Annotated in this window: 31 protein-coding genes and 1 CRISPR repeat array (1 of these 32 running past the window's edge); of the genes, 9 read left to right on the forward strand and 22 right to left on the reverse strand. The window is 34.2% G+C overall.

Going from position 1 to position 57,671, the window contains the following annotated elements; translation table 11 throughout:
* From RB619_RS20770 to RB619_RS20780, 3 genes are all read left to right on the forward strand, one after another.
* Positions 1-2,466 (forward strand): gliding motility-associated C-terminal domain-containing protein (locus tag RB619_RS20770; protein ID WP_308101022.1); only part of this gene is annotated, 2,466 nt, incomplete at its 5' end.
* Positions 2,467-2,481: 15 nt separating this feature from the next.
* A complete protein-coding gene (locus tag RB619_RS20775) occupies positions 2,482-3,402 on the forward strand; it encodes a type IX secretion system membrane protein PorP/SprF (protein ID WP_308101023.1) in 921 nt (306 codons plus the stop codon).
* Positions 3,403-3,474: 72 nt separating this feature from the next.
* A complete protein-coding gene (locus RB619_RS20780; protein ID WP_308101024.1) occupies positions 3,475-5,409 on the forward strand; it encodes an OmpA family protein in 1,935 nt (644 codons plus the stop codon).
* 750 nt (positions 5,410-6,159) lie between these two features.
* Here the strand turns inward: RB619_RS20780 and RB619_RS20785 are convergent.
* Positions 6,160-7,170, reverse strand: coding sequence for a transporter (locus RB619_RS20785; protein WP_308101025.1), 1,011 nt, complete (start codon positions 7,168-7,170; stop codon positions 6,160-6,162).
* Between the two features lie 438 nt (positions 7,171-7,608).
* Between RB619_RS20785 and RB619_RS20790 the strand changes: the two genes are divergently transcribed.
* Positions 7,609-8,529: a DUF6515 family protein gene (locus RB619_RS20790; RefSeq protein ID WP_308101026.1), complete on the forward strand. Its 921-nt coding sequence runs from the start codon at positions 7,609-7,611 to the stop codon at positions 8,527-8,529.
* Between the two features lie 1,287 nt (positions 8,530-9,816).
* On the opposite strand, the gene RB619_RS20795 is transcribed toward RB619_RS20790, so the two are convergent.
* The 15 genes from RB619_RS20795 to RB619_RS20870 all read right to left on the reverse strand — a co-directional run bounded on the left by RB619_RS20795 (position 9,817) and on the right by RB619_RS20870 (position 39,840).
* A complete protein-coding gene (locus RB619_RS20795) occupies positions 9,817-9,957 on the reverse strand; it encodes a hypothetical protein (protein ID WP_308101027.1) in 141 nt (46 codons plus the stop codon).
* 313 nt (positions 9,958-10,270) lie between these two features.
* The gene (locus tag RB619_RS20800) at positions 10,271-10,486 is read right to left on the reverse strand and encodes a hypothetical protein (protein ID WP_308101028.1); all 216 of its coding nucleotides are present in this window, start codon (positions 10,484-10,486) and stop codon (positions 10,271-10,273) included.
* A gap of 577 nt (positions 10,487-11,063) precedes the next feature.
* Complete coding sequence (locus RB619_RS20805; protein ID WP_308101030.1) at positions 11,064-12,992, reverse strand: OmpA family protein; 1,929 nt, start codon at positions 12,990-12,992, stop codon at positions 11,064-11,066.
* Positions 12,993-13,003: 11 nt separating this feature from the next.
* Positions 13,004-13,927, reverse strand: a complete 924-nt coding sequence (locus tag RB619_RS20810) for a type IX secretion system membrane protein PorP/SprF (RefSeq protein ID WP_308101031.1) — start codon at positions 13,925-13,927, stop codon at positions 13,004-13,006.
* Between the two features lie 28 nt (positions 13,928-13,955).
* Positions 13,956-25,553, reverse strand: a complete 11,598-nt coding sequence (locus RB619_RS20815) for a gliding motility-associated C-terminal domain-containing protein (protein WP_308101032.1) — start codon at positions 25,551-25,553, stop codon at positions 13,956-13,958.
* A 144-nt stretch (positions 25,554-25,697) separates the two neighbouring features.
* On the reverse strand, positions 25,698-26,510 hold the full coding sequence (locus tag RB619_RS20820; protein WP_308101033.1) for a hypothetical protein: 813 nt from the start codon (positions 26,508-26,510) through the stop codon (positions 25,698-25,700).
* Between the two features lie 110 nt (positions 26,511-26,620).
* Positions 26,621-27,961, reverse strand: coding sequence for a carbohydrate porin (locus tag RB619_RS20825; protein ID WP_308101034.1), 1,341 nt, complete (start codon positions 27,959-27,961; stop codon positions 26,621-26,623).
* 127 nt (positions 27,962-28,088) lie between these two features.
* Entirely contained in the window at positions 28,089-30,455 is a 2,367-nt protein-coding gene (locus RB619_RS20830; protein WP_308101035.1) for an arylsulfatase, read from the reverse strand.
* Between the two features lie 41 nt (positions 30,456-30,496).
* On the reverse strand, positions 30,497-30,934 hold the full coding sequence (locus tag RB619_RS20835; protein WP_308101036.1) for a hypothetical protein: 438 nt from the start codon (positions 30,932-30,934) through the stop codon (positions 30,497-30,499).
* Positions 30,935-30,936: 2 nt separating this feature from the next.
* A complete protein-coding gene (locus RB619_RS20840) occupies positions 30,937-32,397 on the reverse strand; it encodes a DUF1254 domain-containing protein (protein WP_308101037.1) in 1,461 nt (486 codons plus the stop codon).
* Between the two features lie 38 nt (positions 32,398-32,435).
* The gene (locus RB619_RS20845) at positions 32,436-32,858 is read right to left on the reverse strand and encodes a hypothetical protein (protein ID WP_308101038.1); all 423 of its coding nucleotides are present in this window, start codon (positions 32,856-32,858) and stop codon (positions 32,436-32,438) included.
* Between the two features lie 42 nt (positions 32,859-32,900).
* Positions 32,901-34,289: an arylsulfatase gene (locus RB619_RS20850; protein WP_308101039.1), complete on the reverse strand. Its 1,389-nt coding sequence runs from the start codon at positions 34,287-34,289 to the stop codon at positions 32,901-32,903.
* Between the two features lie 355 nt (positions 34,290-34,644).
* Complete coding sequence (locus RB619_RS20855) at positions 34,645-35,235, reverse strand: hypothetical protein (protein WP_308101040.1); 591 nt, start codon at positions 35,233-35,235, stop codon at positions 34,645-34,647.
* 21 nt (positions 35,236-35,256) lie between these two features.
* Positions 35,257-37,659, reverse strand: a complete 2,403-nt coding sequence (locus tag RB619_RS20860) for an arylsulfatase (RefSeq protein ID WP_308101041.1) — start codon at positions 37,657-37,659, stop codon at positions 35,257-35,259.
* Between the two features lie 1,920 nt (positions 37,660-39,579).
* On the reverse strand, positions 39,580-39,840 hold the full coding sequence (locus tag RB619_RS20870; RefSeq protein WP_308101042.1) for an aldo/keto reductase: 261 nt from the start codon (positions 39,838-39,840) through the stop codon (positions 39,580-39,582).
* A 131-nt stretch (positions 39,841-39,971) separates the two neighbouring features.
* On the opposite strand from RB619_RS20870, the gene cas1 reads away from it, so the two are divergent.
* Both cas1 and cas2 read left to right on the forward strand, forming a co-directional pair.
* Positions 39,972-40,886: a type II CRISPR-associated endonuclease Cas1 gene (gene cas1 / locus RB619_RS20875; protein WP_308101043.1), complete on the forward strand. Its 915-nt coding sequence runs from the start codon at positions 39,972-39,974 to the stop codon at positions 40,884-40,886.
* Positions 40,886-41,191: a CRISPR-associated endonuclease Cas2 gene (gene cas2, locus RB619_RS20880; protein ID WP_374119743.1), complete on the forward strand. Its 306-nt coding sequence runs from the start codon at positions 40,886-40,888 to the stop codon at positions 41,189-41,191. The genes cas1 and cas2 overlap by 1 nt, the downstream gene beginning before the upstream one ends.
* Before the next feature lie 168 nt (positions 41,192-41,359).
* Positions 41,360-42,579: a CRISPR direct-repeat array (repeat unit 36 nt; unit sequence AATATCGTGTTTTCTAATCTTTAATCAAACCACAAC).
* Positions 42,580-42,654: 75 nt separating this feature from the next.
* On the opposite strand, the gene RB619_RS20885 is transcribed toward cas2, so the two are convergent.
* The 3 genes from RB619_RS20885 to cas9 are packed head-to-tail and all read right to left on the reverse strand — an operon-like array spanning position 42,655 to position 47,549.
* Positions 42,655-42,951 carry a type II toxin-antitoxin system RelE/ParE family toxin gene (locus tag RB619_RS20885; RefSeq protein WP_308101058.1) on the reverse strand — a complete coding sequence of 99 codons (297 nt, stop codon included), beginning with the start codon at positions 42,949-42,951 and terminating at the stop codon, positions 42,655-42,657.
* Entirely contained in the window at positions 42,944-43,189 is a 246-nt protein-coding gene (locus RB619_RS20890; RefSeq protein ID WP_308101045.1) for a CopG family transcriptional regulator, read from the reverse strand. The genes RB619_RS20885 and RB619_RS20890 overlap by 8 nt, the downstream gene beginning before the upstream one ends.
* A gap of 49 nt (positions 43,190-43,238) precedes the next feature.
* The gene (cas9, locus tag RB619_RS20895; RefSeq protein ID WP_308101046.1) at positions 43,239-47,549 is read right to left on the reverse strand and encodes a type II CRISPR RNA-guided endonuclease Cas9; all 4,311 of its coding nucleotides are present in this window, start codon (positions 47,547-47,549) and stop codon (positions 43,239-43,241) included.
* Between the two features lie 329 nt (positions 47,550-47,878).
* On the opposite strand from cas9, the gene RB619_RS20900 reads away from it, so the two are divergent.
* From RB619_RS20900 to RB619_RS20910, 3 genes are all read left to right on the forward strand, one after another.
* Positions 47,879-50,845: a DEAD/DEAH box helicase family protein gene (locus tag RB619_RS20900; RefSeq protein ID WP_308101047.1), complete on the forward strand. Its 2,967-nt coding sequence runs from the start codon at positions 47,879-47,881 to the stop codon at positions 50,843-50,845.
* A gap of 546 nt (positions 50,846-51,391) precedes the next feature.
* Positions 51,392-51,604, forward strand: a complete 213-nt coding sequence (locus tag RB619_RS20905; RefSeq protein WP_308101048.1) for a hypothetical protein — start codon at positions 51,392-51,394, stop codon at positions 51,602-51,604.
* 177 nt (positions 51,605-51,781) lie between these two features.
* Positions 51,782-51,970 carry a hypothetical protein gene (locus RB619_RS20910; protein WP_308101049.1) on the forward strand — a complete coding sequence of 63 codons (189 nt, stop codon included), beginning with the start codon at positions 51,782-51,784 and terminating at the stop codon, positions 51,968-51,970.
* Between the two features lie 307 nt (positions 51,971-52,277).
* Here the strand turns inward: RB619_RS20910 and RB619_RS20915 are convergent, their stop codons facing one another.
* From RB619_RS20915 to RB619_RS20925, 3 genes are all read right to left on the reverse strand, one after another.
* Complete coding sequence (locus RB619_RS20915; protein ID WP_308101050.1) at positions 52,278-52,703, reverse strand: hypothetical protein; 426 nt, start codon at positions 52,701-52,703, stop codon at positions 52,278-52,280.
* Between the two features lie 627 nt (positions 52,704-53,330).
* Entirely contained in the window at positions 53,331-55,499 is a 2,169-nt protein-coding gene (locus RB619_RS20920) for an arylsulfatase (protein ID WP_308101052.1), read from the reverse strand.
* A 645-nt stretch (positions 55,500-56,144) separates the two neighbouring features.
* A protein-coding gene (locus RB619_RS20925; RefSeq protein ID WP_308101053.1) for an arylsulfatase crosses the window boundary here: on the reverse strand, positions 56,145-57,671 show its 3' portion. Its footprint extends 849 nt past the window's final position; 1,527 of the gene's 2,376 nt are visible here — the last part of the coding sequence; the start codon falls outside the window, past its right edge; its stop codon occupies positions 56,145-56,147.

The following is a 57,671-nucleotide window of genomic DNA, read 5'->3' on the forward strand; positions in this document are numbered from 1 at the left end:
AGTTTTCAAGTAACCAATACCGGTACTGTGACCCTGTCCAATGTGTCGATCACTGACCCATTGGTTACAGTAAGCGGCACCATTGCAAGCCTTGCCCCTGCAGCGGTGGACACTGCAACTTTCAGCGCGACCTACATCATCACTCAAGCTGATGTTGATGCAGGAAATGTGACCAATCTGGCAACCGCCACTGGAACAGACCCTTCGGGTGGCACAGTAAGCGATACCTCCGATGACCCGACAACGGTGACTCCGGATGACTCCACTGTGGTTACATTCAACACAAACGGCACAATTGCCCTGACCAAAACAGCCACCTTCAATGATGCCAACAGCAACGGTTTTGCCGATGCTGGAGAAACCATCACGTATAGTTTTCAAGTAACCAATACCGGTACTGTGACCCTGTCCAATGTGTCGATTACCGATCCATTGGTTACAGTAAGCGGCACCATTGCAAGCCTTGCCCCTGCAGCGGTGGACACTGCAACTTTCAGCGCTACCTACACCATCACTCAGGCTGATGTTGATGCAGGAAATGTGACCAACCAAGCTCAGGTAACAGGTACCGATCCATCTAATAACCCGGTAACCGATATTTCGGATGATCCGACAACAGGCGTTGTTGATGATCCAACTCTAGTTAATTTACCTCCTTTTGGGGAGATTGCCCTGACCAAAACAGCCACGTTCAATGATGGCAACAGCAACGGTTTTGCCGATGCTGGAGAAACCATCACGTATAGTTTTCAAGTAACCAATACCGGTACTGTGACCCTGACAGGAATTACCATTACCGATCCATTGGTTACAGTAAGCGGCACCATTGCAAGCCTTGCCCCTGCAGCGGTGGATACTGCAACTTTCAGCGCTACCTACACCATCACTCAAGCTGATGTTGATGCAGGAAATGTGACCAATCTGGCAACCGCCACAGGAACAGACCCATCGGGCAACCCGGTAAGCGATACCTCCGATGATCCGACAACGGTGACTCCGGATGACTCCACTGTGGTTACATTCAACACAAACGGCACGATTGCCCTGACCAAAACAGCCACCTTCAATGATGCCAACAGCAACGGTTTTGCCGATGCTGGGGAGACCATCACGTATAGTTTTGAAGTGACCAATACGGGTACTGTGACCCTGACAGGAATTACCATTACCGATCCATTGGTTACAGTAAGCGGCACCATTGCAAGCCTTGCCCCTGCAGCTGTGGATACTGCAACTTTCAGCGCTACCTACACCATCACTCAGGCTGATGTTGATGCAGGAAATGTGACCAATCTGGCAACCGCCACAGGAACAGACCCATCGGGCAACCCGGTAAGCGATACCTCCGATGATCCGACAACGGTGACTCCGGATGACTCCACTGTGGTTACATTCAACACAAACGGCACGATTGCCCTGACCAAAACAGCCACCTTCAATGATGTTAATACTAATGGAATAGCAGAGGCTGGGGAGACCATCACGTATAGTTTTCAAGTAACCAATACCGGTACTGTGACCCTGTCCAATGTATCGATCACTGACCCATTGGTTACAGTAAGCGGCACCATTGCAAGCCTTGCCCCTGCAGCGGTGGACACTGCAACTTTCAGCGCTACCTACACCATCACTCAGGCTGATGTTGATGCAGGAAATGTGACCAATCTGGCAACCGCCACAGGAACAGACCCATCAGGAGGCACAGTAACCGATACCTCCGATGACCCGACAACGGTGACTCCGGATGACTCCACTGTGGTTACATTACTACAACCGTCTGGAGCAATTTCTTTAACGAAAAAAGGTCAATTTAATGATTTAAATAACAATGGTAGAGCAGAAACTGGAGAAACTATTACCTACACATTTGAAATTAGTAATATAGGAACTGTTGATTTATTTAATGTAGTTCTCGATGATCAACTTGAGGGTGTAATAATAACTGGAGAATCTATCCCTACACTTCCTGTTGGAGAAACAGATTCAACAACATTTAAAGGAACTTATGTCTTGACACAGGAAGATATTACTAGAGGACATATACTTAATCAAGCTACTGTTTTATCTAATACAGCAAAAGGACAAAAAGTTTCCGATAAATCTGACGACCCCACTACACCTACAGAAAAAGATCCAACTGTAATACATGTAAAAGCTTGTGATCTTATTGTATACGACATTGTTAGCCCAGATGGTGATGGCTCAAATGAAGAATTAGTAATTGAAGGGTTAGACTGTTATACTAGCAACAAAATAGAAATCTATAACAGATGGGGAATAAAAGTATTTGAAATGGAAAATTACGGAATAAACGGAAATGTATTCAATGGCTATTCTGATGGAAGAGCTACTTATCAAAGAGGTCAAAAACTTCCAACAAGCACATATTATTATATATTATTAGTAATTGATTCAAATAATACTGTCCATGAACAAACTGGTCCTATATATATTATCACAGATTAAAAAACATTAGAAAGTATGGAAAAAAGATTATTTATTCTTGTTATATTAATCTCATTGAATACTAGTTTTGTAAGAGGTCAGCAAGACTCACAGTTTACAAACTATATGTACAATACAATGAGTTTTAATCCCGCCTATACTGGCACAAGAGATGCGCTTAGTGTATTGGCTTTATATAGAAATCAATGGATGGGGATAGATGGCGCACCGGAAACTATAAATTTCTCAGCGCAAGCACCTGTTGGCAAAAAAGTTGGATTAGGAATTAATGTGATCAGCGACAAAATATTTGTGGTTAATGAATCCGTTATTGACCTAATGTTTAGTTATAAAGTCGATGTTTCCTATAGAGCAAAATTGTCTCTGGGAATTAAAGGAGGATTAAATATTTTTAATGTTGATTTCACTCAGGCCAACACAGGTCCAAAAGATCCAAATGATTTAAATCTCAGTATAACCAATGAAATATCGCCACAAGTTGGCGTGGGGGCATATTATTATACAGATACATTTTATACAGGTTTAAGTGTTCCAAATATAATTGAAACCAATCATTTTAATGATTCCGAACGCAATATAAAAACTGAACGTCTTCATCTTTATTATATTATTGGAAAAGTGTTTGAGCTAAATTCGAATCTAAAATTCAAGCCCTCAGGACTCCTGAAAATTGTAAGCGGGTCACCAATACAGGTCGATGTTTCAACAAACTTCATGGTTTATGATAAACTGACTCTTGGGCTAGCTTATAGATGGGATGCCGCTCTTAGCGCATTAGCGGCCTTTCAAGTGTCTGATAGATGGCTTATTGGTTATGCCTATGATTGGGAAACAACAAAATTATCCAATTATAATAGTGGATCGCATGAATTTTTCTTAAGATTTGAGTTAATAAACAAATCCAAATCAAGATTGGTAACACCAAGATTCTTCTAAATAAAAACTAATACCAATATGATGTTTTCTAAAAAAATAAATACAGTTTTTGTGTTTTTAATGTTCTTTACTATGAACAGCACAATAAATGCCCAGAATAAGGGGCTTGAAAAAGCAAATTTAGCATATAATAAATTTGCATTTATTAAAGCAATTGCATTATATGAGCAAGAGATTAGTAAAGGAAATACTTCTTTTGAGGTTTATTCTAAGCTGGGAAACAGTTATTACTTTAATGGAAATTATCCTGAAGCGATAAAAGCATATTCTAATATGATAGACCATTTAAACAATGTCGATTCTGAGTATTATTTTAGATATGCTCAAGCTTTAAATAGTACACAAAATTATAAAACAGCTGAAGAAGTCATAAAAAAATATTATAAAAGATCTGGTAAAAATGATATAAGTGATAACTGGAATGAGAATAAGTTGATGGAGTCTATCAAAAAACAGTCCAATCGTTATACGATTAATTCTGTAAGCATAAACACTCCATTTTCTGATTTTGGTACTGCTCTTTATGGTAAAGATAAAGTAATTTATGCCTCTGCAAAAGATACTGGAGTAATCATAAAACGCAAGCATAGCTGGAACGAAAAGTCTTTTTTAAAATTATATTCTGCAGATGTGACGATGGATGATGGATTACAGAATCCAGTTGTTTTAAAAGATGATATAAATACAAAGTATCATCAAAGCACACCTGCAATCACGAAAGATGGTAAGACAATGTATTTTACTAGTAATAATTATGCTGATGGAAAATTAGGAACAGATAAAGAAGGAACTTCTTATTTAAATATTTATGTGGCGCATAATGTTAATGGTGAATGGTCTAGTATTAAAAAACTTGCCTTTCCAGTGAATAGTGACAGTTTTTCATCAGCACATCCGGCATTAAGTGCAGACGAATCAAAACTTTATTTTGTTTCAGACAGGAACAATAAATTTGGGAATAGTGACATTTACGTACTTAGTCTTAATAAGGGAGGGTTTGTTGGAAATGATGTTAAAAAATTGGGGGATGAAATCAATACATTAGGACGAGAAACTTTTCCTTTTGTTGATGATACTGGTATTTTGTATTTTTCTTCAGATGGGCATCCTGGACTTGGGGGTCTTGACGTTTTTGCAGCGATTAAGGATCAGAAGGATAAATATCATGTTGTAAATGTGGGTGATGGTGTAAATTCTACTGCTGATGATTTTGGGTATGTAATAAAAAGGAGTACTAAAAAAGGTTATTTCTCATCTAACAGCAGTGGAAATGATGATATATATGGATTTACAGAAAACAAACCAATTGACTTTGGAATGAATATAAATCCTTTTGTCTTTGGGACAGTCCGCGATTTTGATACTAAAAAGGAGCTAGAAGGAGTGGTTGTCGAAGTATTTAATTTGGCAGATGAAAAAGTAAACATGGTTTATACGGATGCTGATGGCAACTATAAAGTAGAAGTTGAACCTTTAAAAGAATATAAATTTGTCTTTAAAAAAGAAAAGTATGCCCAAAAAACAGAACAGATTGAGCCGTTAAAACTATTAGGAAGTAAAGAGCTTTCTGTTGATTTAATTAATGAATGGGAAGTAATTGTTGATAATAAAAGAAAAGAAATAAAAGAAGGCATTGATCTTAAAGATGTTTTAAATTTAAATCCTATTTATTTTGATTATAACGGTTATAATATTCGAGAGTCTTCGAAACCTGAACTAGATAAGATTGTTGCATTAATGAGAGATAGACCTAAAGTTTCTTTACAAGTTAATTCACATACTGATAGTAGAGGCAGGGATGATTTTAACATGAAGTTATCTAATAATAGAGCTAAAGCAACAGTAAATTATATTATAGCTCAAGGAATTAATACTAACAGAATCACAGGAAAAGGATATGGGGAATCACGTTTGATTAATAAATGTTCAAATGGAGTATCATGTATGGAAGCTGAGCATCAGTTAAACAGACGTTCTGAGTTTATTGTAATTGTAAATGAACAATAGGAATAAAAAGAAAGTTTGAAGTCGGTATAAAAAAAGGGAATATTCATAAAAAAAATTACAGGAAAGGGATATGGAGAAGTGGACCCCATTAATAATTGCATAAAAACAGAGTCTTGTACTGAAGAGGAATATCATGTTAATAGAAGGAGTGAATTTATTATTAAATAATTGTAATTTGATTATTTTTTGCTTACTTTTACAGAAAAGTAATACAAACCAATAACTTGCTTTTTAGAGGAAATTAATTTCTAACTATTTCAAGACTTCGAGTATTGTTATGTCGAATATCAAAGAATGATGTCAAATAAGCTTTTAACATTTTATTAAAATGTTTTACATCAAATTATATTAAGACTTATGGAAACATAAAATGGAAGATTATGTTTTTATGGACGCCGCCCATCGTATTTATATGTTGGGCGGTTTTTTTTATCTCATAAAAAATTTATACAGAGAACAACCGATGAATATTATTTATATAATTCAAGTTGCTTGTTGAGACAGATGAGTTTAAATTGGTTATATCAGATGGAATGGAAGAAATATGTCCTTTGGTCATCATTTTGTATCTTTATTTGACTCAAGATATTCATGATTGATTTAGAAACTCATATATAATGTGAATCAAGGCTTGAAATAAAACACTGTTATTCTTCTGATTAGACCTGACAGGTTTTAAAAACCTGCCAGGTATCCGTTGAAAACCAAAAAATTACAGATTCAATCCATGATTTGCATATATATATAATTTTAGAAAAATGAGTATTGATAATTTAGTGTTACTTCATCATAACTTAATCCTTTATTCGTAAATGCTCCAACATGAAATTGTAATTTTATAGATTGATTTTTAGTTATAGGAGTTGAAAATATTCCTCCTACCCGCCAATTATCTAATTGACTATCTTGGGAAATGTCATCAATAATAGATCTTCCACCAACAAACCAATTTGAATTAAAACCTATCCACATTTTATTTTTAAAATAGTAACTGGCATGAGCCTGAAAACTAAAAGTTGGTTGTTGTGTTAATTCTTTTTTAACGAAATAATCATTATTTTGTGTATAAAACCAAACTCCCGTATAAAACTCAGCATAAAGATTTCTGAATCGTTTTGAAATTCCTATTTCCGGTTTAAATGCCCAACGATTTGCTCCGATATTCATTTTTTTATTACCATAATAATTGCCAGTCGGAATAGAAGTAACCAAACTTACTCCAAGTATTGTTTTTTGCTCAAAATTTTTAAAATCTTTAGTTTCGAGCGCAGGAGAACCTAATAAATTAAATCCAAAACGTATTTTTGCATCTCCAAAACCATTTCTTGAACCTGTTTTTACTCCTCCATATGTGTCTTCAATAGAACCGTCAACAAAGACATATGGAATTGTAACTTGTATACGTGCGAGTTTATTCGCCAGTCCAAAAGTATGAACATAACCTAAACCTATATTATGGCTCCTTATAATAAAATTAGCTATTGGTAAAGAAGGGTCTGTAAGAACATTACCATCTATAAATCCGTAACCAATTGCTATTACATTTAAATTTTTAGGAACATTTCCGTAAGCACGGGGTTCTAAATTCTGACTAGAAGCTGGAATAATAACTAATATAAAGACAATCAATAAAATAATTCTGTTCTTATTTAAAAGTGGTATTTGCATAGGTAAACTATTTAGATATTCATTTTTTTTCTGTAAATGTAATTTTTTTTCAAAAAAAATGCTCATCATACAAATCGTTTTATCTGAAGGCATCCCTAAAACTAATTTTAGGACCAATTTCATCTGTAAGTTTAAACTTATTTTGATATTATGTTTTAACTTTTGATAATTTTAATCCTTAACTTTATTGAAAATTGTAATTTGCCAATTAAAATTAAATACTAGATAAGTTTTACTAAACGAAACGTTAAAATTAAAATCCAACTTACAAGACATTAATAAACTCTGTTAATATTATGATTTATTTGCTTTTTTTTTGTAGGTTTGTTTGGCTTAATATTAGTCTTTCTTACATAAAAGTAAATAGTGAAGTTATCCTAATTTTAGGAGCTACAGTAATTTCTATAGAATTAATACTGCTATGTGTTAATCGAACAAAGCTAATTTTTTAGACATGATTCAAAATTAACTAGATGTTTTGTCTGGTAAAAAGTAAATTTTAATATTTTTCTAACATTAATTAATTAAAAAATGAAAAGCATAGTGAACTTGTTAAAAAAAGTAATTACATTAAACTTAATAGGATTATTTTTTCTGATTTCCCTTGAAAGTATCGCCCAACATCGTCCGAGTGGCGGTAAAGGAAATAAATCAACTGTAGTAAAATCTAAATCTTCAACTATTGGTGATAGAAAAACAAAAGGAAATAAAGCATCTGTTATTAAAAAAACAGACGGTAATAGTAAAACGGGAGCAAAAAAAACAACTAATAACAAAAAAACAAATACAGTAAATAGAAGTAATGTTGATAAAAGAAATACAAACATTAGTGGAAACACCGTTAATAGAAATACAAACAACGTAAATATCAATGTTAATAATAGTGTACATGTTCGTAACAACCGTAATACCATTGTAAGGCATGGTTCAAGACCTTATATGCGTCCACCCTACAGATACGGCGGTTATAGATACAATTGTTACCATCCATATTATCCTCGTCCTTACAGACCATTTTATTGGGGACCAGTTTGGCATCCTTGGGGATTTTTTATTACAACATTAACAGTTACTGCCATCGTTGTTAGCGTAGAAAGTACCCAATATCATTATGATCAGGGAGTTTGGTACACATCTTCCAGTGGGGGTTATACCGCTGTTCCTGCTCCAGTTGGAGGGACTATAAATAACATTCCGAGTGGTGCTGAAACTGTAAATACCGGAACGGTTAATAATTATTATTATGGAGGTACGTATTATGAAAAAGATGGAAGTAATTACAAAGTAGTTGCTCCAACTGCTGGGACATTGGTAGATAATTTACCTGAAGGAGGTGAAGAAGTTACTATAGGAAGCTCTAAATATGTAAAATTTGGAGAAACCTACTACCAGCCTGTTCAAGTTGACGGAAGAGACAAATATGAAGTAGTCTCAGTAGAAGAAGATAAATAATACAAACCACAAGAGCTGAAGCTATTTTTTCAACAAAAATATTTTAAATTCGACAAAAAAACAACAACATTTTATTATTATTTTAAAATAACACGGCTAATAACAATGTGCATGCACAAAAAAATAGGCACATTCAGAAGTAAGCTAATTTTTAGTATAGCATAAAAAAATGACTGATTTTGATTTAAAAAATCGGTCATTTTTAATTTTCAAGTTTTTTCAAGGATATATTTATGTAAAAAAATAGTTTTTCGTTCCCAACAAGACATATGTATCCCTTCGAATTATTTTTGTTTTGCAGGCTGCTATTTTTAGCTATTTTTTTTTTAAAATTCTTCTTCCGAATTCAAGAGCATTTGGAGTGTGGATTCTGAAGAAAATCCAAAGTATCTCGTTCTTTTGGGTTTTAGCTTAGATTTTTTTAAGTTAGAATGTTCTTTTTCGTTGCTAAAACTTCTTTCTAAACGTGTGGAGCGTTCTTTTTTGATTTCTTTGTCCAAAACTTTCCATTCCTCTTCATTTTTACCAGCCTTTCTTTATTTAACAAAATCGGTTTGAATTTTGCTGTTTGAGGTAAATGTTCAATTTTTGTTAGTAGCACAAATCGCATCAACTTCAAGCCTTTTTATTTTAGTTTTGGTGAGATTTTGCACGTAAAATACACTGCTTTGCAAACGGGTTCCTTCATTAAAAGCTCGATATTGATTGTGCTCAATAAAATTGATGCCATCTATTTGAACTTTGTTGACTTTAGCTCAAATTCCACCTATTTGATTTCTTTACCCCGAACAATCGGACGGATGTTACTTTTACTAATGCTTATAATCCTATCAGGAATTCTTTTTTTGTTTTTTTCGAATATTCATTATAGTGTCCAGACCAATCCAAATACTTGGTTCTATGCAATTTCATTTTAAGAGATTCCATTTGTTTGTAAACCCCTTTACAGATTCCCAAAGTAATCTTTGCGCGCATTCAGAAGTAAGGAGTTTTTTTTTGAAAAATATTTTTTTTAATTTAAAAGGCAACTTCAATAAAATCAATAACTTATTTTTTTTCTTGCTTTCAAACTCATAATCTAAAATAAAATAAAATTCTATGTTTTTATTAATCCCTGTGTTATCGGAGGTTCACTCTTTTTTTTTGTAAATTCAGAAGCAAGGAGTCTTTTTTATTGAATCATATACTGCAGAAATTCATCTTTCAAATAAAAATTGTCCAGTTCGGGCTTACTGCCTTTTCAGATGTCAACTCAAAAAAATAGAAAAACCCTTTTTTTGACTCTTTTTAAGCAATTTCGGGGTTTATTTCTTTTAATACAAAATCAGTAGCCTGATTTATTCTGAATGTGCTTCTTTGATTGGTTGAAAAACGTAATTCACTCTCATAACAAGTTGCATCGGTAAGCATTTTGTCCAAATTCATCATATTAAGGAATCCAACTCTTGGCTAGTATTTCCTGAGATTTTCTAATGTTTAAGTTCTTAGAAAGTTCCATTCAAATTTGGTTCACGAGTTTAAAATTAGTCAACGGCTCATCATTGGAAATCAAAATATTGCAAAAAAAAACTGCATAAATATATTTCCATTAAAAAGCTCGATCAATTTTTTATTTAAACAGCCCTAATAGTTTTTGAGTGTTCATAATAACCAGCTAAACAAGCAAGGAGTATTGAAAGCATAATCATAGAAACACTGTTTTCTTCTAGTATCATTACTGATATAGATGAAGAAACTATAACTAAACATTTCTATCACTAAAGTCTATTTTTTCATTAGCTTTATACAAAAGGTCACGCTTGTAACTCCGAATAACATCTATCACTAATTCTTTTGCTGTATGTTGCTCAAAACCTAAACAAATTAAATTGTTTATTTCGAGGTCAATGTCAAATTCTCCTACTTTTAACTTTTTTTTTAAGTCTTGTATCTCGCTATAAGTTAATTCATTATTCATGTTTTCTATGATTTTGAGGTATGTTAGAATGTGAATAAAAACATACAATATAATTGTTGTTTAATTAAGAAAACATCATAAGAGTTTTTAATTCATATAACAACTCTTTTTAACCAGATGTTTCTTGAAATATTTCTTCCTGTGCATATAATAACATTTAGACATATAATAATATATTTCACAAGTTTTAATAAATATACTATCAATAGCATCAATTGTTCAATAGAACAATCCCTTTAACATCATTCCAATGAGAATATCTTGGATGATTACAATTAAGTTTGTTCTATTTATTTTTTTGACTGTGCTTTCTTTTTTACCCGCCTTAGTGCAAACTAATTTACGAGAATTTGTGTAATTGGTAGTTAATGCAATTCAATGGTTAAAATAAAATACTGTTATTCTTCAGATTACCTTGCAGGTTTTAAAAACCTGTAAGGACATTTTTGAAAACCAAAAAGTTATAGATTCAATCCCTGATTCACATAGTTAATAAATATTCAACTTTGTAAATTATCAGCTCACCAACCAAATCTATGAACTCTTAGTTAATGGTATAGTTTTTTTTTGAAAAATACTATAAATTGGTAATAATAAACTCGCTTCGTCTGTTCATTTGATGTTGTGCTTCGCTACAAGGAACTCCGTTTGAGCAGTTATTTATAAGCTGTGTTTCTCCATAACCAATGGCACTTTCGATTCTTTCCGGAGCAATTCCCTGCGAGATAATATAATCCCTGGTTACTTTGGCTCTTCGGTCAGAAAGTTCAAGATTGTATTGATCCTTGGCTCTTGAATCCGTGTGAGATTCAATTTTAATTACTACACTTGGATATTGACTCATTAATAAAACCACTTTATTTAATTCTATTGCAGCGTCATATCGAATTACTGATTTATCCAGATCAAAGAAAATGATTCCGATTTTTATTTTCAATAAACCATCTTTTCTTTCTATAAGTGAAGGATCAAGACCAATAGGAACTTGGGTTATTCCGGAATTTTCTGGAGTGATAATTGCTTTGGTGCTTGTTGTAAAATTATCTTTTGCTGCTTCAATTGTATAAGGTGTATTACAATTGATGTTTTCTGTAAATTCAAATTTTCCATCTATTTTAGAAACAGTTTCGTCGACTTTTTGATTTTCACTGTTTTTGAGTGTTACAATTGCACCGGCAATTTTGTTGTTGGATATGGCATCAAAAACATAACCTTCAATAGATTGTGTGCAACTTCTTTCGAAAGAATAGATATCGTCGTCACCTTTTCCTGTTTTTCTGTTCGAACATACAAAACCTTTGTTGGTATCTTCGTTTATTATATAACCAAAATCATCTCTGTTGCTATTTAATGGTGCACCAAGATTATTTGGTGAATCGAAGATTCCGTCGTTTAATCGGCTTTCGAAAACATCAAGTCCGCCAAGACCTAAGAATCCGTCGGAAGAAAAATATAAAGCTTTATCTGTTATAAAAGGAAACATTTCTCGTCCGCTTGTATTAATTTTTTCGCCTAAATTCTTTGGATTAGAATATTGATCTTCACCTAAAATGTCAACAACAAAAATATCTGTGGATCCTAGTGTTCCAGGCATATCTGAAACAAAATATAATTTTTTTCCGTCTTTGCTTACAGAGGGTTGTCCAACAGAATAATTATCGCTGTTGAACGGAAGTTCTTTTACGTTTTCCCAACGAACCGTTTCATTGCCGTTTTCTACAGCTTTTGCTGAATATATTTTTAAATTATTAATTCCTTTGCCATCTCTTTTTAGTTTCCCATTATAATTATTTCGGGTAAAATAAATTGTTTTTTCATCTGGCGAAAAAGCAACACAGGCTTCATGAAATTGAGTTGTAATTTCTTTTCCAAAACGTTCTTTAAAAGTAACATTGGTTTGTGTTGGACTTATTTTTCCTAGTTGCATGTTTAAATATGGCTGATCGTTCCATCCGTATTTTGCTGTTTTTAGATAAGAAGAATCAACTGTTGTAGAATACACTAAATCGCCTTTGTAATACATAGGACCAAAATCTGAATAGGCCGAATTTATTTCGAGATTTTCGAGTATAAACTGTGGTTTTATTTTATTGATATCTTCGAGCGTTACTGTTTTAAGTGAAAAATTTTGAGCTCTCGAATCTGTTGTTTTTTGTTTTTCAGAAAAGTTTTTCATCCATTTTTTTGCCAGATCATAATTTTGAATTCCCTGTAAAGATTGGGCGTATCTAAAATAATACTCGGCTGGAACTTCGTTTGGATAATCTGCAAGCAGTTTTCCATACCATTTACTGGCACTTGTCATTTGTGTATTAAAATAATGTGCGTCTCCGATACGCTGTAAAATTTCTTTGGAGGTATCTCCATTTTTTATCGATAATTCATATGATTTTGCTGCTTCTATATAATACATTTTATCAAATAGAGCATCGGCCGTTTTGTTTTTGGTTTGCGAATAAATCATTTGCATTGCCAACAATAGCAGTATAGTAATTCTTTTTTTCATATAGCATAGTATTAAAAGAATCTTGGAGATTTTAATCCCTTTTTGCGTGATACTAATTCAAATCGAAGCATAATTTCGTGTGTGCCGCTATTATACGTTTGCAGTTCTGTTGTAGTATAATCATAGGCGTAAGCAACGAGAAACTGTGGCGTGATTTGCAAGGAGGCCATAGCACTTACTGAATCTCCAGTGCGGTATGATGCACCGAGAGTAAAAACATTATTGAACATAAAATTGGCCGAAAAATCAGCAATAAGAGGTGCTCCTGCAACATATTTTACCAAAGCAGCAGGTTTAAATTTTGTATGGGCTGAAAGATCAAAAACGATTCCTCCAATAAGATAAACATGCATTCTTTCGTTTACAAGATCATCGGCTATATCATCATAATCATATCTTTCTCGAGTCATAAAGTTAGGAATAGCTATTCCGATATAATCTCTTTCACCATGCCAATATAAACCAGCACCAACTACAGGTAAAAATTTATTGGTAATATTTTCACGAAACTGGGTATCAGGATCTCTGTGACTTCCTTTTGTCCAGTCTATATTGATTACTCTTCCTCCGCCTTTAATTCCAAAAGACAATTTATGTGTTTGTCCGGATTGGATTGTATAGGAGAAGTTAGCATCTATATATTGTTCTTCGGATGGGCCTATTTCTTCACTAACGACTGATAAACCCAAACCAACATTTTTCGCGACTGGTGTATCTAATGTGAAAGATTGTGTGTTTGGTGCTCCTTCGAGACCAACCCATTGTGTTCTATATATTCCGGTTATAGCTAAATGCCCTAAGGAGCCGGCATACGCAGAGTTTACACTTAGCGTATTATACATATACTGTGTGTATTGCGGATCTTGCTGTGCTGCAACACCAAATACAGAAAGCATCGTAATGATTGTGAAAATCTTTTTTATATTTTTAATCATAGCCAATTCTTATTTTGGTTATCCTATTTTATTTTAAATAAAGCCATCCAGATTTTTTAGCGGAGCCATTTCCTAAATCCAGAATGTAGAAATAAGTACCTTCTGGTAGCGTTTTGGCAGATCCGTCTGCTTTTCCATCCCAAGTATTATCATAACCTTTTCTGTAGTAAACTAAATTACCCCAGCGATTGAATATTTGGAGTTGATTATCTGGGTATTGTGTAATACAGTCAATATAGAATGTATCGTTTTGTCCGTCGTCATTTGGAGAAAACTCATTGTAAATTTTCAAGCAGTTTGGTGATACGGTTGCACTATCCTGATTGTTTGAAGAATTAGTATCAACCTGATCCATTTTTACAAGATGGGCTGTATTTACATAATCATTAAAATCTTGTACTTTGGCATTGATAGTTAAGGTTTGAGAACTTCCGGCATTTACTGCGGGTATTGTCCAAATTCCTGTTGTACTGTTGTAAACTCCTGATGTTGTGGTGAAACTATTTAATGAATATCCATTTGGAAGAATATCTTGTACCTCAACATTTGTGGCCGTTAAACTTCCCAGATTTTCGGCTTTAATAATAAAGATTACTTCACTGCCCATTGGAACATCCGTTTTATCAACTTCTTTGTTTATCGCAATATCCGTCGAAGGTATGTTTATGAATTCTGAATCTTCATCGTCTTCGCTTTGATCACCATTATCATTATTTGGTTTACTATCCGGATCAAATTGATTACTTGCAGTTACCTGAGCGATATTCAGATAATCGTTACTATCAAGTCCATGCGGACTAGCAACGGTCGCTTGATACGTTAATGTCATACCGCCAACAGGGATTGTTAAATCAACCCATTTTATAACGTTTTTACTGAAGATTCCTCCATTGTTGATATTGCTGATATTGAAAATCCCTAAAGGAATCACATCTTCAACATCAACACCTGTTGCTATACTTGGTCCTTCGTTGTTAATTTGTATAGTATAAGTTACGACCTCATTTACATTTGCATTTTTATTGCTGACGGTTTTGTCTAAACTTAAATCGGCAACCGCAATTTTAATTTGTAAACTATCATAATCGTCTTCTGTAGTAATTCCGTTATTTGGAGTTGAATCAGGATCAGGAAGATTACTGGCAATAATCTCGGTTGTATTGGTATATTCATTAGCAACTCCAGTTGGTGGATTTACGGTTGTATAGATATCTAAAGATTGATTGGTTCCATTTGCAATAGATCCTACATTCCAAACTCCGGTTACATAATTATAAAGACCACTTGTAGGGCTGCTTGTAAAATAAGTGAATCCTGGTGGAAGCAAATCTTTAACTACTACTCCGCTTGCATCTGCCGGACCATCATTGGTAACGGTAACTGTGAATATAACGGTTGAGCCAACATCATGAATATCGTTTTCATTTAATGCTGTTTTATTAATGGATAAATCGGCCATAACAATCCTTGGAGTTACAGAAATACTGTCGTAATCATCTTCTGTTGTAACACCATTTCCAGGTGTACTGTCAGGATCAAATTGATTAGAATTTATAACTTCGGCACTATTGAGATACTCATTTGCAGTTCCGGTTGGGCTTTTTACAAAGACATTTATCAATAAAGTATGGCTGTTGCCCGGCAAAATAACTCCAGGCGACCATATTCCTGTTGTACGATCGTAACTTCCGGAAGTAGAATTAAAAAATATAAAGTCATATCCAGATGGCAAAATATCTTTAATTGTTACACCGGTTGCCATACTTGGACCGGAATTGGTTACAGTAATAGAGAATGAAATTTGCGATCCAACGGCAGGAGTCAAATTATTATTGACTACGCTTTTCTCTATCGAAAGATCTGCAACTGCCGGAACAGGAGTCGTTACTACAGAAGAAATATCATCCTCTCCGTCTACGTTATTATTTGGCGTACTATCAGGATCGAATTCGTTTGAAGCATAAACTTCAGCTACATTATGATAATCACCTGTATTATTAACTTGTGCGGATATAAGCAGTGATTCTGAACCGCCATTTGCAATTGTTCCAACATCCCATATTCCAGTTGTATCAAAATATTGTCCTGTTGTAGAGCTGTAAACAACATATTCGTAACCGCTTGGCAGTAAATCCTTCACTTTTACTCCGGTTGCTGCTTGTGGTCCGCTATTTTTTACAGTGATTTCAAAAGTAATTGTTGCACCAAATATTGGACTTAAATCGCCGCCAACTACTGATTTAACAAGAGATAAATCGGCTATGGCCTGAGTTGGTGTAACTGTTGCAGTGGCATAATCATCTTCGGTAGGAACTCCGTTATTTGGAGTTGAATTTGGATCAGGCAAACTGCTGGCTGTAACCTCAGCAATATTGATATAATTTCCTGTTGCATTAACATTGGCTGTTAATTGCAAAGTTTGAGAATCACCATTAAGCAGAGAACCAATATTCCATTTTCCTGTAGTTTTATCATAAGTTCCTTTAGTAGCAGTAAAACTATTATAGGTATATCCGGAAGGTAATAAATCAGTTACTTCGGCACCTGTAACATTCTGAGGACCATTATTGGTTACGACAATTTCAAAAGTAACTGCAGTACCAACTAACGGCGCAGGATTATTTACCGTTTTAGTTAAGGATAAATTAGCTGCCTGAGTAATTGGTGTTGTAACTACAGATCCGTAATCATCTTCTGTTGTAACACCATTATTTGGAGTAGAATCAGGATCAGGAAGTCCGGCTGCTGTAATTTCGGCTACATTTAAATAACTTCCGGTTAGGTTTACTGTTGCAGTAATTTGCAATGTTTCTGATTTTCCATTGATTAAATTACCAACGTTCCACAATCCTGTTGCGGAATTGTAAGTTCCGGTAGAAATAGTAAAACTGTTAAGAGAATATCCGGTAGGAAGTAAATCAGTTACCTGAACGCCAGTATTATCCTGCGGACCATTATTTGTGACTATAACTTCAAAAATAACTTGCGAACCGACTAAAGGCGTCGTATTATTTACGGTTTTAGTTAATGATAAATCGGATGCCTGATTCGTTGGTGTAACTGTCGCAGTTGCATAATCATCTTCTGTTGGAACACCGTTATTTGGAGTTGAATCCGGATCAGGAAGAGAAGCTGCAGTAACCTCTGCAATATTCAGATAATCTCCCGTTGCATTTACAGTTGCTGTTAATTGCAGTGTTTCTGATTTTCCATTGATTAAATTACCAACGTTCCACAATCCTGTTGCGGAATTGTAAGTTCCGGTAGAAATAGTAAAACTGTTAAGAGTATATCCGATAGGAAGTAAATCAGTTACCTGAACGCCAGTATTATCCTGCGGACCATTATTTGTGACTATAACTTCAAAAATAACTTGCGAACCGACTAAAGGCGTCGTATTATTTACGGTTTTAGTTAATGATAAATCGGATGCCTGATTCGTTGGTGTAACTGTTGCAGTTGCATAATCATCTTCTGTTGGAACACCGTTATTTGGAGTTGAATCAGGATCAGGAACTGTACTTGTGGTAACTTCGGCTATATTAACATAATCTCCGGAAGGATTTACGGTTGCTGTTATCTGCAAAGTATGAGACGTAGAAACTGGCAGTATTCCAATAGTCCAAAGTCCTGTTATTGGGTTATAAGTTCCATTTGTAGCACTATAGGAAACATAAGTATATCCGGATGGGAGTAAATCTGTTACTATAACACCATTTGTTTCTTGTGGTCCGGCATTGTTTATTTCCACGCTGAAAGTTACCTGCGAACCAATTAATAGAGTGCTATTGTTAACTGTTTTAGTAAGCGACAAATCTGCTGAAGTTGGTATTGGAGTAGTTAGAACTTCTGCATAATCATCTTCGGTCGTAACTCCATTATTTGGTGTTGAGTCCGGATCTGGCTGATTGCTGGCTGTAACTTCTGCAGTATTAAGATAATTTCCTGTTGCATTTACTACAGCTGTTATTTGCAAGGTATGAGAGGCAGAAACAGGTAAGATTCCAATATTCCATAATCCTGTTGAAGCACTATAGTTTCCGGTAGTTGTAGTGTATGAAACATATGTATATCCGCTAGGAAGTAAATCAGTTACTATAACTCCATCAGTATCTTGAGGTCCATTATTGTTTATTTCCAAACTGAAAGTGACTTGCGAACCTACTAACGGAGTTGCATTGCTTACTGTTTTTGAAAGTGATAAATCAGCCGAAGTTGATACAGGAATTGTTGCAACTTCCGCATAATCATCTTCAGTTGTGTTTCCGTTATTCGGAGTTGAATCCGGATCAAAAACATTTGCAGCCGTTATTTCAGCAGTATTAAGATAGATTCCTGAAGCATTTACAGTTGCAGTAACTTGCAATGTTTCAAATTTTCCATTAGCCAAATTACCTACTGTCCAAACTCCAGTTATTGGGTCATAAGCTCCAGTTGAAACTGTAAAACTGTTAAAAGTATATCCTGATGGTAATAAATCAGTAACCTGAACATCTGCATTATCCTGAGGTCCGTTATTGGTTACTATAACAGCAAAAGTAACCTGAGTACCTACGACTGGTGTAGCATTAGTTACTGTTTTTGTAATGGATAGATCTGATGCTTCTGGTATAGGAACTGTTGAAACTTCTGCATAATCGTCTTCTGTTGTGATTCCGTTATTCGGAGTTGAATCCGGATCAAAAACATTTGCAGCCGTTATTTCAGCAGTATTAAGATAGATTCCTGAAGGATTTACAGTTGCGGTAACTTGCAATGTTTCAAATTTTCCATTAGCCAAATTACCTACTGTCCAAACTCCAGTTATTGGATCATAAGCTCCAGTTGAAACTGTAAAACTGTTAAAAGCATATCCTGATGGTAATAAATCAGTAACCTGAACACCTGCATTATCCTGAGGTCCGTTATTGGTCACTATAACAGCGAAAGTTATTTGAGTACCTACGACTGGTGTAGCATTAGTTACTGTTTTTGTAATGGATAGATCTGATGCTTCTGGTATAGGGACTGTTGAAACTTCTGCATAATCGTCTTCTGTTGTGATTCCGTTATTCGGAGTTGAATCCGGATCAAAAACGTTTGCAGCCGTTATTTCAGCAGTATTAAGATAGATTCCTGAAGCATTTACAGTTGCAGTAACTTGCAATGTTTCAAATTTTCCATTAACCAAATTACCTACTGTCCAAACTCCAGTTATTGGGTCATAAGCTCCAGTTGAAACTGTAAAACTGTTATAAGTATATCCGGAAGGTAACAAGTCTGTAATCTGAACACCTGTATTATCCTGAGGCCCGCTATTGGTTACTATAACAGCAAAAGTAACGGGAGTACCAACTACGGGTGTAGCATTGCTTACTGTTTTTGTAATGGATAAATCTGATGAAACAGGTACAGGAACCGTTGCAACTTCTGCATAATCATCTTCAGTTGTGCTTCCGTTATTTGGAGTAGAATCAGGATCAGGAAGGTCACTAGCCGTTACTTCAGTTTTATTAAGATAATCTCCTGTTGGATTTACGGTTGCCGTAATTTGAAGGGTTTCAAATTTTCCATTCACTAAATTACCAACTGTCCAAACTCCCGTTCCCGGATCATAAATTCCTGTTGATACGGTAAAACTATTAAAAGTATATCCGTTAGGAAGTAAATCCGTCACCTGAACGCTCGTATTATCCTGAGGTCCATTATTGGTTACAATAACTTCAAAAGTAACCTGTGAACCTACCAATGGAGTTGGATTATTTACTGATTTTGTTACTGATAAATCTGCTGAAGGCTGAATTGGAGTAATAACTGCATTGTCTTCATCATCTTCGCTTTGATCTCCGTCGTCATTATTTGGAGTTGAATCAGGATCCGGAAGATTACTGGCTGTTACCTGCGAAACATTGGTGTAAATACCTGTTGGAAGCACTTTTGCATCTATAATAAGAGATTCAGAAACACCAACATCAACCGTACCTACATTCCACAAACCAGTAGCATCATTATAAATTCCTGCCGATGAGCTATAGTTTATAAATTCAAAACCAGTCGGAAGTAAATCAGTTACCTGAACTCCCGTTGCATTATTTGGTCCGCTGTTCGTAATTACAAGTTCAAATGAAACCTGGCTTCCTACAACCGGACTAGTATTTCCGGCTACTACATTTTTAACTAAAGATAAATCGGCAGATGGACCTATAAAAGTAATTTCGGCAGTATCCTGATCGTCTTCTGTTGCAACATTATTATTTGGTGTACTATCAGGATCCGGTAAATCACTTGCCGTTATCTGAGCTACATTTACATAACTTCCCAAAGGATTTACAAATGCATTAAAAGTCAGATTGATATTGGCGCCACTGGCTAAAACTAAATTTTGCCAATCTATTGAGGCATTCGCAACTTGATACACTCCGCCATTAGAAACTGATCCAGGAATTAAAGTATAACCAACCGGAATAATATCCTGTACATTTACTCCTGTAGCATTTCCAGGTCCTTTGTTTACTACATTAATTATAAAATTAACTTGTTGTCCTGCTGTTGCAGAAGTTGGAGAAACAGTTTTTGTCAATTCCAAATCAGCTGATTTTAGCGTAATATTGGCACTAGCCATATCATCTTCGGGAAGACCATTGCCCGGAGTACTGTCAGGATCCAATTGTTTGGCTGTTTGTATTTCGGCGGTATTTATATAATTGGCAGCTGTGGCAACATTGACTTTTGCCGTAATCTGCAAAGTAAGAGAGTTTCCGTTGTTTAAATTTCCAACATTCCAAATGCCTGTTGTATTGTTATATTTTCCGGCTCCGTTATCGCTTACGTAAGTATATCCCGGAGGTAGATGATCTGAGACAGTTATACCCGAAGCATTATTTGGTCCGCTGTTCGTTACTCTAATAGTAAATACAACATTATCATTGATGCTGACAGTTGTAGGCGAGACAGTTTTTTGAAGCGATAAATCGGCAACATCTAATATAAAATCAGCATCGTCCTGATCGTCTTCTGCTAAGATGTTATTATTTGGAGTACTGTCAGGATCAAATTGATTGGAAGCAATAACTTCGGCCATATTTAAGTACGATCCTGTTGGAAGAACTACTGCTTTGAAAGTTAAAGTAATTCGGTTTCCATTAGGAACAGTAAGATTGTACCAAGAAATGGTATTGTCGCCAATATTGTATTGTCCGCCAAAATTTGCTGAACCCGGAATTATGGTATAACCAGTCGGGATATAATCTCTTACAGCAACGCCGGTTGCATCTACGGTTCCGCCAAGGGAATTGTTATTAAAAACTTGAATACTAAAAGTTACGGTATCGCCCGCACTTCCTGTCATTGGAGTAATAGATTTAGTTAATTCAAGATCAGCAACAGACAATATAGTAAGAGTCATTGTATCTGATGATACGGTACAATTTCCGTTGCTTACAGTCCATCGTAAAACATATGTTCCTGATACAGTACCTGTAACTGCAGTTGTTGGAGACGTTTCATCGGTAAAACCTACTGTACTTGGTCCGGAAACGTGAGTCCATTCTCCTGTGCCTACAGTTGGCGTTACTGCATTCATATTTACAGGTGAAAACTGCGGAATAGTCTGATCAGGTCCTGCATTGGCAGTTGATGGCAAGTCATAAATAGTGACTATGACAGAATCCTCCGAAATACATCCGTTTAGATTTAATGTGGTAACAGTCCACAGAAATTCATAAGTCCCGGGAACTAAACCTAACATTATTGAATTTTCACTGTTTGGCGAAGCGATATTAGCCATGTTTGGACCTGAAGTCATAGTCCAGGTTCCAATACCCGAAGTTACGGCCTGAGCAGCCATCACAGCAGTCTCTTCACCGCACAATTCCTGATCAGGCCCCGCATTTGCAATAGATGGCGGAATATCGTTAAAGGTTATTTCTACAGTATCTGAAGAAGGCTGACATAAAGATGGGTTCGTAAAAGGACCATTCGTTACGGTCCATGTTAATCGATACGTTCCTAAAGTTGTAATATTCGACAGCGTCGTTGTGGGACTGTTAGGATTATTGATTACTACGGCACCTCCAGAGGGATCATCTCCCGGACTAGCAAAACTCCAAGTTCCAATACCAACTGCTGGCGGAACTGCGGCGGTTTGATATGTTGTTTGACACGCTGCTGCATCATCTGGACCTGCATTTGCGGTGCTTGGTGCAGCGTTCATTTCTATTCTTACAATGTCTGATAATGATCGGCAGGAAGCATTTTCAAATACCCATTCCAGAATATAGAGCCCGGGTACGGTTAAACCTGTTACTGTAGTTAATGGGGCAGTTGGAGTTGTGATTACAGCAACACTTCCAACTGGCTGATAAACAAAACGCCATTCGGCAACGGATACATCAGGAGGTGGTACATTCCCTGTTAAAGATGCAGTTCCTCCAACATCAGAAATACATAAAATTTGATCTGGTCCTGCATTTGGTTCTATACTGGCACCGCTAAAAACAGTAACATCTACAGAATCTGATGATCCAGAACAAGTACTTCCGTCAGGATAAGTTACTGAGTTGGTTGTATAGGTAAAAACATAACTGTTTCCGGGAACAACAGTTGCATTTGCTACATAATTGTTAGATGGAGATTGAGTAATAACAACATCGTTAACATTTCCCGTAGTACTAGTAAGTGTCCATGTTCCCGTTGAGTTTTCATTTCCCTTAAGCTGAATGCTGGTAACATCACAAAAAGTCTGATCTGATCCCGCATATGCGGCAGGAGTAACTACAACAGTTACATCATCCTGAGTACCGTTACATAGAAAGATACTTTTTGCTGTGATAGTCCATCTAAAAGTATAAGTGCCAGCTACAAGTCCGTTAATTACTGTGTTTGGACTAGAAGGATTTACAATATTAGGCTGATTTGGAGAACCAGTTAAAACAGACCATTGTCCGCTTTCAAAAAAGCTGTCATAACTACTTCCGGCCATTGTAATACTTGTGCTGCCACAAATATTTTGATCCGGTCCTGCATTAGCGGCAACTGGCGGAATTCCAATCGTTAAATTAATATCATCAAACGCCTCACCGCAGACTTCTGCGTTTATAGTCCATCTAAAAATATAATAACCACTGTAAGCAAAGGTGAAAACCGCATTAGGATCATGTTCATCACTTATTGTATAACCTCCAAGGCCAGAAATTCTTGTCCAAGTGCCAATTGCACCGCTGCTTGCTGTTGCCGCCATAGTTACGGTAGTACCACATAGTTCCTGATCTGGTCCTGCGTTTGCTTCAGGGGGAGTATTAGCAATAGTAATGGAAACAGAACTTTTGTTAGGGTCACATAATCTCGTGGCAGTTTCAATTGCCCAAGTAAAAACATACGTTCCGTTTCCTGGAACGGTCACCATTGTATTAGGATCATTTTCGTCAGCAATTATAACTCCGACAGATGGAACAACAGTCCAAGTCCCAGTTTCTGCCTGATCTGGAGAATTACCGCTAAGGTTAAAAGAGCTTGTTCCGGAAGGATAACAGGCATCCGGACCAGCGTCAGAACTTGATGAAGCTGTTGAATTATTAGTGGCAATTGACACTGTATCTGAAATAGATGCACTGCAGGATGGACCAGGGTGAAGATAAGAAATTGTCCATTGTAATTCGTATTCTGATGAAGTGACTGTAAAACCTGTTGCGACTGCATTTGGATCATTAACATTAGAAAATGTAATGGTACTTGGGCCAGAAATCTGACTCCATGTGCCAATTTCTCCGCTTTGTACAGGTATTGCATTAAGTGGTACTTGTGAACTTGTACAAACTACTTGATTTGGACCTGCATCAGTAGCACTTAATGTACTACCAGATACATTTATTGTTACTGTGGCTACTGAAAAACCGCACGTCGCTCCACCTCCTTTTGTTATGTACTGAAAAACATATTCTCCTGGAACAAGACCGCTAACTTGTGTATCTATTGCAAAACTATCAGCAATTACGGCTTCATTAGGACCACTCAATTGATTCCAAAAGTGAGTTCCTTCATCGGTTGCTACTCCAGACAAAAGTGTAGTAGTGTCTCCGCAAGGCAGACTTACATCTGAACCAGCATTTGAGGGGGTTGGCTCACCAGAGACCAACACATTCAATGAATCGAAACCATAATCACAACCAATAGGAAGAGAACCACTTTCTCTTCTAATAAATTCAATAATGTAATTTCCAGAAGTGGTAAGCGTAAGTGTTAAGGTGGTTCCAACATCAGTCAAGATAGTAGGAAAAGGCCCTAATGGAGAAGTACTAGGACCGCTAACAATCCTATATTGATTGTAACCGGTTCCTGTTACAGTAAGAGGGATGGTAAATACAGTCGCATCGCAGCTACCTGAGATATTGTTGCCATTATTGGCTGTAATAGATCTGGTTGCACCATTGTATTGCACTATATAATCTTTGGTAAAAACACAACCAGTATTAGTATTTGTAAGTGTATATCTAAATCTATATGGATCACCCGCATCTGAAATATTTGTAACTAATGTCGTTGGATTATTAGGCGAAACAATTACAGCGCCTAGATCTCCTTGAATTTGTGTCCATTGTACAGTTTCACCTGCATACAAAGGAGTTTGGGCAATAAGTGTTACCTGATTAATAGTGTTGTCGCAAAAGAAAATATTTTCATCTCCGCCCGAAAGAGTAGTTACATCCTGTGTTGCCGGAGGAACTACAATAGTAACAAGGTCATTACCTGAAGCACAAGGTCCGCTAACAGTCCATCTAAAAGTATATGTACCTTCTACAAGATTAGAGATTTGTGTTTTGTTTGAATTTGGGTTTCCAATAGTTGGTGTATTAGGACCGCTTACAAATGTCCATTGACCATTTTGTCCATTAAGGCCACAACCGCCATAAGTTCCGGTAAGATCGGTAGTTTGTGTAGTGGTATAACAATTGCTTAATGTTTGGTCAGGCCCCGCAGAAACTGGTTTAACTCCGCCATAATTCGTCACGGTAATTTGCGATGTTGTTCTGCAGCGTTGTCCTGCGGCATATTCAGGGCCTTCTATAACCCATTGAATTGTGGTTGTACCACAACTTGTTGGAGGTAATGTTATAGTTGAGGTAGGCAGATTGGGAAAATCAATTACGACCCCAGCATTATTTGCGCCTACTATTTCCCAATAAGCAATCTCTCCTGTATTTTGAGGAGTATTAGCAGTAATGGTCAATGTTCCTGAGCTGTTTGGACAGCTTGTTATATTGTTTCCCGCATTAGCAATGGTGATAGGCTGTACATTAACAACTTTATCCTGATAAGTAACCATGCCATCTCCACAGGTCGCACTATATCTAAATATATAAGTGTTTCCTCCAGTGTATCCAGACACGGTACTTGTTGAAGTATTTGGAGAATTTATGACTACTGCGGGACCTGATATCTGGCTCCATAAGACGTTACCAATAATTGGTGATGGGGTGTTTCCCTCTAAAACTAAAACATCAGTTTCGCAAATAGTAACATTCAGAACTCCTGCATTTACTGTACAATTTTGTCCAAATCCATTTATAGAATAAAAAATGATTACAAATACAGTAAAAACTAATTTTTTGAAATAATTTTTAATTTTTGCAAAATGGTAAAATTGTTTCATAAGTAAACAGTATATCATAAGGACTTAAGAAAAATCAATTACTCTTTCCTTAAAATTAATAAATTTCTATTGTAACTAAACTTAAAAATGCTATGTACCAGTAACTTGTTACTAAATTAAAAAAAAAAACATTGCGATGATTATTTATTTTTTAGTAGTGGTAGCAAACATAGCATTGATCTGAAATCTTATCGTAAAATCGCCTTTATTTGGGCCACTTACAACATATTCAGGTCCTCCAAGAATACTTAGACTTTTTGAAAATGCCTTCCCAAAATTTACTGCTATGGGGATATGATATGTCTGATCAGTCCAATTAAAATTTAAAATGGATCCCAATTGTATAAATTTTCCATCACCTAGAATTTTATTCAAAATAGGCTGGAAAATCATAAAATTTTTACTTTCCCGGTCTTTATCACCAGCAAAATTAAAATATTGCTGGGCAAGGAAACCCCATTGTAATCCTTTTGTTTTAGTATTTAGTACTACAACAGCTGCTCCTGCACTCCATTTTCGACTACTTATCTGCTCTGGTTTCATTGTTGGAAAAATTAAACCAGGTCCTGCACCTAATAACCCCCATTTTTGTTTAAATACAATTGCATCAAGCAAAATCAAATCTGCCAAACCTGTAGCATCACCATCCGGATTACCAGGAAATGTCTGCCCAATAATCGGAACTTCAAGCCTATAAATGGTATAGATTTTAGAGGGATCATTGCTTTTGATGAATGGCAGACCAATAGAAGCACTTGGCTGAATTACCCTAGAGGTAAGATTTATTTGTCTACCATCATTATCTTTCCATGTAAAATTTGGCTGTACTTGTACTTTCGTAACAAAGGCAAGTGGATTTGTAGCATCTGATGCGGCATTACTTAAACTACTCTTCTCTTCTTGTGCTTTTATCGTCAGACACATAATAAATGACAATATTGATAATTTGTATTTCATATTTGTTTATACATATTGGATGTTAGTTACTATCTTAAATTTTACTAATTTTTCTTTTTAGTATGTTGTATCGTTTTGTTTTAGAGTTAATTTCTGAATTCATTCCTAGCCTAAAATATTATACCACTTCGTAACCCCAAGAAAGCTGTATTACTATTAGAAACTCCATTAGATTGTAATGCAATACCCGGTTGAATCCATTGAAAATCTGCACCAATTGAAAACCAAGGTGTCAAAAAAGCATTGTAATAGGCTTCCATTCCAGACTCACCTCCTGCCAATGAGAATATAGTTGGTATCGTAATATTTGCAATTCCGTCGCTAAACGAATAATTAAAATAACCTATTCCCCAATGATCTAATGGTCTCTTTTTAAAAGGAGCTTTTCCGCCAAGACCTAACACAACACCAAAGTCAACGGGTGAACCTTCGCCATCAGTTATTATAGCCTGACCATATAATCCAAAATGTTGATTTTTATTTGTTGCTGATTGATATAAAGCTTGTTCAAAATAATAGCCTAATGTCCAACGACTGCTCTTTTTCTCTGAAGTTTGATTCGGATTGATAATATCAAAAATATCGTCTGAATTATAAACATTTTTTGTGCTAGCAACCCCAAGAATCCCTTGTTTCCCTTTTAATCCAGCAATCTTTACCGCAATATCAGCTGACCCAAAAAAGGTAACTCCATTTTGAAAACGATCTTTGAAACCAACTTTGTTTAAACTACTAGTGGCATCATAAACCATAAAAGTAAAATCACGCTTTTCATTATTAGACATATAAGCCAATCCAAAGATATCAGGCGTAGTTATCCCATTTGGAGCCGTTATGAATGCAGTGTTTTGAAATCCATCCCTGCCTCCACCGCCAGAAAAAGTAGAAAAATTAGTTAAATCTCGTGTACTCATTTTACCAAATACCACTTTATCGGTTTTGGATAAAAACTGTGCTAAATAAAATGAAACATCAAAACGATCTGCACCTTCAATACCTGGATATGCTAACGAAGTGTTTACGGGCAATAAAGTTCCTCCATTACCATTCACACTTTGTCCCATATTGTACTCAAAATGTCCAACAGCAAAGAAACCTTTCCAAAGACCAAGTTTCTCACCATTTAATATTGTTGCGAAACCCAGCTTAGAACCAAACTCAAAGTCTTTATTCCCTTCCCCCGATACCATTCCTTGATAAAAATTTGTCAGTGTGCTTTTGATTGTAATTCCTGTTTTTTTGAGGCTTGACCTTGCGCCTCCCCAATCACCTGTTAATTTTTTTCTAGTCCAAATAGATTCTTCGTTTTGAGCTTTAATTGGTATCGTATCTGTCGAGTCAACTGTCGCATCCGACTCTACGGTTCTAATTTCTTGTGAAAGACCTGTAATTGTAGAGCACAACATTAGCAAAACAATTCCTGATTTTAAAGTTAAAAAGTTTACTTTCATTTGTGTTTTATTTTTTATTTGGTAATGTAATTCGCATATCATCATTGGTTTTACGACCAATTTTAGATCATGCCCATTTCATATTATTATCTTAGAGAGTTTCTCTTGAGCGTTTGTTAAAAAGTTACTATTTCAAATATTTAATTTCCGTTTTACCAATAGTCCCATTAAACTCAAAAGGTGCTAAATCGTAATAATCCAATGAAACAGGCGAATCTAAATCTGTCCCTATATCAAAAGTGGCATTAGACCCAAAGTGAAGTGACATCGCTGTCGGAACTTTTCCTTGACCTACTTCTTTTCCATTAATTCGCAATGTAATATTCATGGCTCCTCCAATTTTGTCCACCAGTCTCGATTCTACCTCTATTTTGGCTTTGCCAATTGGTAATTTCGTATTCGATTTAATTTTAGTACGTTGCACTTCAAACAGATTAAACTCATAACTTAAAATTCCATCTTTTACATAACAAGTAACGCCTCCAGAAAAACCAGATAGCGCATACAATACACCATTGGCATTCGCTGCAACATCTAGTTCCATTGTTACCAAACTGCTGTTTTTACCCAATTTTGGGGCAGCTGATTCAGGCATAAGCGTTATTGGGGAATCAAAAGTCCATTCGGTAAGTGATGATGCAGGGGCATCCTCAGGATGAAACATCGCTGTTGACCACAAACCCCCTCCAATCGGAAGATTCTTGTTCTTTGTTGACTCTTCCAAAAACAAAGCTTTCATTTCTTCCAGTTTCTTTGGATTTTTTGCGGCTAAATCATTCGCCTGACTCCAATCTTGGTCAATATTATAAAGTTCCCATTTGTCTGTTAACGGTGACCATTCTTTTATTCCTTTTGGCAACCCGCTAACCCATGGCTGACGTGGTCCAGGAGCACTCGCAAACCAGCCATCGTTATAAATTCCGCGACTTGCCATAATGTCAAAAAACTGGGTTGTTCTGGTTCCTTTTGCTTTTACATTTGCAAATGAATACACCAAGCTTTGTCCGTGAATTGGGTCTTGGTTAAAGCCATTAACCACACTCGGCGGTGTAATTTTTACTAATTCATAAATTGTAGGAACGATATCAATTACATGATGAAACTGTGGTCTGGGCGTTGCATCTGCTTTTATGCTTTTTGGCCAGGATATTGCCATCGGCTGGCGTATTCCGCCAAAATAAGACCCCATTAATTTGGTTCCTTGATAAGGGCTACTTCCTGCCCAAGCCCAGCCAGCATGGTACATATTATCGGTTTTTGGGCCGCCAAGTGCATCCAATCCACCCAATTCTTCCAAGGCGATAAGGTGTTGAGAAATAGTCGTTGGAATTGCGTTTTGTGCCAATTGCTCACTAATGGTTCCATTTAATCCTTCGGATGAAGAACCGTTGTCTCCCCAAATATAAAAAATAAGCGTGTTCTCTAGTTTGCCTTGCTTTTCAATCTCATCTATTACACGCCCTGCGTTATAATCAGCATGTTCTGCAAATCCAGCAAAAACTTCCATTAAACGACGTTGAAATGGTTTTTCAGATTCAGGAATAGATTCCCATGAAGCCATAGTAGCTGGACGGGGTGTTAATTGTGCATTTTTTGGTATCCAACCTTTTGCTTTAGCATTCTTGAATACACGTTCACGGTATTTATCCCAACCATCGTCAAATTTTCCTTTGTATTTATCTGCCCATTCTTTAAAAACTTGGTGTGGCCCATGGGCAGCTCCTGGAGCCCAGTACATGAAGAATGGCTTGTCTGGTGCATATGCTTTTTGTTCACGTAACCATTTGATAGCATCATCGGCAATATCTTCGGTAACGTGATACGGTTTTTTTCCGTCATGGTGCAAGGTAACTTGAGTAGTGTTACGGGTCATTGTAGGTTCATACTGTGATGCCTCCCCAGCAAGAAACCCATAGAAATACTCAAAACCATATCCGGTAGGCCAATAGTCAAAAGGGCCTTTATTCGTAATTTGTTCTTCGGGAGTATTGTGCCATTTACCAAATGCGGCGGTATTGTATCCATAGTTTTTCAACACTTCGGCAACAGTAGCCGATGTTTTGGGAATTGTACCGCTAAAACCATCAAAATCATTGGCAATTGCAGCGATTTGACCATTGCCTACGAAAGTATGATTACGACCTGTAAGAAGTGAAGCTCTTGTTGGCGAACACATGGCTGTAGAATGAAAACGATTATAAGATATTCCTTTATTGGCCACTCGGCTCAATGTTGGCGTGTTTATCTCTCCTCCATAAGTAGAAGCAGTGCCTGGACCTAAATCATCCATCAAAATAATCAAGATATTTGGTGCACCCTCGGCAAGGTGTTTTGGTTCTACACGCTTCTTATATGTTGATTGTTCCATGGTTATCCCTGCTTTGGACCCTGAAGGAGCCGGAGGAAATGGCAATACGTCTTGTGCTTGTACCGACATAGAAAATAGTACGGCAAACAGCATGCTTTTTATAATACTATTGTTTCTTAAATCCATAATTGTTAATTGTTTAATTATTAATTGTTAAATACATGCATTTATTTTGCTCTAGCAAAGAGTACATCATAAGTTTCTCCTTGTACTGCTTGAAAATATTTCCCTGCCAACATGTCCTTTTCGGGATAATACGTCAAATTATAGTTTGATCCTGGATAATTTTCGTCTCGCAATTCAACATGAATTTTCAAAATCCCTTTAGTTTTTGTCCAAGTTGCTTTGCCTACATGAACTGACTTTGGATTAAAATATCCTGCTTTCAATTTTCCATCTCTAGCAACTTCGGAAATTTTAATTTTGTAATCAGCATCAGTTCTTACCCAATTTCCGAGAAGAATTTTGTTCTCATTTTTTTTGCTTTTTTGTTGCAAAAATTCAACATCTTTAAAATGCTTTGAATTTTGTTTTAGTACGAAGCCAGATGTTACTATTAAAATTGGCAACAATAAAATTATTCTCAGAAAACTACTTCTTTTCAACTTTATTTGGTTTTTACAATTCCTGGTGGAGTCCATTTTCCGCCATTCAAAATTTTATTATTTGGAACATATATTCTTAACGATACTCTGAATTTTCCGTTTGGAGCTGGCAACCAATTCCCTGTTTTTCCTTTAGGTTCTTCTTTTTGTATATATATAGTCAAAGAACCATCTGTATTGGGTTTCATTTCTTTGGTTCTATTACCTATTGCCAAACGATGGATTGGATTTGGAACAAAGAAATTTTGATCATTATACATAGTAATAGACCAAAAAGCATCTGCTGGTGGTAATTCTCCTTTAGGGAAAGTAACTGAATAATTATTTTGACTTGCATCTAATACCTTTCCTTCTTTGTCTAAAACTGAATTAATATAAAGTGCTTCCTGAGCAGTATTTTGACCCACTGACCTTAATGCAATAGCGGCTCTAACCAAATAATCTTCTCCCCATTTGCCTGCGTTTAAATCATATGACCAACCTTCATGATCTGTTCCCATTTTTTCAGCAGCCCTTTTTTTCATTATTTCTAGAGCGTCAGCTATCCCTTTTTCTATCCCTTTTTGTTGTTCTGGAGTTATTTTTGAAGTATCAAAACCATTTTCAAACGTTAATCCAATAGACTTAAACTCCTCTGTATATGTTTTTTCATTTCCAGTAACAGGATTTTCTTTCATAAGTTTTCCTAACCAATCAAAATACGTTCTCCAATCCATATTGTTCAACATAGTCACTGGAGGAGCCATAGGTTTAGGTGTAACTAATCCAAGACGTTCTTTCCACGGTTTAATTTCCGATTTTACAGGAATCATTGTAATTGTATATCCTTTTTGAATGGCATGCACATTTGGTACATCTGAAACCCCATCAACAAGAGTTCTACCAATTAACCATACTAAATTTGTAGGTGATTTAATAACTTTTATGATACCTTTAGGTGTTTCTCCTTTCCAATCTGGACCAACAACAAGATACTTACCTGCTTTAGTTCCAGTAGTTCTGGAACCTACATAATCAAAAATATTAGTATAGGCATCAGAGAACATCATCGAATAATATCTACCTTTAGTTTCTGGAACTGATAATATTGCTGCTCCTGAACTTAGGTCCAAAAATGCATTTGAATACATCGTGTCTGCATTTGATGAAACTACATCGGTATCTGCGGCAGTCATCAATTTAGCAACATTCCCCATTTGGTTGATTGGTGCGTGACCATTTGGCATAGGCTTTGGCACCATCGTGACCTCATCAGCTGTTATACCTACGACCATTAACGGATACCCCCATGTGTATGCCTTAACTGTAGTCTTATATGCCTCAAATGCTTCAGGACTTAATCCTAAATCATTTGTTTGCTCTGTAGATTCTTTAGAATTTTCAACTTCATTTTGTTCTTTTTTACATCCAAAAAAACAAATTATTGCCGATAGCAATATTCCTTTGTAAATCATTATTTTCATAGTTTTAATATTTATATTTTTAAATTTCATGACAGAAACTATTTCATCCCAAAAACAGTTACATCGGCCTGTCCGTTTAGAAATCCTTTGGTATCATACCAAAATTGAATTTTACGTATGCTACGTTTACCTGCTCCCCGCAAATCAATTACTCTGCTTTCACCACCTTTTGAAATATTTTGCCTTACAGTAATGTTATCAGGCACTCCATTATCATAAGTAACTACAATCTTTAACATATTGAGTGGTGCATCGGTCACTTTGAATTTTATTTTTCTAAAATTGTCATATGGCCCTTTTACAATAATTACATCGTGATCAGCAGTATGCTGCGCATGTGTTTGTCCTAATAATCGCCATTGCCCTATGGCTCCACCTTTTGGATGACTTATTTTTTGGGCTGTACTTGAAATACTGAACATCAAAAAAGCACTGATAAAAAGAATGTGTTTAATTTTCATAATTTATGTTTATTAATTAGTTTTATTTTACTCATAATTCTTCTATTGATCCAATCCAATACTTTTCATAGGATATTTTGCAAATGTTGCAACATGCCCTTTTGCTTCAGCAGAAATTACCGCTGTCCAAGCATTTAAAGCGTGCCCAACAACCCTTCTTTCTTTTGGATCAATATATAAATTAAATAACCAAGGCGCCAAACCAACTTGATGAATTGAAGACTGATCTATACCCATCATTTCAACTTCAGGCGTAGTGTACTTGAAATGCATTTTGTACTCATAGAGGCGAATTGCCATAAACTGCTTTTCTACCCATATATGAACACGGTCTCTTTTTGACTGTCCATTATCAGCCAATAAAAAGGAAGATTGGTCAATACCGTCTATATAACGGTCTTGCGGGATTTTATCTTTAGCACCCGCAATAGCCAATGAAGTATTAAACATATCCATCAAATCGAATAATTCCGCACTTTCTCTATTGGGAGAAATCATACCTTTCCAGTAAGCAATACCAGGAACTCTGACACCGCCTTCCCATGAAGAAGCTTTTCCGCCACGAAATGGAGTATATCCGGCATCTGGCCAGCTATCTTCTTGTGGTCCATTGTCAGATGTAATAAAAATGAAAGTGTTTTCTAAAATCCCTTGTTTCTCTAATTCAGCTACTATTTCTCCAATAATTGCATCCACTTCTACCACACCATCTTTGTAAGGGTATTTGCTATCACTTTTACCTTCATATTTTTTAGATGCAAAAACATCTGTATGCATTTTCATAAAACTATGTTCCAAGAAAAAAGGTTGATTCCCTTTTGCCATTTCACCAATCTTTTTTATGGTATATTCTTTTAAAACTTGATCAGCTTCGGCCATATCATCGGTACTGGTTGTTTTTTTCATCAACTCTTCTTTACCTCCTTTTTTACCATAAACTAAATCTTTTGATGCTCCTAACTTATTATAAGCTGCAAGTTTAAAAGGATCCAGTACTAAATCTGGATAGCGACGTTTATCAAAAGATTGGCTTATTTCTTTTTCGGCAGCATAGTAACCATAGTATTCATCAAATGCAACATCAAACGGGCGCATACCTTCCAATTCTCCAATATGCCATTTACCGGTAAGCACAGTTTTATAACCAACATCACTGAGCAACTTTGCCAAACTCAACTCATCACTCCAAGGATTTTTAGTAAGTTTATCTCCCGCTAGTATTGGCCTGATTAATCCTGTACGACATGGCAGTCTTCCCAATAGAATGGCTGAACGAGTAGGTGTACAAGTAGGCTGAGAGTAGGTAGATGTAAGTTTTAATCCTTCTCTTGCTAGTCTGTCTGCATTTGGAGTTGACGCACCAATAGCGCTTCCTCCTCCATAACAACCAAAATCACCATAACCCATGTCGTCAATCACAAACCAGAGCATATTTGGGCGCTTTCCAGTTTTCTTTTGAAGAGCCGCTAACTTATCAAGAGCTATCTTATCTTGTTGTTCTCTAGGAATTGCAGCCTGCATGTGTTCATTAACAAAAACAGCTTTACTTAAAGGAGTTACTTGTGCTTCCACATTTTCTGACCTAATAATTAAAAAAAAACTGATTAAGAATGTTAAAAAATCTATTTTATTTCTCATTTTATAATTATTTTAATAACACCCCCAGAGTAATTTCATAAGTTCTTGAATATTTTTTTTACATCTAAAGAATGTTATTGCTTAGATTCAGATTTATTTTATTTCTCCAACCTTTAATTTTGGAATTTTTCATCCTATTTATTTAAAATTATTCTTTATTTATACGAGACTTTCCTGTTTTTATTCCTTTTCCAGAAAGTAGAATTGACGTTCTAAATTCTTTTGGTGTCATCTCAACAGTTGTTACTTTACTATCTTGTACTATCCATACTTCACCATAATCAGTATCTGGAGTGGTTGGCAAAAACACGGTTGACTTTCCATCTGCAGCATTCATCAAGAAACCAGGTTTCCAGGCTTCTCCTAATTGAACTAACACAGGGTGTTCCGATCTGTCTTCTGGTTGTAACTTAGCCATCATCTTGGCTTTGTATTTTGAATAGGTAGGAATATAAATCAATACGTTATTTTCTATCCATTCCTTTATTTTAGTTACCATGGCAAAGCGTACCATCAAACCGAATAGATACAAAACAATAACCAGAAGTATGGTAGTCAATATCGGTACAAAATTCATTTCGGCCATTTTATCCAGACCAAAAATGATACATAATTTATGACCGATCCCGTACAAAGAATCATATAATTTCTTAAAAATAAGCAGGAGAATAAAAATGGGAAGAAATAAAATTACACCTGAAATAACCGTCTCTTTAATATTTGAAAATGTGTTCGCCATTATGTTTATTTTTAGATGTGCTTAATTACCTTTCATTAAATTTATTTTTACACTGTAAATTTTACCATCATACTCAAAAGGTGCTTTATTATGGTATCTTAATGATACAGCACCTCCCATATCAGTACCTACATCAAAAGTTTCAGTTGCGCTAAATGCAGCTGGAACTGTACGTTTTACATTACACAAAGCTTCCTGTTTACCATCTATATTAATGGTTACGGTTGCCGCTGCTCCAGGTTTTGCCATTTTTGTTATTATTTCTATTGTGTGTCTACCGGGTGCAATCTTATTGGTTGTAACACTATAGTTTTCGATAAGAAACATATTGTATTCATAGGTAAGCTTATTATTTTCTATAAAGCAGGTTAATCCTCCACCAGAACCACCCACTGCATATAGTACACCATTGGCATTTGCTGGTATTTCAATATCTATGCTTACCTTATTACTGGTTTTTCCTACTCCTGGTGCTGAAAATTCAGGAATGCGTCGTGTATTTTGTGTGAAATTCCAGCTCCTATAAGGAGAGGATATCACATCTTCCGGATGCAACCTCAGCCATATTCCAGCGCCTATTGGCAAATCTTTATTATCTTCAGCCTGTTCCATGAATATGCCTTGGAGCTCTTTTAGTTTTTCCGGATTTTTTGCTGCCAGATCGTAGAATTGTGAGAAATCGTTATTGATGTTATAAAGTTCCCATTTGTCTTTTTTAGGATCCCATTCGTCCAGTCCTGGAGCTCCTGGAAGCCATGGATAAAGTGGTCCAAATGTACAGGCATACCAGCCATCTTTGTAGATTCCTCGGCTGCCATTGTTATCAAAAAACTGAGTCTTAGGGGTCGATTTAACATCAGCATTATCAAAAGTATATGCCATACTTATTCCATCCATTGGCATTTGTTTAAAACCATTTACAACTTTTGGGAGAGAAATATGAAGTAAATCATATATAGTAGGAGCAATATCATTTACGTGATGGAATTGAGATCTGGGCTTGGTATCATGCTTGATTTTTTTTGGCCAACGAATTACCATAGGGTTTCTTGTTCCACCGAAGTGAGACCCTATAAGCTTAGTATACTTAAATGGAGTATTTCCTGCCCAAGCCCAGCTGGAATGATACATGTTTTCTGTAATCTTTCCGCCAAGAGCATCGAGACCACCAATCTTTTTCAAAGCATTAATTTGCTGCTGTATAGTGTTTTTAATACCATTTTGTGCTAACAACTCGCTAATAGATCCATTTTGACCTTCTGCACTGCTTCCATTATCACCCCAAATATATATAACAATTGTATTGTCTTTTTCACCAATTTCATCGATCACATCTATAACACGTCCAACTTGAGTATCAGCATGCTCTACAAATCCGGCAAAAACTTCCATTAAACGTACCTGAAATGCTCTTTCTTCTTTCGGAATACTTTCCCAGGAAGCTTGTGTTTGATGACGAGCAGTAAGTTTTGTGTTTTTTGGTATCCAACCCATTTCCTTTTGACGTTTAAATACCCTCTCTCGATAAGCATCCCATCCATCATTAAATTTACCTTTATATTTATCGGCCCATTCTTTAAATATGTGTTGTGGACCATGACCAGCACCAGGAGCTAAGTATACAAAAAATGGTTTGTCAGGAGCTAAGGCTTTTTGCTTTTTTATCCAGTCGATCGTTTGATCGGCGAGATCAGTTGAAAGATGGTAATCTTTCTTTTTAGGTGCTTCTATAGGTGTGAAATCATTTATTAAAGCTGGCTCCCATTGGCTTGTTTCTCCACCAAGAAAACCATAAAAATGTTGAAAACCATAATTAATTGGCCAATAATCAAATGGTCCAGCCGTAGATGTTTGGTTAGCTGGAGTATTATGCCATTTTCCAAATGCTGAAGTAGAGTAACCATAATTTTTTAGTATTTCAGCCATGGTTGCAGCTTCTTTTGGGATAATTCCTGTGTAACCATCCCAATCAACAGCACGTTCAGCAATAGTACCGCTGCCTATACGAGTGTGATTCCGACCTGTAAGTAATGAAGCACGTGTAGGAGAGCATATTGAAGTGGTATGAAACCGGTTATAAGCAATTCCTTCATTGTACACTTTTGTAAGGGTGGGAGTGTTTACCTCACCGCCAAAAGTAGAAGGAATTCCAAAACCAACATCATCCATAAGTATGATCACAACATTAGGAGAATCCTCAGGCAAATGACTTGGAGTCTGCCTCCTTATATGTTTACTATCAAGAATGGACTCACCATATGTGCTGGCAGATTTCGGTTCAGAAAAAGGGAGGGTATCTCCGTTAATTATTGATTCCTGATTATCTGATTTTACATTTTCAGTTTTTTTATTACATTGCAGAAATAATGAAAATATTAAAAATAGAGCAACTAAATATCTGATAACGGTAAACGATGTTTTCATGGTTTAATAAAAATTACATTAATTATTTTGATAATATTGTATCCTCTTTAATTTTACAATAACTCACTAAGAATGCGTCAACAGAAAACGCACTTCAAATTTTATGTTAAATTTATTAAAAAACACTTAAAACATTAAGATTTTTTAATAAAAATAATACTTCAAAAAAGAAATACTTAATGACACATCACTTTACTATATAAAGATAAAGTGAGCAAGTTAGAAACACAATCGTTACTTCAACTATTTGGTATTTAGAAAATGTTAAAAAAATTTATAACAGAAGAGCTAGAAATAATAAGGATTACTGAAAAATATCATAATTTCGAAATTAAAATATATCAAAAAGATCATGTACTTAAGAAAGAAAATGCAACTTAATGACAATTTTTTTCCTTTACTTAACACTATACAAAATAAAAATCAGAAAAAACCGTCTCAAATTTTGTATTGAGACGGCATCTTAAAAAATATTTTAAGAAGTTCAACATAAATATCATTTCTATAAATTTCCCCAAAAAAATACAGAAACTACATCTTCTTGAAATATTTCAATTATATAATAAAGCACTAAATTAATATTTTTTTTTTAAATGTAGCTAAATACGTCAAAAAAAATCATGTTTTAAACTACATAAAGACTATCCCATCTATCTACCACCTTATCATTCTTTAGCTTTAGCTTCAGTTTCCAAAGTCCAAATAACACTTTTTAGCCTTCCTATATCTACTTCAATGTTTCCTAAACCATTTCATCATTAGGTAAATTACCATAAACTAAATTTTTAGAATCTCGCAATAACTAGTTTTCAGTACCTACCAATAATTTCTAAATCATGAACATCTAAGCTTTATTTGAATGATTTACCAACCATTTATTGTTTCTAAAACTAGTTACATCGTCAGTTGCTATTCTTACTAACATCTCATCAAAAGTAAGGAGAATCAAAGAAATCAGAGAATTCTTTTTACTGTAATAGTTGAAATAAATCCTAAATATGTCTGAGTTTATTTTTTTTTAAAATTGGTAGTCGGTATTTAATTTCAAACTTTTAGACGCTATAAAACAACGGGGAAATAGAAATATTTACGGGTCAAAACCTCATAGAGTTTATTAAACGCTTCATGAGCGATCAATATTGTAAAAAATATCCTTCAAATGTTAAATAACCTAAGCAATATGTTTGCAGAAAATGCAAACATAGTAAAAATCAAATTCGTAAAGATTATACAAGAAATATGCAAATAAAAACTGCTCATTAAGTTAAACTACATTTTTGTAATTACCCCTACATGAACTCATAATTTTAAACTCTTTAAAAAAAACTCAATACCAGTATTAAGTGTTTTCATTGAACCTCCAACGACTCTAAATAATATTAAATTAAAGCAACGAACTTTTCAATGTATATCCTATCAATTAAATAAAAAAACAAGTATTTAAAATGACAAATTAAAACAAATATTCCTTATCTTTATATTCCAATAATTTAATTCGTTGAAAGTTAAGTGACCCTATAGATGACCCTTACTTAAATAATATATCAAACCCTTTGTATTTACTGTGATTAAAATAAAGGCAACAGAACCTCTTCCTCCGCGAAAGGCCTAAAAATAAGGAAAAATTAAAATTTCCAAAAAAGCCTAAAAAACGATGAACCCTGCAAATCTTTTGATTTGGAGGGTTTTTTCTTATATGCATTTTCAGCATTTATAAACATTCAAAAGTTTGTTATACTGCAGTTTTCACTTTAATTTTTTTTCGTTAAGGTTCGAGTACCGTTCCCTCTACTAAATAATACTTCTAAATATGTTTAAAACTCGTGCTATAGTTTTATGGCAAAATCGTCGCACAGGGTACTTTTCAAAACTAAAAATTCAGTATTAATAAGGCATATAGTACCATACCATACTTTAGTTCTATTCTGGAAACTGGGTTCGATTTAAGTCAAGCTTTTCAATTGCTCTCATATCTTCATAATCGAGCCTGAAATCAAAAATATTAAGATTTTCTACAATACGTGCTTTTTGGGAAGATCTTGGAATGGCAACAATGCCACACTGATAATACCACCTCAGATTTACCTGAGCAACGGTCTTGCCGTGCTTGGCAACTTGAATAAATACTTCATCTGTAAAAAGCCCGTTGCAACCTTCTGCAAAAGGTGCCCACGCCTCCATCTGAATATAAAATACGTAAATTATGGAAAACCGTAAAAACAACATTTCTTTTAAGTCGAACTTTAGGCAACTAATTAAAGATGCAAAATTTAGATAGAACAAACTGTTATTTATAATTTCAAATTAAATTTATGCTAAAAAGAACTATTTTAATTGAAAACAAATTTTCCATAACGGCAAAAAACAATCAGCTGGTACTAAAATCAGAAATGAAAGAGAGTTCTATCCCAATTGAAGATATCGGCTTTCTTGTTCTCGACCATAATGAAATCTACCTTAGTATTCCTGCTATGAATTTACTTGTTGACAACAATACTTCTATTGTTATCTGCGGAAAGAATCATCTTCCTAATGGAATGCTGTTAAACCTAAACAGTCATCATATTCAACAGGAAATATTCAAAAATCAGATTGAAGCTTCTATACCATTAAAAAAGCAATTATGGCAACAAACAATAATTGAAAAAATTAAAAATCAAGGGCAGCTACTCGAAAAAATAACTGATTCCAAAAATAGTTTTGTATTTCTAGCCAGTAAAGTATTAAGTGGAGATTCATCTAATATGGAAGGAGTTGCAGCGCAACAATATTGGAAATATTTCCCTCAACCTAATCTAGAATTTGATGGAATAAAACGAGAAAGATATGGCGACTATCCTAATAATTTCTTGAATTATGGATATGCTATTTTAAGAGCCGCAACTGCGAGAGCACTTTCCGGAAGTGGCCTACTCAATACATTAGGAATTCACCATAAAAGTAAATACAATGCTTTTGCACTTGCCGATGATATTATGGAACCGTTTCGTCCTATTGTAGATGAAAAAGTCTTCGAAATTATGCAGCGTTTTGATGAACAAGAATTAAACACTGCTATTAAGGCTGAATTATTACAAATATTAACTAGAACGGTTTATTTTAAAGATGAGAAAAGTCCTTTAATGATCGCTTTACAAAAGACCGCCAGCTCTCTTCAACAATGCTTCACTGGAAATCGAAAAAAAATTAAATATCCAGTCTTATGGAGCTTAACGGATATCGAATAATGTGGCTATTTGTTTTTTTTGATCTCCCCACAGAAACAAAAAAAGACAGACGAAATGCATCTGGATTTAGAAACAATTTATTAAAAGATGGATTTTCGATGATGCAATATTCTGTTTATGTACGCCACTGCGCAAGTAGCGAAAGCGCCGATGTTCATGAAAAAAGAATCCACAAACTACTACCACCATTAGGAAAAGTAAGTATACTTCGAATAACCGATAAGCAATTTGGTAATATCTTAAATTTTTGGGGAAAAGCAGCCTTACCATCAGCACCTCAACCTACGCAACTAGAATTATTTTAGTACTGATCTATTTAATTATTAGTAACTTTTCAATGTCCAAAACCTCATTTACCAAACCCTACAATTGAAAAAATGCCACAATTATGGGTTATCAAACCACAAAAGAGGCATTTTTCTGAACGATATTCACATCTAAATCCCTATATATCAGAAGGAAACAAGCCAACTAATATCGTGTTTTCTAATCTTTAATCAAACCACAACGCAAAAGGCATGATTACCACCGGAAATTCCAATATCGTGTTTTCTAATCTTTAATCAAACCACAACCGTTTACACATATTTATTTCAAATGATTTTAATATCGTGTTTTCTAATCTTTAATCAAACCACAACATCGAAGTGTATGTTACATTTCTTGCAGGAATATCGTGTTTTCTAATCTTTAATCAAACCACAACGCAATGCTTGCACTAATTTAATTGTTTAATAATATCGTGTTTTCTAATCTTTAATCAAACCACAACCAGGCTTCTTCTTTTTTATCCAACAATGTAATATCGTGTTTTCTAATCTTTAATCAAACCACAACAATGCAAGCAATGTACCGATACAAGTCGATAATATCGTGTTTTCTAATCTTTAATCAAACCACAACTTCAGATTTAGCTTTATTGAGAGAAGTAGAAATATCGTGTTTTCTAATCTTTAATCAAACCACAACTTTTAACTAGTAATCCTTCTTGGTTGTTTAATATCGTGTTTTCTAATCTTTAATCAAACCACAACTATCCCAGTCATTACCTTGTGAATATGATAAATATCGTGTTTTCTAATCTTTAATCAAACCACAACTATCGCTAACATGATCTAAAGATTGCTGTTAATATCGTGTTTTCTAATCTTTAATCAAACCACAACAATGTGTAAAAGTATTTGCAAAATACGGCTAATATCGTGTTTTCTAATCTTTAATCAAACCACAACAATCATTGGCAACACTCCTGTCATCAAATAAATATCGTGTTTTCTAATCTTTAATCAAACCACAACTTGATTGCATACTTAGTATAATGTATTATAATATCGTGTTTTCTAATCTTTAATCAAACCACAACGCGAAGTCTGGGGAAGTTATAAGCCAAACAAATATCGTGTTTTCTAATCTTTAATCAAACCACAACACATATAAGGAACATAAGCCAGCTAAAAAAAATATCGTGTTTTCTAATCTTTAATCAAACCACAACAAGGAAGTGTACTGATAATCAATGAGTTACAATATCGTGTTTTCTAATCTTTAATCAAACCACAACTATAGAGGTTTTTTTTCAATGGGTTCAAGCAATATCGTGTTTTCTAATCTTTAATCAAACCACAACGTTTTGCTTTCAAGTTATTTAGCTTGGTTTAATATCGTGTTTTCTAATCTTTAATCAAACCACAACCAAAAGCTACTGCATTCCTGCTGGGCGAATGCCATACCTTTCCGTTGTGGTTTGGATGTTTAAGATTTGAATTACTTATGTCAAAGAACTACTATCAAAATCTTGTCTTCTAATAATGGTAATAATCTCTATCCTTTTATTCCCATTGATTTGATAGTAAATAGTATCAACACCACATACACAATACCGATATCCTTTCTTTATGTGGTCGGCTGATGGAAACAAAAAAGGATTTCCCTCTATCCTATCAAAACAATCATATAACATATTAAAATAGTTATCCGCTTGATTAACGCCAAACTTACCGACCCCATAATAATAAATTCTTCTTAAATCTTCTTTGGTTTCGCTACTTAAATAATAGCTATAAATTAGGCAGACCTTTTTTGAATTCTGCTAACATTTCTTCTCTAGTTTGTTTTTTCACAAAACCGCTTTTTTCTCCCTTATCTATTTTAGCCCTCACAAACTCATAATATTCATCTTGTGAACGAGCTTGCTTGATCAAATAGTTAATAGCTTCACTTTTACTACTAAACTCTTCTGTGCTAACCTGATTTTTCAGCCATTCTTCATTCGGTGCAGTTAACGATATACTTTGTCGTGTCATAACAATATTTTATTTGGTGTAAATTTACACCAAACTTTTCAGAATAGAATTACATTTTAGAGATTTTTCCAGTTGAAGAAATTTTAAAATCGAATCCTTCAACTATTACATCTAATACTGATTTTGAAAGTCTTAACTTCTCATTAGGAATCTCAAAATTAATTTCCGATGATTTTTCTAATTGTCCATCCGGTTTTGAAGTTGAATGCAATCTAAACTGAATCCTACCATCCGCTTCAATAGCGGCCGTTTTATATAATCTTTTCGCTAAATCTAAATTATCTAATTCCCATATTTCATCTTTAAAATTTTTATAGAACAAGACTAAAGTTCCTATTTTCAATAGAAATTTTAACTCTAATACGTTTTTGCTTTTATCTTCTATATTATACTCTAATGGAAATTTATGTGTATTAGCTTTTGAATTATAATATTTTCCCGCTTCATAATTATTCACAACTTTATATTCCGTGATAAATTTATCTTTTTTATCTTTTCCTTCATATATCGCAAAACAATAATTTCCATCATTTTTTGCAAAATAATGTTGTTTGTATTCGTGCCTTGATACATCTCTATGTTTTTTTATCAATAATGGATTACTTACATCATTAGTGAAATAGCGTATTTTTTTTATTGGAACTGGTGAGCCGTTTTGATTTGGTAAAACATACAATTCATTTTTTATTTTGCTTTCAAGAAGTTGTATATCAACTTTAAATTGTTGCTCTTCCTCTTCTTTTACGTTTTTCATATGCTTTTTCAACTCCTCAATGTCTTTTTTGATTTGTTTTTCTTGTTCTCTACCTTTCTCAACAATCTCTTTTATTTTATCATCTACTATGTTTTTTAAATCGGTATCTTTAAATAAATCAATAGATTGACGTTTTACATATTTTACAACTTCTTCTGTTTTTCCTGTTTTTTTATTCAACTCTTCTCTTAAAATTGCACCATAAAAACTTTCTTTATGCAATGCTCCACGAACAGTATCTCCCTGCTTGTATTTGATTTCACCCTTGTCGTTTCGTTGAATTATACCTCTTTTTCTAATGGCTTTTTTACTTTGCGTCGAAAAAACATCTGGCGTATGTTGACTTATTAATATATTTTTATCAAACTCTTTTACATCATCATTAAATCCTTTCCATGGAATTCTGTGAGAGAATGATGGTTTTGGCTTTCCGTAAAATTCAAACTGTTCTAAATCGTGATAATAATTTGCTAAAGCATCATTTATATCTCTTGTACAACATGCGACCACAACTGCATCTTTTGCATGATGGGCGTGATTATCCCTTATTTTTTCTTCCAATCCCCACATTTGTCTCAAATTGGCTGTGGTTTTTCCTTTTACTGCATATACTTTACTAAATGCTGTTTTTAAAAATAAATTTCCATATTTGCTAATAATACCAATATCTACAGATTGACTATTTTTAAATCCTTCTGGAATTTCTTCAATAGTAAACGACTTATATTTTTTATAATAATAAGTGTGCTCAAATTTTAATTTCGTTCTTTTAATTATATTTTTATCTCTATTTTCTTTGGTTGAAGCTACTTTTATTTTTTTAGAAACCTCTTTAATTTGATTTTCCAATTCTTTATATTTAGCATACCAATGACTAATCCTTAATAAAATTTCATCATTATTTCCGCACTCGAAAGGAATTTTATCTTTTTTTACTTCTCTATTGTAAATCGAACAACATAATGTTTTATTGGTTTGAGAATTGTCTAAACTTCGACTTCTAGGAATAGTATGCTCTATATCAAATTTAGGATTGCCTCCTATAAAATCTGACAAACAAATAGTTTTACCCGTATAAAGACAAACTTTATTTTGTTCAATCCATAGCTGGTATTTTAAAATATCATTTTCAGTTGGCTCATATTCTAAACTTTTAACATCATTACAGTCATCTATTTTAATATCACCTCTAAAAATTGATTTAATTTCTTCAGCATATTTATTCCTTCTGCTTTTTAATTCTTCTTGCCATTGTCGTATTGACACTCTTTCATTAGCAGAATTTAATTCTCTTGGCATTTCGATATGAATTACCGTTTCTTCATCAATTAAATCATCTTTAATCAATTGATTTACTACTTTTTTCAATTGATGTAAAGAACGCATAGCCATTGGATTTTTGATAGAAGAAATTAATGGACTTCCTAAATATAACTTCCCATCATCTTCACTTCTTTTTGCTTTTTTATAAACTTCAATAGCTGATGGATGGTATAGCTTTTTTAAACCTCCCTCATCTACATTAAAATTATCATTCAAAAATTGTTTTAAAATCTCATCAATTGTTTTCTTCTTTGCGAATTCTCCTCTTCCCGATTTCAATTGCATCTGAGTTGAAAAAAGTTCAAAACATTCTTTCAAAATTGATGCTTGATATACTATTGGTGTTTCATTCCATTTTTTGGTGCCAACAAAATCTTTGACTTGTTTTTCTAAATCCTTTTTATAAATCTCCGCAACAAATTTATTATCTGAACTCCAAGTCCCATTCTCTTTTTTAATATTATTAATTAATCCATTAACAATCTCTATATTATTACTGTAAACTTTATAATTTTCTAAAATAGAATTAATTTCAGTGTTGATTATCCTTTTATTTTCTTCATTATTCCAAATTTCAGCTGGCAAAATATTTTTCATATTTGCCAGAAAAATGGAATGAGAATAAATTAAATTTTCCTTTAAATAAGGCAAAATATTACGAATAGCCTTTAGACTCAAGGATCCATAATCTTGTTTTAACTTTATTTTAGAAAACTTATTGGCCGTTTTTTCATCACAACTAAGATTATCAATAGCAAATTGCTTCAAAAGTTCTTCTTTATCAAAACGAAACAAAACGTGCCATATATCCTCAATTATATCATCTTCTGTCTTTCTAACTACTTTGTTATTTTCGGTCTTAGTATTTTTCAAGAAATTAGAAGATAAATATCCCTTCCAATCTTTACCAAAAACCTCTCTTAGATTGGCAATTGTTGGACAACCAGCTACATTGCTGCCTAAATTATAATTAAATAAAACATCATACTCTTTGCTGTTTTTGTCTTTGCAGTAACCTGGTTTTAAGTTTTTAGGAGTTAGTTTTTTTGCTATTTCGGCAAAATCAAAGTTAGCTTTTGATTTTCTGTAAAATAAAAAATCTATTTGTTCTCTTTCATCAGCATTTAGTGCTCGAAGTTTATCGTCATTTATAGTTTTTATTTTAATATTATTCAAATAACTATACAATCTAAATTCTTCATAATCCGGATGTGAAATAGGCGCACATGCTTTTCTATTCTCTAAAGGACATTTAGCAACCAATCCTTTTTGGGATTTTAAAGGTCTTTGAAAAAATATTGCCCCTTTAATTTTATCTTTTAATTCAGTTGAAATATCCTGCCTACTACAAATAGTTTCAAACTCTTTCAAGTAATGATCTTCTCTATGAGTATATTCTCCTCTAATTTTTTCTCCTTTTTCGTATAAGGTGTAAAAATATTCTCCAAGTGTTAAGCATTTTGCATTTTCAATTTTTTCAGATAAATTGCTAATAGCTCTTTTTACCGGACCAAGAAATTCTTTCTTATTCAAACGTTCTAGTAACTTTTCTTTTAAGTTATCATAAACCAATGTAGAATTATCCTTAATTATTGCATTAAATGCTCTTGATAACGTAAATAAAGGTTTGTCAAGAGCCTCATCCTTATCAAATGAAGAAAGAAAATCAATGAATAATTCTGAAAATTCAGCGATTGAATGAGATTCATTAATTATAGAATTTATTTCAAATTTCTTTTCTTCAATAATTGAATTATCAGAACTATCTAGTCTATTACTCAAAAAACCTCTCCTTTGAGCAATATGATAAAAAGCTCTTCCTACATAATATCTATCTAGTTTACTGCTTAGATTAAGTGAGTTTTTAACCGAAATGAATCTAAAATAATAGGGATTATCTTTTTGTTCTTTTCTTACATCTTCATTATCCTGATTATCGGTACTTAACCATCTTCTAAATTCATCATTTTGAGGGTAAATCTTTTTGTAACGCCAATCAGATAATTCTTTATCAGATAATTTTGGGCACAAATTATTATCTGACAAAATTTTTAGCAAATCAATCTTTCTAACTTTTCTTCTATATTTTAGTTTTCTAGTGCTTCTATAACCTGTTCTTTGAGCAGCCTTTGAACTTTCACTCTTTGTTTTTGCTTCAATATTTACACCTTCAGAAAATATCCGAACTCCTTTATCTACAAGAGAAAAATCGTTATTATCTTTCTCTACAATTGCCCAGCCAATCGAGTTAGTTCCTAAATCTAATCCTAAAATCTTTGCCATATTTCTTAAATTTAATCTGCATGGAATTTACTATAAAAAAAATTAAGACAATTACGGTTTTCCTTTTTCTACCATAATACTTTTTCTATATATTTGTGACTGATTAAAATTTCTAATCTTTAATCTTATCACAATAAGGCTACATGCCGTAGATGAAAATCTTTAGTCCTGCTTCGGTGGGACTTTTTTTATACTGAAATAACTGTTTTGTATAACCTTAGATTTCCAAAAATCTATAAAGTCTAATCCATTTCATAATCTCTCATTCTAAAATCTAGCTTATACCATAGTTTAATATATTTGACTAATTTTATTCAAAAATCTAAATAATGTCCTCTGCAAAACGATCAGATATCATCCAACTATTCAAATCTGTTTTTAGAGGTCGTGACGATGTATTTGCAGTTCGTTGGGAAAAAGCTGGGAATTCTGGATATATGCCAGCATATCAATATGACCCGTATCATTATCGACAACATAAAATGAATGGAGGGACTTTTCAGAACTATTCACACAAAACATATCTATCACTTACTGAAACTGAAATTCATAAGCATTTAGACGGAATTCAACAAATTGGAGTATATCCATTACTTCAGGATAATACATCTTGGCTTGTTGTAGCTGATTTTGACAAACAAAATTGGAAAGAAGAAGCTGTTGCTTTTCAAAAAACTTGTATAAACAAAAATATTCCAGCATACTTAGAGCGTTCTCGCTCTGGAAATGGCGGACACGTTTGGATATTTTTCAACAAACCATATCCTGCAATCAGAAGCAGAAAGATTTTTATTTCTATTTTAGAACAATCGGGAGCTTTTTCAATGTTTGACAAAAGCTCAAGCTTCGATCGATTATTTCCTAATCAGGATTTTCTTTCGGGAAAAGGCTTGGGAAATTTGATAGCGCTGCCGTTTTTTAAACCTGCAATGGAAAAAGGAAATAGTTGTTTTATAAATCCTGATACGTTTGAACCGATAGATAATCAATGGCTATTTTTAAATAAGATAGAAAGGGTTTCTGTTGAAATATTAGAAAATTTGCACCAAGAAATTCCAACAATACAAAATGAATCGATTCCTAAAAGTAGTAATGGTAAATTAGCAATCATACTTCAACAAAACATCCATATTCAAAGAAATGGATTAACTACTCCTTTAATCAATTATCTCAAAGAAGAATTGAATTTTGCCAATTCGAAATTCTTTATAAAGAAAAAATCAGGGAAAAATACTTTCGGAACAGAACGTTATTTTAAGCTTGTTGAAGAAAATGAAAATGAAATCATCATTCCAAGAGGTTTTATTGGAAAATTACTGCGTTTCTGTAAAAAGCAAAATCTAGAATTTGATTTCCAAGACAATAGAAAACGAAAGGAAGAAATATATTTCTCATTCAATGCAATATTGAGAAAACACCAAGATAAAGTCATCGAAACTTCATCAAAAAAAGATTTTGGCGTTATAGTTGCACCTCCAGGTTCGGGAAAAACTATTATGGGGTTGAAAATTGTCATGGAGAAAAAACAACCTGCTCTAATCATAGTTCATCGCAAACAGCTCTTAGAGCAATGGCAAGAACGGATTCAAGCATTCCTCGGAATTCCAAAACACGAAATTGGTATCATTGGACTAGGAAAAACGAAGATCGGCAAATACATTACTATTGCTACTATTCAAAGTCTATCAAAACAAATAGGACAAATACGCAATCAATTCGGAATTATATTGTTTGATGAGTGCCATCATATTCCAGCAGAAACATTTCGTCAAACAATTGAAAAATTAGAGACATATTATCTCTATGGATTGACAGCAACGCCATTTAGAAAACACAATGATGACAAATTGATTTTTGCTTTTCTTGGAGAGATAATTTCGGAGATCTCAACTACTGACATTGAAAACTTCAAACACGCTCAAGTCATTGTCAGAAATACTAATTTGAACATTCCATTTAATTCAAAAACAGACAGTTTTGAAACACTCTCAAAAATTTTAATTCATGATTCGGAACGAAACAAACTTATTGTAAAAGACATTGAAGATGAATTATCAAAAGGAAAACGAATTACCATTATAACAGAAAGAAAAGAGCATATTGATTCTCTTTATCTTTTTTTAAAGCAATCTTATGAAGTCATTACTCTCAGCGGAGAGGATTCCGATAATAATAGGAAGTCAAAATGGCAAAACTTACTACAAGGCAATTTCCAAGTATTGATAACTACAGGACAATATTTTGGCGAGGGTTCAGATTTGTCAAATATTAATTCTTTGTTTCTGGTATATCCTTTTTCTTTTAAAGGAAAATTGATTCAATACATTGGTCGTGTACAACGTTCAGAAATAAGTCCTACAATATATGATTATCGCGACATTAAAATAGATTATTTGAATAAACAATTTTTGAAACGAAACACTTATTACCGTCAAATAGCTATGCAGGCAAGTCTATTTGACGAACCAACCGAATCAATACCTAAAAGACAAAATTTGGTGATTAAAAACCAAATCAAGATAGCTATAGAAAATTTGGATTTTAGATATGGTAATGTTGGTTTTGAACACACAGATAAAGGAAGCAATCTACTATTCATTTTTGAAATAGAAAACGAAGAATTTAGACCTGAATTTGACGTTTTAAAACCTTATTTCATCAAAGTTTTGAATTCTAAATTTGTTTCAGTTGATATTTATGCTGAATTAGAAAACGGAGTAATTCTATCACAATTGGCAACTTCCGATGACATTGAAAATATCAATAAAGAAATTGTTGAAACCGTAAAATTTCAATTTTTGAATAAAAGCTTTATTAATCAAACTCCAATATCTAAGCAAAATATCCTTACTACAAATGAACTACCTAAAAACCAAAATATTTATGGAGATGTAGATGTAATTTTGAAAGATTTACTCAAAGGCAAACAATACAAACATTCACAGCATATTCAATTTTTAGTTAAAATGCACGAACGGAATTTAATGAAGTTAAGATTTGTTTTACAACCATTTTCATTTGTATTTATGATAGTGGGAGAAAAAAAATATCATATCATTTTAGAAACTTTAGATACCGAAGAAGCTACCTATATTTGGCATATAGACAAAAATAAATCATTACTTATTGAGACAATCAAACAAATAGACGCACAACTAAGCATTATTCGAGAAAAAGGACGTCAAACTTATTTAGAAACAAATCCGCAAAACTTCTCAAGAATTGTTCATGATTATTCACGCAATACAAAAGGATTTATAATTTGGAAAGGACAGCTAGAAGAACGATTGATCTAAAATAGAGGACACCCGCAAGGGGATATCGAACAAACAATTATTGTTTTTATTATCTATTTTGATACTTATCTATGAGACCAATTTTAAAAATCAGTGAAATCGCTATAAAAAAAACACCAAAAAACAAATGAGTTATACTCATTAAAAAAGGCGGATAATCAAAATTGATTACCCGCTAAAGTGCCCTTATTAGTGGAGTGAAAAAGCTTTTTACAAAAACTCGCTGAATCCCGCCCATATTTATGGGAGAATCATATTAGAACTGGTCGTTATCACGATGGTGTTCTAAGTAATCAAAAAGCGGCTGAAGTTGACAGCCTTTATACAGTTGCCTGTCATGCTCAAGGTGCTTATATTTTAGGATATTATCCGCATAATTATCATTTTTTAGCCGCTTGTGCGACACTTTCGGGGGAAAGCAAAACGGCTATCAAAGGAGCTTTTGCCACATCAAATCATGCTCAAAAAAAACTACTTCGTGACCCCGTTTGGTCAACTTTACAACATTATTACTCGATTCCGTGGTATGTTCAGGTAAAATTAGGTTTGTGGAATGATATCCTTTCTTCTAAAGCACCCGAAAAAGATTTAAAATATCCATTAGTAGTTTGGCATTATGCGCAAGGAATGGCTTTGCTTTCGCGAAGTAAAATTGGCGAAGCTAAAAGTCATTTGGCACAAATGAAACAAATAATGACTGATCCTAAAATAAAAGACTTAACCATTTGGAGCATTAACAGTGCTTATGATTTGTGTTAAATTGCCTGTAAAACTTTAGAAGGTGAAATCTACGGTAAAGAAAAAAATTATAAAAAGCCATTTCACTTTTAAAAGAAGCTGTAACCAAAGAAACTGCCCTAAATTATAACGAACCGCCTGATTGGTTTTTCTCTGTACGCCATCATTTGGGCGCTGTGTTGCTCGAGAAAAAAAAATATGAAGAAGCAAAAAAAAGTGTATCTGGAAGATTTAAAAATTTATCCAAATAACGGATTGGCCCTCAAAGGATTAATGAATGCTTATGAAAAATTAGGAGATCAGAAGAATTATAATCAAGCTAAAATTCGTTTTGATAAGGCATGGAAATATGCTGATATTAAAATAAATTCATCGAGAATACTGTAATAATCTTTAAAATATTTAATTTTATTTATAACTAAACTCCATAGTTCTGTCGCATTTGTTTTATTAAACATAATTAAGTTGATGACATTACAAAGTTATGTTACTAAAATGAATAGATTAATACTAATATTAAGGGTAGTAAATAAATTATTTTTTTTTCTGTAAATAAAACAAGACTTTTTTGAGTGTGTAATTTCAATTATCCTTAATGGAGTAGATTTGCAAACCCTGTCCTGAGAGATTGGCTTTGGTGCAGTTAAGGTCATTGATGGTCCCGTATTCTGCGAACCACCATCACCTATCCCAATTAATATCTCCTTTTGCATTGCTTAGAGACTTTTAATACAAAACGATTATCCTCTGTCTCATATAAAGAAACATCAGTTTTAAAACTTTTCTTTGTTATATGCAGTATGGAGTCTTGTACTTCTTTTTTATTTAATTCATAATACTCAATAATTATAAGGCCCCTTTTGTTAATTAAACTATCACCATTACGAGATAAATAGTCCGAATATTCACTAAGGTAACTTTTCAATGACAAGTTTTTACAAGGGCCTGTCAATGCAAATCTAAATATATACTCCTCTTTGTAAAATCTCATCTGATATACGTTACAATCTTCTGAAACATTTTTCTCAGAAAGCGTATAATTATCCGGTTTTCTAATCTCCTGATTACTATGTTTGCAAGAGAGCAAAACAAAAAATACAATTAGCATACTATATTTCATAAATTAAAATTTATTCTTTATCATAATCCAAAATCCAAATATATGTACCTATAGTCCGATTGTTACCTCTTTTGACAGACACCGCATTTACAGCGTTGGCTTCCATTAGACTGAAATCCATTTTTTATGCATTTGCTATTACAAAAACTACATTTTATTTTCATGGACTATTTTGATACACTAAGTTACAACAAAAGCATTTTAAGGCTTTTTAAAATCCTAAAAATAGGAAGAGACGACCTATTGGCCGCCTCTTTTTTATTCAAAAATTTAAATTCTTTTTCAGTTAGTTATATTGCTATTTTATAAAAACACCTAATCTGAAACACTGCCCTTTTTTGATGGGGTAAATATATTGCCGCTAATTTTCCCTGTATATATTAGAGTCTAATAATACACTACCAATATATAGAAACTCATTATCACGGGCTTAAAGACTGCTTTGATTTTTCCAACTCTAACTGCTTGAGACATTAATTCGTCTTAAGTAAAATAAAATCATATTGTTCTTTATGATCTTCCTGTTCATAATAAGCTGATGACGAATTTAAGCTTAATATTAGCAAAAGAAATTTTCATAAAAATGGTTTATCTTTTTTAGCATTGTGAAATTTAAAAAATATCATACTATTTTAAATCGACCGTCACTTTTTCAATTTTTCCTGTAAACTCAAAAGGCATTTTGTAATTCCAATCAACAGGAGAACCAACATCTTTTCCGATGTCTAATCCTTCAACTATTGAAAACTGAACTGGAACTGTTTTTTCTAATCTGCCTTCTGCTATTTTTTTTCCATTCGCACTCATGCTGATCTTGCCTCCTTTTCCTAAACCTCCCCCATCATATAGAAAATCAACAACAAGTTTAGTCTTGCCTTTTGGCAATGCTTCTTTTGCATTAAAATATATCCAGTCTAAAGCGAGATAATTGTATACAAAAACCGGTTTACTATTTTTTAGATACAATCCATATCCAGCCTGCATTCCTCCATGAGTTATAATCATACCATTAGTATTAGTATTAGTATTAGTATTAGTATTAGAATCTGATAATTCTAATTCAGCCGTAATAGTCCAGGATTTATTAAGCATCGGTGGCGCAGCTGCATCTGGCAGACCAAATGTTCCTGGGTAATAGGTCATTGTTTTACGCTTTCCTATTAAACTTGGCCTACCCATTAGTTCAGCGTTAAATCTAGGATTTGAACCACGCCAATCTAATGGCAATACATTATATTTGGAAGCCTCTATCCACCACAAATCCTGCATTTGTCGAAGTTTGTCAGGGTTTTGTGCTGCTAAATCATTTGCTTGTGTAAAGTCATCATCTATATTATAAAGTTCCCATTTCTGTATATCTGGATCAAATGCTCCACGTTCAGCTACCCATGGAGGAAAAGATAATGCTGATGCCATCCATCCATTACTATAAATTCCTCTATTCACCCCTAATTCAAAATATTGTGTATTATGACGTTCTTTCGCTTTTGCATCGTTAAATGTATAAGCAAAACTAATTCCTTCAATTGGTTTTTGTTGTATGCCATTAAGTTCAGTTGGAGCTGTTATACCTACTGCTTCATAAATTGTAGGTACAACATCAATTACATGCGTAAACTGACTTCTTAGTCCTCCTTTATCCTTTATTTTTGCTGGCCAATCAATAATCATTGGATTACGAGTACCTCCAAAATGACTTGCAACTTGTTTTGTCCATTGAAAAGGTGAATTCATTGCCCATGCCCATGCAGATGGAAAATGATTATAGTGTTTAGGACCTCCTAATTCATCAATTACTTTTATGTTATCTTGCCATTTTTCAGGATGTCCGTTAAAAAAGAGTATTTCATTAACAGATCCTTCAATACCACCTTCTGCACTAGAACCATTATCTCCGACAATATATATAGTTATTGTATTATCCGCATCTGGTAATTTTTTAATTGCATCTGTGATTCTTCCCATCTGATCATCAGCAAATGAACCATAAGCAGCAAAAACTTCCATCATATGGGAATAAAGACGTTTCTGATCAGCATTCAAAGATTCCCATGCTGGTAAACTTGCTGGTCTTGGAGTCAGTTTTGCATTTGCAGGAATTACACCTAATTTCTTTTGACATTCAAATGTTTGTTCTCTATAAAGATCCCATCCCATGTCAAATTTTCCTTTAAACTTTTCAATCCATTCTTTTGGAGCATGATGTGGTGCATGTGTAGCACCAGGCGCAACATATAAAAAGAATGGTTTATCTGGCGCAATACTTTTTGTTTTTTGTACCCATGAAATTGCTTTATCTGCCAAATCTGTAGTCATATAATAATTTGGATCTGTAGATGCTGTGACAAGATTCCGATTTCCATATAATACAGGGTTCCAATGGTTCATATCACCACCATTAAAACCATAAAAATAATCAAAACCTAAACCATTTGCCCAATGATCAAAAGGACCAACATCACTTGTCTCCCAAGTAGGTGTATTGTGATTTTTACCAATCCAAGCTGTAGCATATCCATTTTGGCGAAGAACTTCTCCAATAGTACCGCAACTTTTGGGAAGAATACATGTATATCCTTCATATCCTGTAGCTGCTTCGGTAATACCCGCAAAAGCAGCAGAATGGTGGTTGCGTCCCGTTATTAATGATGCTCGTGTAGGACTACATAATGCAGTTGTATGAAAACGATTATAACGTAATCCCTCAGAAGCATGTCTATCCATTGTTGGTGAAGGAACTCCACCTCCAAAAGTGCTAAATTGTCCAAAACCAGCATCATCAAGTAATATTATCACAATATTCGGTGCCCCTTTAGGTGGTTGAACCGGTTGAGGAAATTGCGCTGGATCTGAATCTAAATAAGTCCTACCTACATGACCGTTAAAATGAAAATCCGCTTGTGGTAATATTTGAAATGTTCCTTTTTTTTCCTTTTCTTGTGACAGAACAAAATTTATTGAAAGTATTCCAAAAAAAAGATTTTTTTTTTACACGTAGAAGTATTCATAGTTTAAAATTTATGTTAGTAACAAATCTTTATAATATAAAATTAACGTAACACTTTTAAAATTAATTAATTATTTCCCATTTAATAGGTTTCAAATCATAAAATGCAACCTATTTATTTGGTCATAACTCTTAAAACGATCTCGTCGATTTTATTTCACTATGTAAATACTGATTCTTAAGTTCTTCGAATCAATATCCCAGTAAATACATATATTACGAAAATTTAATTCAATTACTTCGAACCAAAAAGAACCTCCAAAATCATATGACTTAAAAGGTTTCTAAATTATGGTGGTCCTTTCTAACCATTTTTTACACGATCTGAAGAGATTAGCAGTAAAGTAAATACAATAGTTTTTTAAACTTATGATTTTAAATTCGCTTTACTAAAAAGAAAAATTTGCTTTTCATGTATTAGTATTAGAAATCAACTATTTTAAATCTACTATAACTTTTTCAATTGTACCGTTAAATTTAAAGGGAGGTTTATAATCGAATGTTACCGGCTGCCCACTATCTTCTCCAATTCCAAAAGTATCTGCTCCAAAACGAGCAAATACAGTTGCCTCCATTTTTTCCCTGCCAGCCTCTTGTCCGTTAACTTTAAGGATTAGCTCAGCTCCTTTACCCATACCACCGCCTGCATACACAAAATCCAGAGTTATAATGCCAGGCTCTTTATCTATTGCTTTTTGAGATTTAATAATAGTATGTTTGCCGTAATAATTATAGTCAAAAATAGGGATGCCATCTTTTACATAAAGAGTAACACCTGCTGAAACTCCTCCCGCAGCAATAATGACCCCATTTGTATTCTGGCCGTTTCCTGTCACATCAGCTGTGATTGTCCAGCTGCGGTTTTTAATGGCAGGCGAAGCAGTCTCCGGAAGACGTGTGGCACCAGGATAGTATACAAAATGCGTTATTTTAGGGTCAACTCCAGGAGGCAACGGTTTAGGAATTAAAGCTCTGGCTACACCACGGTCATCTAATGGATAAACATGATATTTTACAGCAGCCTCGTCAAATTTTTTCTTCATCTCAGCCAATTTTGATGGCAACTTAGCCGCAAGGTCATTTGCTTCTGAAAAATCTGAGTTTAGGTTATAAAGCTCCCATTTATCATTATCCCAATTTCCAGGCGCTACATCTTGCCTCCATGGCAAAGTGTGCTGCGCATTGGCTTTCCATCCATCTTCATAAATCGAACGATTGCTTAGAATTTCAAAATATTGTTCTGTTCTTCCTTTATATGAATTGTCAGTAAAAGTTGACACAAATGATTTACCCTCCAAAGGAATCTGTTTTATGCCGTTTACATATTCAGGCATAGTAACATGCGCCACTTCATATACGGTTGGTGCAATATCTATCAAATGTAAAAAAGCATCTCTCGGGGTATCATCATGTTTGATACGCGCCGGCCAGCTTACTACCATTGGATTTCTCGAACCGCCTAAATGAGATGCAACCTGTTTAACCCATTGAAAAGGGGTATTTCCTGCCCAAGCCCATCCCACTGGATAATGAGGTTCTGTTTCAGGGCCGCCGAGCTTGTCTAGATCTTTAATTATATCGTCTAAACTGGCATTCATACCCGATAGGCTTTTTATTTCATCCATTGTCCCATCTGGCCCGCCTTCAGAAGAAGCTCCATTATCTCCCACTATATAAATCACTAAAGTATTTTCTGCATCTGGAAGCTCTTTTATAGCATCTAACAGTCTTCCGACTTCATGGTCTGTAAAAGCAAAATAACCTGCGTAATTTTCAAATAATGCATTATAAACCTTTTTCTGTTTATCATTTAATGTCTCCCATGCCGGAACCCAGTCAGGTTTTGGCGTCAGTTTTGTATCTGGTGGGATAATCCCCATCTTTTTTTGATTCTCAAAAACCTGTTCTCTATACTTCTCCCATCCCATATCAAATTTCCCTTTGAATTGATCTCGCCATTC

This window comes from Flavobacterium sp. LHD-80 (assembly GCF_030929605.1).
Taxonomy (GTDB): Bacteria; Bacteroidota; Bacteroidia; order Flavobacteriales; family Flavobacteriaceae; genus Flavobacterium.

Excerpts from the sequence above, each read along its gene's own strand:
- RB619_RS20775 (WP_308101023.1), top strand. The coding sequence starts at position 2,482 with ATGGAAAAAAGATTATTTATTCTTGTTATATTAATCTCATTGAATACT.
- RB619_RS20780 (WP_308101024.1), top strand. The coding sequence starts at position 3,475 with ATGAACAGCACAATAAATGCCCAGAATAAGGGGCTTGAAAAAGCAAAT.
- RB619_RS20785 (WP_308101025.1), bottom strand. The coding sequence starts at position 7,170 with ATGCCTTCAGATAAAACGATTTGTATGATGAGCATTTTTTTTGAAAAA.
- RB619_RS20790 (WP_308101026.1), top strand. The coding sequence starts at position 7,609 with ATGAAAAGCATAGTGAACTTGTTAAAAAAAGTAATTACATTAAACTTA.
- RB619_RS20795 (WP_308101027.1), bottom strand. The coding sequence starts at position 9,957 with ATGATGAATTTGGACAAAATGCTTACCGATGCAACTTGTTATGAGAGT.
- RB619_RS20800 (WP_308101028.1), bottom strand. The coding sequence starts at position 10,486 with ATGAATAATGAATTAACTTATAGCGAGATACAAGACTTAAAAAAAAAG.
- RB619_RS20805 (WP_308101030.1), bottom strand. The coding sequence starts at position 12,992 with ATGAAAAAAAGAATTACTATACTGCTATTGTTGGCAATGCAAATGATT.
- RB619_RS20810 (WP_308101031.1), bottom strand. The coding sequence starts at position 13,927 with ATGATTAAAAATATAAAAAAGATTTTCACAATCATTACGATGCTTTCT.
- RB619_RS20815 (WP_308101032.1), bottom strand. The coding sequence starts at position 25,553 with ATGAAACAATTTTACCATTTTGCAAAAATTAAAAATTATTTCAAAAAA.
- RB619_RS20820 (WP_308101033.1), bottom strand. The coding sequence starts at position 26,510 with ATGAAATACAAATTATCAATATTGTCATTTATTATGTGTCTGACGATA.
- RB619_RS20825 (WP_308101034.1), bottom strand. The coding sequence starts at position 27,961 with ATGAAAGTAAACTTTTTAACTTTAAAATCAGGAATTGTTTTGCTAATG.
- RB619_RS20830 (WP_308101035.1), bottom strand. The coding sequence starts at position 30,455 with ATGGATTTAAGAAACAATAGTATTATAAAAAGCATGCTGTTTGCCGTA.
- RB619_RS20840 (WP_308101037.1), bottom strand. The coding sequence starts at position 32,397 with ATGAAAATAATGATTTACAAAGGAATATTGCTATCGGCAATAATTTGT.
- RB619_RS20845 (WP_308101038.1), bottom strand. The coding sequence starts at position 32,858 with ATGAAAATTAAACACATTCTTTTTATCAGTGCTTTTTTGATGTTCAGT.
- RB619_RS20850 (WP_308101039.1), bottom strand. The coding sequence starts at position 34,289 with ATGCTCTGGTTTGTGATTGACGACATGGGTTATGGTGATTTTGGTTGT.
- RB619_RS20855 (WP_308101040.1), bottom strand. The coding sequence starts at position 35,235 with ATGGCGAACACATTTTCAAATATTAAAGAGACGGTTATTTCAGGTGTA.
- RB619_RS20860 (WP_308101041.1), bottom strand. The coding sequence starts at position 37,659 with ATGAAAACATCGTTTACCGTTATCAGATATTTAGTTGCTCTATTTTTA.
- RB619_RS20870 (WP_308101042.1), bottom strand. The coding sequence starts at position 39,840 with ATGGAGGCGTGGGCACCTTTTGCAGAAGGTTGCAACGGGCTTTTTACA.
- cas1 (WP_308101043.1), top strand. The coding sequence starts at position 39,972 with ATGCTAAAAAGAACTATTTTAATTGAAAACAAATTTTCCATAACGGCA.
- cas2 (WP_374119743.1), top strand. The coding sequence starts at position 40,886 with ATGTGGCTATTTGTTTTTTTTGATCTCCCCACAGAAACAAAAAAAGAC.
- RB619_RS20890 (WP_308101045.1), bottom strand. The coding sequence starts at position 43,189 with ATGACACGACAAAGTATATCGTTAACTGCACCGAATGAAGAATGGCTG.
- cas9 (WP_308101046.1), bottom strand. The coding sequence starts at position 47,549 with ATGGCAAAGATTTTAGGATTAGATTTAGGAACTAACTCGATTGGCTGG.
- RB619_RS20900 (WP_308101047.1), top strand. The coding sequence starts at position 47,879 with ATGTCCTCTGCAAAACGATCAGATATCATCCAACTATTCAAATCTGTT.
- RB619_RS20910 (WP_308101049.1), top strand. The coding sequence starts at position 51,782 with ATGAAGAAGCAAAAAAAAGTGTATCTGGAAGATTTAAAAATTTATCCA.
- RB619_RS20915 (WP_308101050.1), bottom strand. The coding sequence starts at position 52,703 with ATGAAATATAGTATGCTAATTGTATTTTTTGTTTTGCTCTCTTGCAAA.